The organism is Ensifer adhaerens (assembly GCF_001270265.1).
Classification (GTDB): Bacteria; Pseudomonadota; Alphaproteobacteria; order Rhizobiales; family Rhizobiaceae; genus Ensifer; species Ensifer adhaerens_B.
In genome coordinates, this window is sequence record NZ_LGAP01000028.1 from 1 (window position 1) to 56,930 (window position 56,930).

At 59.4% G+C, this 56,930-nt stretch carries 54 protein-coding genes and 1 pseudogene (1 of these 55 running past the window's edge); 34 read left to right on the top strand and 21 right to left on the bottom strand.

Annotated features, from left to right (window positions below; translation table 11 throughout):
• A partial coding sequence (locus AC244_RS35740) for a transposase (RefSeq protein WP_152976122.1) occupies nt 1-178 on the bottom strand: 178 nt, incomplete at its 3' end.
• Nucleotides 179-265: 87 nt separating this feature from the next.
• Here AC244_RS35740 and AC244_RS27470 point away from each other — a divergent pair.
• A pseudogene (locus AC244_RS27470) lies at nt 266-721 on the top strand (trypsin-like peptidase domain-containing protein); the annotation flags it as partial.
• Between the two features lie 22 nt (nt 722-743).
• Here AC244_RS27470 and AC244_RS35745 read toward each other — a convergent pair.
• Complete coding sequence (locus AC244_RS35745; protein ID WP_082367188.1) at nt 744-1,049, bottom strand: helix-turn-helix domain-containing protein; 306 nt, start codon at nt 1,047-1,049, stop codon at nt 744-746.
• A 4-nt stretch (nt 1,050-1,053) separates the two neighbouring features.
• Nucleotides 1,054-1,686: a HipA domain-containing protein gene (locus AC244_RS38330; protein WP_234717049.1), complete on the bottom strand. Its 633-nt coding sequence runs from the start codon at nt 1,684-1,686 to the stop codon at nt 1,054-1,056.
• A 964-nt stretch (nt 1,687-2,650) separates the two neighbouring features.
• Here AC244_RS38330 and AC244_RS35750 point away from each other — a divergent pair.
• Together AC244_RS35750 and AC244_RS37270 are read left to right on the top strand one after the other, a co-directional pair.
• A complete protein-coding gene (locus AC244_RS35750) occupies nt 2,651-2,986 on the top strand; it encodes a hypothetical protein (RefSeq protein WP_082367190.1) in 336 nt (111 codons plus the stop codon).
• A 638-nt stretch (nt 2,987-3,624) separates the two neighbouring features.
• Nucleotides 3,625-3,915, top strand: a complete 291-nt coding sequence (locus AC244_RS37270; protein ID WP_161807904.1) for a hypothetical protein — start codon at nt 3,625-3,627, stop codon at nt 3,913-3,915.
• A gap of 480 nt (nt 3,916-4,395) precedes the next feature.
• On the opposite strand, the gene AC244_RS37690 is transcribed toward AC244_RS37270, so the two are convergent.
• Nucleotides 4,396-4,629, bottom strand: coding sequence for a hypothetical protein (locus AC244_RS37690; RefSeq protein ID WP_053252004.1), 234 nt, complete (start codon nt 4,627-4,629; stop codon nt 4,396-4,398).
• 598 nt (nt 4,630-5,227) lie between these two features.
• Here AC244_RS37690 and AC244_RS27495 point away from each other — a divergent pair.
• From AC244_RS27495 to AC244_RS36775, 3 genes are all read left to right on the top strand, one after another.
• Nucleotides 5,228-5,953 (top strand): response regulator transcription factor, encoded by a 726-nt coding sequence (locus AC244_RS27495; protein WP_161807905.1) that lies wholly within the window; start codon nt 5,228-5,230, stop codon nt 5,951-5,953.
• A 169-nt stretch (nt 5,954-6,122) separates the two neighbouring features.
• Nucleotides 6,123-7,400, top strand: coding sequence for an aminotransferase class I/II-fold pyridoxal phosphate-dependent enzyme (locus tag AC244_RS27500; RefSeq protein WP_053252006.1), 1,278 nt, complete (start codon nt 6,123-6,125; stop codon nt 7,398-7,400).
• Nucleotides 7,387-7,764 (top strand): hypothetical protein, encoded by a 378-nt coding sequence (locus AC244_RS36775; protein ID WP_152976123.1) that lies wholly within the window; start codon nt 7,387-7,389, stop codon nt 7,762-7,764. The genes AC244_RS27500 and AC244_RS36775 overlap by 14 nt, the downstream gene beginning before the upstream one ends.
• Before the next feature lie 117 nt (nt 7,765-7,881).
• On the opposite strand, the gene AC244_RS27510 is transcribed toward AC244_RS36775, so the two are convergent.
• Complete coding sequence (locus tag AC244_RS27510) at nt 7,882-8,277, bottom strand: MarR family transcriptional regulator (RefSeq protein WP_321166236.1); 396 nt, start codon at nt 8,275-8,277, stop codon at nt 7,882-7,884.
• Nucleotides 8,278-8,349: 72 nt separating this feature from the next.
• Here AC244_RS27510 and AC244_RS38925 point away from each other — a divergent pair, with 72 nt between their 5' ends.
• From AC244_RS38925 to AC244_RS37695, 16 genes are all read left to right on the top strand, one after another.
• Complete coding sequence (locus AC244_RS38925) at nt 8,350-8,844, top strand: hypothetical protein (protein WP_414735957.1); 495 nt, start codon at nt 8,350-8,352, stop codon at nt 8,842-8,844.
• A gap of 103 nt (nt 8,845-8,947) precedes the next feature.
• Complete coding sequence (locus tag AC244_RS27515; RefSeq protein WP_414735955.1) at nt 8,948-9,553, top strand: type IV secretion system protein VirB1; 606 nt, start codon at nt 8,948-8,950, stop codon at nt 9,551-9,553.
• Nucleotides 9,550-9,846, top strand: coding sequence for a TrbC/VirB2 family protein (locus tag AC244_RS27520; protein WP_053252009.1), 297 nt, complete (start codon nt 9,550-9,552; stop codon nt 9,844-9,846). The genes AC244_RS27515 and AC244_RS27520 overlap by 4 nt, the downstream gene beginning before the upstream one ends.
• Nucleotides 9,846-10,178: a type IV secretion system protein VirB3 gene (locus AC244_RS27525; protein WP_053252075.1), complete on the top strand. Its 333-nt coding sequence runs from the start codon at nt 9,846-9,848 to the stop codon at nt 10,176-10,178. Before AC244_RS27520 ends, AC244_RS27525 begins: the two co-directional genes overlap by 1 nt.
• A 3-nt stretch (nt 10,179-10,181) precedes the next feature.
• Complete coding sequence (locus tag AC244_RS27530) at nt 10,182-12,551, top strand: VirB4 family type IV secretion/conjugal transfer ATPase (RefSeq protein ID WP_053252010.1); 2,370 nt, start codon at nt 10,182-10,184, stop codon at nt 12,549-12,551.
• Between the two features lie 17 nt (nt 12,552-12,568).
• Nucleotides 12,569-13,240 (top strand): P-type DNA transfer protein VirB5, encoded by a 672-nt coding sequence (virB5, locus tag AC244_RS27535; RefSeq protein ID WP_053252076.1) that lies wholly within the window; start codon nt 12,569-12,571, stop codon nt 13,238-13,240.
• 136 nt (nt 13,241-13,376) lie between these two features.
• On the top strand, nt 13,377-14,264 hold the full coding sequence (locus AC244_RS27540) for a type IV secretion system protein (RefSeq protein ID WP_053252011.1): 888 nt from the start codon (nt 13,377-13,379) through the stop codon (nt 14,262-14,264).
• Between the two features lie 140 nt (nt 14,265-14,404).
• Nucleotides 14,405-14,602 carry a hypothetical protein gene (locus AC244_RS35770; protein ID WP_234717045.1) on the top strand — a complete coding sequence of 66 codons (198 nt, stop codon included), beginning with the start codon at nt 14,405-14,407 and terminating at the stop codon, nt 14,600-14,602.
• Nucleotides 14,599-15,270: a virB8 family protein gene (locus AC244_RS27545; protein WP_053252012.1), complete on the top strand. Its 672-nt coding sequence runs from the start codon at nt 14,599-14,601 to the stop codon at nt 15,268-15,270. The genes AC244_RS35770 and AC244_RS27545 overlap by 4 nt, the downstream gene beginning before the upstream one ends.
• A 5-nt stretch (nt 15,271-15,275) precedes the next feature.
• Complete coding sequence (virB9, locus tag AC244_RS27550) at nt 15,276-16,148, top strand: P-type conjugative transfer protein VirB9 (RefSeq protein WP_053252077.1); 873 nt, start codon at nt 15,276-15,278, stop codon at nt 16,146-16,148.
• Nucleotides 16,145-17,317: a type IV secretion system protein VirB10 gene (gene virB10, locus AC244_RS27555; RefSeq protein ID WP_053252013.1), complete on the top strand. Its 1,173-nt coding sequence runs from the start codon at nt 16,145-16,147 to the stop codon at nt 17,315-17,317. Before virB9 ends, virB10 begins: the two co-directional genes overlap by 4 nt.
• A 10-nt stretch (nt 17,318-17,327) precedes the next feature.
• A complete protein-coding gene (virB11, locus tag AC244_RS27560; protein WP_053252014.1) occupies nt 17,328-18,323 on the top strand; it encodes a P-type DNA transfer ATPase VirB11 in 996 nt (331 codons plus the stop codon).
• A gap of 351 nt (nt 18,324-18,674) precedes the next feature.
• Nucleotides 18,675-18,884, top strand: a complete 210-nt coding sequence (locus tag AC244_RS27565) for a dodecin (RefSeq protein ID WP_053252015.1) — start codon at nt 18,675-18,677, stop codon at nt 18,882-18,884.
• A gap of 523 nt (nt 18,885-19,407) precedes the next feature.
• Entirely contained in the window at nt 19,408-19,731 is a 324-nt protein-coding gene (locus tag AC244_RS27570; RefSeq protein ID WP_053252016.1) for a DUF736 domain-containing protein, read from the top strand.
• 71 nt (nt 19,732-19,802) lie between these two features.
• Nucleotides 19,803-20,147, top strand: a complete 345-nt coding sequence (locus tag AC244_RS27575) for a DUF2958 domain-containing protein (RefSeq protein WP_053252017.1) — start codon at nt 19,803-19,805, stop codon at nt 20,145-20,147.
• Nucleotides 20,148-20,501: 354 nt separating this feature from the next.
• Entirely contained in the window at nt 20,502-20,648 is a 147-nt protein-coding gene (locus AC244_RS37695) for a hypothetical protein (protein ID WP_202596128.1), read from the top strand.
• A gap of 61 nt (nt 20,649-20,709) precedes the next feature.
• On the opposite strand, the gene traG is transcribed toward AC244_RS37695, so the two are convergent.
• Genes traG through AC244_RS27595 form a run of 3 tightly spaced genes read right to left on the bottom strand, consistent with a single transcriptional unit; the run spans nt 20,710 to nt 23,133 of the window.
• Nucleotides 20,710-22,632, bottom strand: coding sequence for a Ti-type conjugative transfer system protein TraG (traG, locus tag AC244_RS27585; RefSeq protein ID WP_053252019.1), 1,923 nt, complete (start codon nt 22,630-22,632; stop codon nt 20,710-20,712).
• Between the two features lie 14 nt (nt 22,633-22,646).
• Nucleotides 22,647-22,859: a conjugal transfer protein TraD gene (locus AC244_RS27590; RefSeq protein ID WP_053252078.1), complete on the bottom strand. Its 213-nt coding sequence runs from the start codon at nt 22,857-22,859 to the stop codon at nt 22,647-22,649.
• Nucleotides 22,860-22,908: 49 nt separating this feature from the next.
• On the bottom strand, nt 22,909-23,133 hold the full coding sequence (locus AC244_RS27595) for a TraC family protein (RefSeq protein ID WP_053252020.1): 225 nt from the start codon (nt 23,131-23,133) through the stop codon (nt 22,909-22,911).
• A 190-nt stretch (nt 23,134-23,323) separates the two neighbouring features.
• On the opposite strand from AC244_RS27595, the gene traA reads away from it, so the two are divergent.
• On the top strand, nt 23,324-27,922 hold the full coding sequence (gene traA, locus AC244_RS27600; RefSeq protein ID WP_053252021.1) for a Ti-type conjugative transfer relaxase TraA: 4,599 nt from the start codon (nt 23,324-23,326) through the stop codon (nt 27,920-27,922).
• A 423-nt stretch (nt 27,923-28,345) separates the two neighbouring features.
• Here traA and AC244_RS27605 read toward each other — a convergent pair whose 3' ends face one another.
• Nucleotides 28,346-28,588, bottom strand: coding sequence for a hypothetical protein (locus tag AC244_RS27605; protein ID WP_053252022.1), 243 nt, complete (start codon nt 28,586-28,588; stop codon nt 28,346-28,348).
• 340 nt (nt 28,589-28,928) lie between these two features.
• Here AC244_RS27605 and AC244_RS27610 point away from each other — a divergent pair, with 340 nt between their 5' ends.
• Nucleotides 28,929-30,314: a TrkH family potassium uptake protein gene (locus AC244_RS27610; RefSeq protein ID WP_414735958.1), complete on the top strand. Its 1,386-nt coding sequence runs from the start codon at nt 28,929-28,931 to the stop codon at nt 30,312-30,314.
• Between the two features lie 30 nt (nt 30,315-30,344).
• Here AC244_RS27610 and AC244_RS27615 read toward each other — a convergent pair whose 3' ends face one another.
• The 9 genes from AC244_RS27615 to AC244_RS27655 form a co-directional block, all read right to left on the bottom strand.
• On the bottom strand, nt 30,345-32,702 hold the full coding sequence (locus AC244_RS27615; RefSeq protein ID WP_053252024.1) for a polysaccharide biosynthesis tyrosine autokinase: 2,358 nt from the start codon (nt 32,700-32,702) through the stop codon (nt 30,345-30,347).
• A 69-nt stretch (nt 32,703-32,771) separates the two neighbouring features.
• The gene (locus AC244_RS27620; RefSeq protein WP_053252025.1) at nt 32,772-33,677 is read right to left on the bottom strand and encodes a UTP--glucose-1-phosphate uridylyltransferase; all 906 of its coding nucleotides are present in this window, start codon (nt 33,675-33,677) and stop codon (nt 32,772-32,774) included.
• Nucleotides 33,678-33,681: 4 nt separating this feature from the next.
• The gene (locus AC244_RS27625; protein ID WP_053252026.1) at nt 33,682-34,698 is read right to left on the bottom strand and encodes a glycosyltransferase family 2 protein; all 1,017 of its coding nucleotides are present in this window, start codon (nt 34,696-34,698) and stop codon (nt 33,682-33,684) included.
• Entirely contained in the window at nt 34,695-35,642 is a 948-nt protein-coding gene (locus AC244_RS27630; protein ID WP_053252027.1) for a glycosyltransferase, read from the bottom strand. The genes AC244_RS27625 and AC244_RS27630 overlap by 4 nt, the downstream gene beginning before the upstream one ends.
• A complete protein-coding gene (locus AC244_RS27635) occupies nt 35,639-36,637 on the bottom strand; it encodes a glycosyltransferase family 2 protein (protein WP_053252028.1) in 999 nt (332 codons plus the stop codon). The genes AC244_RS27630 and AC244_RS27635 overlap by 4 nt, the downstream gene beginning before the upstream one ends.
• Complete coding sequence (locus AC244_RS27640) at nt 36,634-37,830, bottom strand: glycosyl transferase family 1 (protein WP_053252029.1); 1,197 nt, start codon at nt 37,828-37,830, stop codon at nt 36,634-36,636. Before AC244_RS27640 ends, AC244_RS27635 begins: the two co-directional genes overlap by 4 nt.
• A gap of 104 nt (nt 37,831-37,934) precedes the next feature.
• Nucleotides 37,935-38,717: a glycoside hydrolase family 16 protein gene (locus AC244_RS27645; protein ID WP_152976124.1), complete on the bottom strand. Its 783-nt coding sequence runs from the start codon at nt 38,715-38,717 to the stop codon at nt 37,935-37,937.
• A 2-nt stretch (nt 38,718-38,719) separates the two neighbouring features.
• Nucleotides 38,720-39,835, bottom strand: coding sequence for an acyltransferase family protein (locus AC244_RS27650; RefSeq protein WP_053252031.1), 1,116 nt, complete (start codon nt 39,833-39,835; stop codon nt 38,720-38,722).
• Nucleotides 39,836-40,246: 411 nt separating this feature from the next.
• On the bottom strand, nt 40,247-41,731 hold the full coding sequence (locus AC244_RS27655; protein WP_053252079.1) for a lipopolysaccharide biosynthesis protein: 1,485 nt from the start codon (nt 41,729-41,731) through the stop codon (nt 40,247-40,249).
• A gap of 124 nt (nt 41,732-41,855) precedes the next feature.
• Between AC244_RS27655 and AC244_RS27660 the strand changes: the two genes are divergently transcribed.
• Nucleotides 41,856-42,821 (top strand): glycosyltransferase family 2 protein, encoded by a 966-nt coding sequence (locus tag AC244_RS27660; RefSeq protein ID WP_053252032.1) that lies wholly within the window; start codon nt 41,856-41,858, stop codon nt 42,819-42,821.
• An 84-nt stretch (nt 42,822-42,905) separates the two neighbouring features.
• The gene (locus AC244_RS27665; protein ID WP_053252033.1) at nt 42,906-43,856 is read left to right on the top strand and encodes a polysaccharide pyruvyl transferase family protein; all 951 of its coding nucleotides are present in this window, start codon (nt 42,906-42,908) and stop codon (nt 43,854-43,856) included.
• 47 nt (nt 43,857-43,903) lie between these two features.
• On the opposite strand, the gene AC244_RS27670 is transcribed toward AC244_RS27665, so the two are convergent.
• Together AC244_RS27670 and AC244_RS27675 are read right to left on the bottom strand one after the other, a co-directional pair.
• Nucleotides 43,904-44,923: a glycosyltransferase family 2 protein gene (locus AC244_RS27670; protein WP_053252080.1), complete on the bottom strand. Its 1,020-nt coding sequence runs from the start codon at nt 44,921-44,923 to the stop codon at nt 43,904-43,906.
• A 152-nt stretch (nt 44,924-45,075) separates the two neighbouring features.
• Nucleotides 45,076-45,360 carry an exopolysaccharide production repressor protein gene (locus AC244_RS27675; RefSeq protein WP_053252034.1) on the bottom strand — a complete coding sequence of 95 codons (285 nt, stop codon included), beginning with the start codon at nt 45,358-45,360 and terminating at the stop codon, nt 45,076-45,078.
• Between the two features lie 782 nt (nt 45,361-46,142).
• Between AC244_RS27675 and AC244_RS27680 the strand changes: the two genes are divergently transcribed.
• The 4 genes from AC244_RS27680 to AC244_RS27695 all read left to right on the top strand — a co-directional run bounded on the left by AC244_RS27680 (nt 46,143) and on the right by AC244_RS27695 (nt 50,582).
• Nucleotides 46,143-46,823, top strand: coding sequence for a sugar transferase (locus tag AC244_RS27680; RefSeq protein ID WP_053252035.1), 681 nt, complete (start codon nt 46,143-46,145; stop codon nt 46,821-46,823).
• A gap of 145 nt (nt 46,824-46,968) precedes the next feature.
• Nucleotides 46,969-48,171, top strand: coding sequence for a polysaccharide biosynthesis/export family protein (locus AC244_RS27685; RefSeq protein ID WP_321166237.1), 1,203 nt, complete (start codon nt 46,969-46,971; stop codon nt 48,169-48,171).
• 111 nt (nt 48,172-48,282) lie between these two features.
• On the top strand, nt 48,283-49,566 hold the full coding sequence (locus tag AC244_RS27690; protein ID WP_053252037.1) for an O-antigen ligase family protein: 1,284 nt from the start codon (nt 48,283-48,285) through the stop codon (nt 49,564-49,566).
• 14 nt (nt 49,567-49,580) lie between these two features.
• Nucleotides 49,581-50,582 carry an acyltransferase family protein gene (locus AC244_RS27695; RefSeq protein ID WP_053252081.1) on the top strand — a complete coding sequence of 334 codons (1,002 nt, stop codon included), beginning with the start codon at nt 49,581-49,583 and terminating at the stop codon, nt 50,580-50,582.
• A gap of 40 nt (nt 50,583-50,622) precedes the next feature.
• Here AC244_RS27695 and galE read toward each other — a convergent pair whose 3' ends face one another.
• Nucleotides 50,623-51,609 carry a UDP-glucose 4-epimerase GalE gene (galE, locus tag AC244_RS27700; RefSeq protein ID WP_053252038.1) on the bottom strand — a complete coding sequence of 329 codons (987 nt, stop codon included), beginning with the start codon at nt 51,607-51,609 and terminating at the stop codon, nt 50,623-50,625.
• 309 nt (nt 51,610-51,918) lie between these two features.
• On the opposite strand from galE, the gene AC244_RS27705 reads away from it, so the two are divergent.
• The 4 genes from AC244_RS27705 to AC244_RS27720 form a co-directional block, all read left to right on the top strand.
• Nucleotides 51,919-53,559 carry a TIGR04028 family ABC transporter substrate-binding protein gene (locus tag AC244_RS27705; protein WP_053252039.1) on the top strand — a complete coding sequence of 547 codons (1,641 nt, stop codon included), beginning with the start codon at nt 51,919-51,921 and terminating at the stop codon, nt 53,557-53,559.
• An 80-nt stretch (nt 53,560-53,639) separates the two neighbouring features.
• Nucleotides 53,640-54,584 carry an ABC transporter permease gene (locus AC244_RS27710; protein ID WP_053252040.1) on the top strand — a complete coding sequence of 315 codons (945 nt, stop codon included), beginning with the start codon at nt 53,640-53,642 and terminating at the stop codon, nt 54,582-54,584.
• Nucleotides 54,581-55,465, top strand: a complete 885-nt coding sequence (locus tag AC244_RS27715) for an ABC transporter permease (RefSeq protein WP_053252041.1) — start codon at nt 54,581-54,583, stop codon at nt 55,463-55,465. The genes AC244_RS27710 and AC244_RS27715 overlap by 4 nt, the downstream gene beginning before the upstream one ends.
• On the top strand, nt 55,462-56,930 hold the 5' portion of the coding sequence (locus AC244_RS27720) for a dipeptide ABC transporter ATP-binding protein (RefSeq protein WP_053252042.1). Its footprint extends 181 nt past the window's final position; only the first 1,469 of its 1,650 coding nucleotides appear in the window; the start codon lies at nt 55,462-55,464; the stop codon falls past the right edge of the window. Before AC244_RS27715 ends, AC244_RS27720 begins: the two co-directional genes overlap by 4 nt.

Here is a 56,930-nt window from a genome sequence, read left to right on the forward strand (position 1 = left end):
CGTTCAACTGCCAGCGCGTGATCCCGTGACGTTGCGCCGTGGCCGTGACCTGCCGCGGGCCATTAAAACTCTCCGCCACAATCGCCAGCTTCGCTTCATCCGTGAAACGCCGGCGACGGCCGCTATCTATAATCTCCATCCGGCTGAAACGCCCTGAGAGATCGTTTGTGATGTCCATTGAAGCACCGTCTATATTGCCGTCTATATAGACAGAGAATCCACAGTCTCACTCACATCCGCAATGCGGCCCTGCTCGGATGCGTACGTCACGCCGGCGGTCGTCAACGTTGCAGTGAGGTCTCGCGCTTCCGCCGAAACCAGTCCTCTTTACAACGATCCCTTCTTCCGCCGCTATTTCAACCTGCCTGAGCAGCAACAGCGGCTGAGCGCGGGCTCCGGCGTCATCGTTGACGCCGACAGAGGCTATATCCTCACGAATCACCACGTCGTCGCGGACGCCGGCGAGATTGCGGTAACCTTGAAGGACCGCCGCCGCTTCACGGCCGAGCTGGTGGGCACCGACAAGGCAACCGATATAGCGTTGCTGAAGGTCGTCGCTGACAAGTTGACGGCGCTGCCGTTTGGCGATTCCGGTGCCCTTCGGGTCGGCGACTCCGTTGTCGCGATCGGCAACCCGTTAGGGCTTGGTCAGACCGTCACCTCCGGCATCGTCAGCGCCCTTGGCCGTGGCGGCATCAATGTCGAGGGCTATGAGGTATTCCGCCCCAAGCCGGAACCGTCCCCTATTTGTGGTCTTCGGTCGGCGAATCCAGGCGTGATTTCGGCACGAACCCCAACGTGAATCCAAAGAGCCGCCCGATCTTGGCAACCGTGTCGACAGTCGGATTTGCCTTCCCGGTTTCAATCTCTGCAACTTGCCTGCGGGTGATGCCAGTCAGCTCCGAAAACTGTTTTTGGTTCAAACCAAGTGCCCTTCGCATCTCAGAAACAGCTTGGGGCAGCCGCAGATCCCCAGCCGCCGCTCTTACGGCCAGGCGCCTTCTCAATTCCCTCGTTTCTTCCTTGGTGGGCTTTTTCCATCTGGGCATATTCTCACACCCCCGGCGCTGAAGCGGCTGCGTCCAGCACCTTTCCAACAAGTTCGGCGCACCCCGACATCGCGAAATCCACGACTTCCGCGGGCACTCCCATTGACAGCGAGATTTTCGGTGCGTTGGCAAGCCGCTCTGCAAACGTCGCCATCTCCTCAAGAAGCGCGGCCGCTGCTCTATCGTCCTCCATGAAAACTTTACGGCAGACCTGCCACCAATCAGGGTCGCTGTCGCGGTGTGTGTCGCGCATCACTCCCCATCTCGTCGATCTAGCGATGCCTTCGATCGCCAGACGCATCGGCGCGAAGTCGAACAGCGGCGCAAGAGTGATGCCTCCACCAGGAGTCTTGCGCAGAGCGGTGTTCCGTCCATGGTTGCCAGGATTGCCCATCGCTCTATTGGTGAGATCGCGTTTCGCGTATTCCACGATATCGATGAATGGTTGGTCCGAATGACGCTTCAAGACATTCACATAGTCTTCGTGGTCGGCGTTGTGTCCGAACTCCGCGACGCCAATGCTAGAAACCATGCTTTCCTGGCCGAAGCGGCATAGCAGCCCTCCTTGGATCTCCCCATCAAAGCGCGGGATCATCAACACCCCTTGCTCATAGGCCGAGACTTCGTGAACCCGCAGGCCGAGCTCGTGAGCAACGCGCGAATAGCCGGATTCCGCCTTCCGCTGCTTGCTTGATGCGGACGTTGCCCACCGGGCTACCCGCTGCTCTCAGAAGGAGTGGGAGGTCGGATTCACGCGCATCCACACGCAGTCCAAGGTGGTCCGCGAGCTTACGTCGTGCGTGCCCCTGTGGCATGAGGTCTAGTAGGAAAGGAGGCCAAGTCGCCAGATATCGGCTCTCAAGGTCTACAGGGAACCTGACAGACATGGCTCTGGCGTCGCCTACCTCACCGTTGGCACTATAATCTGCGGCGGCGAAATTGGTGAAATAGTCGATGTCGTACTCAACGATCGACGGCCCGCGGTAACCAAGCTGGGCGTCGAGGATCTCGATTGTGCCGCATTCTCGCCAGTCGCCGTTCCAGAATGCTTCGACAGTCAAACGCATTTAATAATCCCCTTTAAGGGATATATTAATAGGGGTCTCTGTTTTTTCCAACCCATCAAAAGGGACTGTTTTGGTTGAGTTTTACTGCCGAGAACGACTGAATACAGAATTCGACTGCGTCGAGCGTCGCTACGCGACGATCTGGGACGCGCACCTTGCGTGTCGTCCCAGTGCTCACCTTGCGCTCAATCGGCAACGGGGACGTCGCTTACGACACTAAATCGCCCTGCGATCGTTCAGCGTTGAAAATACGCCAAACCAGAATTTGGAGTCATCGCTACGCGCCTCAGTCCAGGCATCCAGTGCGCAATACGCGGCGGCTGTCGCGGCCTGTGGACCATAAAGATCAATTGCGGCGGCGACGGCCTCCTCTGGCGCCAAGCCCCGAGCTCCTTACGTGCACGGGGCGATTTTGACGCATGCGGCCACAATTATGCAGCTTCTCCCCATGCGATCGTAGGAAGCACTTCCGGTCATCGGCGGTTCGGGCTGATTAGCTCAATGTGATAGCAGTTATTATAGGAGGAGTTTGCTATGAAAAAGCTCTTATCCGCCCTCGCAGCGATCGGCTTAGCTGCGTCGTTCGCCTTACCGCTAAGCGCCGCTCCGATTTTCGTGCCAAAACCGGTAGAAGTGCAGACAGGCGCTGCCGAACCCGTCAACCACTGGCGTCATCGCCAATGGCGCGCCGATCGTCGGTGGGATCGCCGCTGGGATAGGCGGCACGCTTGGCGTTCCTGCGGTTACTACGGCAGGTGCTACCCGCGCCATTACGGATACTACGGCTATCGTGACGGGTACTACGGCGGCTACCGTGACCATTACCGCTACCACCGGCGTTCGGGCGTCACCATCTACTTCAATTTCTAGCGGGTAGCGCGCGCAGCACTGCAGCACGTCAATGCACCGACTCCGCGCGTCATAGATCGCCGGGACTGCTCCAGCCCTTTACGTCTGCCGCAATCGGCATAAATCCTCCTTACAGGAGGATGCCGCGATGTCAGGAGAATGGCCGATGTTCATTCTGCAGTGTCTTGTCGTAATCGGCCTGGTAGGCGCTCTGTTCATCAGGGCAGACTAAAGCTCCACCAATACCGCTTCGTGCTTCGACATTTGCTCAGGTCCGCCACTTCGGCGTGCGCTGTGCGTTGTGTAGCAGCTCGCGGGCAGTAGCGAAGTGACCAAACAGGTACCTAAGTCTCTTTTCCTCTTCGTAGCAGAGGCGGTGTCGTTTGCAGAAATCGCTCACTGACCAGACTTTGGTTGCCGGCTCAGCAGCGAGTTTCTCTGTTTCTACGCGCTCCATGCTTGCCTCCCTACGATTTACATTCGATCATCCTACTAGAGTCTAATGTAGCGAAAAATAAACTAACACATAGCCACTTTGGGCTATTCCAATTGTGATGGCGCGCCTCCTCTCGAGACGTGGCAATTGTGCGGCCGCTCACCTGTTTACAGGATCGAGCGACCGCCTTTGTTATTGCGCCGGTGTTGTCGTCGACGGCTGCGTGGTTGACGGCTCGGTAGTGGACGGAGTCGTTGATGGTGTGGTGGTCGACGGTGCGGTCGTAGTCGGCTCCGTAGTGGATGGAGTAGTTGTCGACGGCTGCGTCGTCGTAGACGGAGTTGTAGACGGTTCCGTAGTAGTTGCCGGCGGGGTTGCCGTTTCTGTCGCGGTGTCGGTCGTCCCTGGCATTAGGAACATCACCGCCAAGATGATGATCACAACGGCGACGACTAGGCCAATTACGGTATTCCGGTTCATGCAGGCTCTCCTCCTACGTGTGGCTTTCACCTAAAGACATGGAGCGCAGCTCGGGGTTTTCAATGTAAGGGAGCCGATGTTCGTCAAGGTTGATCGCATGACAGCCCGCTCCAAATCGGCACGTGCCGCATTTTTGGTCTTGTAGAAGCGCTCGCGGCCGCTCCCAAGGTGTTCGACGAGCCAACTTTCCTTGCGACCATACGCCCGCGGCATGCCAGTGGCTTAGCCGTCCCACACCACGAACTTCCCATTTGGTTGACCGTCGACGAATTCCACAAAGCCGGGGTCGCGTTGCGTTGGGATGTTCATTGCTGTTCCTCTTGTCGCGTGAACGTGATGGCAAGCTGCACCACGGTCGGGAAGGGCGCAATCGCGACTTTGGGTGGTGGTCAAGATGAACCATGCCGCCAGCCAGGGGACGACTTCACTTCTTCAGCCTGTGCTGACGGCGGCATCTTATGCGTTGAAAGCCAGAGCGAAAACCTGCTTCAGCCTCTGCCATTCTCCGCTCACGCTAAGTCGACTTACGATCTCTCAGCGCTGAAAAAACGCCAAACCAGAATTTGTAGTCATCGCTACGCGCCTCAGTCCAGGCATCCAGTGCGCAATAAGCGGCGGCTGTCGCCGCCTGCGGACCATACAGATCGATTGCGGCGGTGACCGCTTCCTCGACTCTGAAGTTACTCCAGATGCTAGCCTTGCCGGCCGTATCGCTGATGCCGGATGATCTAACGAGAATTTTGGACAAGCTCAATCTCCCTGCTGTCCGGCAGGTGATGTTGATGTAGCCGGACGTTGGAACTCCGTATCCGTGAGCCACAGAATCCGCTTGGCGGTTCTTATCGTGTCGTCCCTGGCAGTTTTTATTCGACCGCGAACGCTTGTCCTCGTCGACAATCGATAGCCCTAAGATAGCCGTCAAGATCGGGTCTTGGCAACAACTTTTAGGCGCATACTGGCGCTCGGACTTCGCGCACGGTGGCGATCACAAGCGCGGTGTTCTCCTTTGACCGGACCTTCATAACTCCAATAAAAAAGAGATCTCTGTCTATCGCAACATCCGGTCCGCGCCAACGCAGGCCTGACATGACCCGTTTTCGGGCTCAGCCAGACCGGGTACCAGTGCAAACGATGACGCCAAGGTTTGTGACGGGCTCAATGATTTGTTGCATCAATATGAAGAACTATCATCGCCGTTTAGGAAAAACTATCCAGCAATCGTGCAAATCTAATAGAAATTAGGGGGTAAATAGCGATGCTTGATCTGTTATGAGTTTAGTTTGTGACATCAAAAATGCGGGGCAATGGATGAAACGCCAGCGAGCAACAGTCGCGGAGGCTGCGCGATGAAGCCTTTGATCCTTATCTGCCCGCGCAACGTGGACATCTACCTCCTGCTCACGCACATCCTGAACGTCGATGGCTTCCGAACCGTGCTGGCCAGTGAAGAAGAGGTCGGCGAAAAAGCGGCGGCGATGAAGCCTGAGGCGATTATCCTGGATACAGGCACAGATGTAGCATCGACTTTAAAGACATGTGTGACGATCAGGTCCAACGAGATCACCGCCGCAATCCCAACGATCGCCCTCGTTGCAGCCGGCGACGAGCGGCATTACCTCGATCTGTTGAAGGCAGGGGTGGATGAAAACTTTGTTCGGCCCGTGTTGCCGATTAGGCTTTTGAATTATCTTCATTCTCTTTCAAAATTGACCGCACGGCCAGCGCCAATAGAACCGCCGTTGACGGACACATTGGCGTTTGGAGGATTGACAATTCACGTGGGGCGGCGGCTGGTGATATATGAAGGCCGCGAGCTCCAACTCGGACCAATCGAGTTCAAGTTGTTGAGCCGGCTTCTCGAGGCTCCTGGCAACGTTTTCTCCCGCCAACAATTGATCGAGATTGGCTGGCCGCCAAACCTCTATGTTCAGTCGCGCACCGTCGATGTGCACATCGGCCACCTGCGCCGTTCGCTACGGCGCCTGACCGGCGGTAACCTCATCCGCACAGTCAGAGCGTCAGGCTACGCGGTGGAGCTCAATCGTTCTGTGGGTGAAGGTTGCGTTTCATAATATAGTATATTCTGAATTAAGTACCATCTAATTCAGAAGAACATGAGTTAGTATTCAATTTTCCGCTTTTATATTTTGCGAAAGTTTCAGAAATATTTGCGCAATGCTTCGTTGAATAGGCCCGTTACAACAGCCAGTCTCCAGTCAATTCATGTTCTGGAGGCACGAAATGTCGATCAACACCAAAACCGATCGAAACGGCGCAAGCAGGAGCATCCGCCGGAATACCGATACCCTCATCCGCCATTCGCGAAGCCACTTCGATGCCGCACATTTCCATGGGCTCATGGCGCTCTATGCGCGACCCTCGGCCGGTCGGGCTGTCGTTCTGCCGCATGAAGGCGAGCGCCGTGTTGTCGATTTCGTGCGCTGCTCCTATCTGGGGCTCGATAATCATCCGAAGATTATCGATGGCGCAATCGAAGCGCTGATTAATTATGGTGCCTTGCATTGGTCTTGCGCGCGAACGCGTCTCAATTTCGCGATCATCGGCGAACTCGAGATGGCCTTGTCTGAGTTGTTCGATGCGCGCGTGATTGCCTTCAGCACGGTGCTGGCCGCGAACATGAGTGCACTTCCTTTGATCGCCTCCGGTCACCTGACAGGCGGCGCCAAGCCCGTCATGGTTTTTGATCGTCTCGCCCATGCAACGCTTGCCTATCATAAGGGAACACTCGCTGGTGAAACTAAAGTCGAGACGATTGAGCACAATGACATCGAGGCGCTCGAGGCGTTTTGTAAAGAATACCCTGCGGTCGCCTACATTTGCGACGGCGTCTATTCCATGGGAGGTTGTGTCAAGCTCGAACAGCTCCGCCAGTTGCAAGATCGCTACGGCTTGTTTCTCTATGTCGACGACGCCCATGGCATCTCAATCTTCGGAGGCAAGGGCGAAGGTTATGCCCGGTCGCAGATTGGCGGTTCTCTCGGTGACCGCACGATTATTGCAGCGTCCCTAGGCAAGGGTTTTGGCGCTTCAGGTGGATTGCTGATGCTCGGCAATGACCACCAGGAGCAGCTCTTTCGCAGGTTCGCGGTTGCCCATGCATTTTCTGCATCTCTGAATGTAGCGGCGATCGGCGCTGCACTTGCATCCCAAGCATTGCATCGCACGCCGGAACTACAAAACCTACAGCGTGAGCTGCAGTCACGAATTGCTCTTTTTGACTGCCTCGTCCCAACCGAGCAGAGAGGATCCCCACTGCCGATACGAACAGTCGAGATCGGAGACGAATTGAGGGCGATCGCGGCGGCACGAACTTTGCTGAATAGAGGTTTCTACACATCGGCAATTTTCTTCCCGACTGTTCAAAAGGGACGCGCCGGATTGCGCATATGTCCGACAGCGGGACATAGCGAGGGCGATATTAAGGCAATCGGCGAAGCGATCGTCGCGGTCCTCGAAGAGTTTGAGCAAGCGGAGGTCGGATCAAATGCTGACTTCTAACGCTAAATTTGCCTTGCCCACCACCGCCAGCGAGCTGTGCATTGAGGTTCCTGGGGCCGCATATGTCGTCAGACGCCTGGCAGAACGTCCGGCGCTGGGTCCACTGCTCCAGACGGACGATGGCGATCTCATCAAATTTGTCGCTGGCGGGAGGATTACAATGTGGGCGCGCGGCAAACGATTGTTTCTGTTTGTCGAGGCAAGCGACCTCCTCATGCGTATCGCGATCGAAGACGTTCTGGCCGTGGAGCTTAGCTCCATCCACCCGACGCTTCCAAGCTTGCTGCTGTGGCATGCCGCCAGGTTCGATCGCCTGCGGTCGCCGCACGATCGTGAACATGGGCGAAATTCAGTTCCAGTGTAACCACATGCGCAAAACATCGGATTTCTCACGCCAGTGAAGGCTGCTCCTGCCAGCAGCCCGCTTCCACTGCCATCCAATGGAGTGAATCGACTGTGATCAAGAAAAGTCTATTGCTGCTCAAGGCGAGCTGGCCTGCTTCAGTCTTGCAAAAAGCGTATCCGATATCTCGAATTCGCGCGCCTTGCCCCGTCCCATCGCGTTCTTTGCCCAGCTCTCCCTCAAAAGACCGCGGGCAACCAGCTGATCGATCGGCTCTGCCGCTCCACCCCTCGTCAATCCAGTCTTTTCCGTGATGTTTGTCAGCGTCAACGGGATGTTGGCCAGGTGCAAGGTATAAAGCAGGCTCAGCATTCCCAGCTGCTTGAGGCGAGCCTGCGGGGTCTCCCCCTCTACTGGATTGTCCATGATCTCGCTCATTGCGAGCGACGAAAACGTAATGCTCTGCCAGCGGGCGTCAAATGATGTTGGCATGGATTTAACTGTCATTTTTGTGACACGCAGGCGATCTGACAAATCGCTCCCTCAAAGGTCGTCCAAGTTGCTTCGCGAGGTTTTCGCATGGTTTTCAGCATCTCTAAGATCGTCATGTCCGGCTCTTTGTCGATTGCAATATATGCCGTGTGCGAGACTAAATCCTATGCGGATAATTGGGCATGTGAAGTCCTTCTTTGCCTGTCGAACCCTGGCGGCCCAACCGAGTTCGTGGAATGCCGGCCGTCAATCCACAAGCTTTGGAAACATTTGGCGAAGGGGCGGTCCTTTCCTGTCTGTAGCGGCATCGGTTTTCGAGCGTCGCGTCCGGGTTATGAGCCCTATTACTGCGAAGCTGGGTATCGGTTGAGCCAGCGCAACGGAGACCGCGGTCGCGAGGCAACCTGCATTTCGTTGCAGCCGGTCCCAACAGGCAACGACAGTTGCACAAGGAGGTGGCAGGACGGGCGACAGGCGGGTCAATGGGAACGGACACAAGGACAACGCGTCTGCGTAGCCTACCGGCTGGAACCGCCCCATGTGCGCCAACGCCCCCGCTTCGTCGACCTAACGATTGATGGGGTCGGGCCCCAACGTGTCTGGTTTTGAGCCGATGCCCGTCCTATTCGTCGAATTGGCTGAGACCTGCGCACCGGCGATCTCAAGCGAGACCCTGGCGGCTGTCGTCAGCATTGAAAGCGGATTTGCGCCGTTGGCGATCCGTATCAACAGTGACTATCCGCTCGGCGCTCCCCCGCGCAATATCGGCGAAGCCGCCGATATTGCCGCCAGCCTCATTGCCGAGGGACAGAGCGTAGATCTCGGGCTCGGGGGCATAGGCCGCTCTGACCTTGCGAGCATGGGAATGAGCATCGCGGATGGCTTTGACCCGTGCGAGAACCTCAAGGCCACCGCGCAACTTCTGACGCAATACAGGATCGCTGCAGACCGCGCAGGGTTCGAAGGCACAGAACTCGATGCCGTCACGCTGCGCGCCTACTTCGGTCGAGGCGATGCCAAGATCGGTGAGATCGTCGGATACGACCGCCGTGTCCAAGAAGAAAAGGAGCGGTTGAGGCCACGCTTGGCAGCACTCGTGCTGGAAGATGTCGCGCGCCAGTCACTGTCGCCGCACGGAGCGATGGGCGGCGGCGGCATTGACTCAATGCCGAATGCAGACGCGCCGCTCGACGAAGTCACAAAGGCACACGGGGTTCAGCCGTTGTCCCTCGGCGGTCAGAATGACTGGGATGTCTTCGCTTCGAAAGCGGCCTCTTCGGTTCTCGTTTTTTCCAGACAAAAAGGAAGTTTCGAATGACCTTGCGATCGCATCTAAAGCCTGTTGCCGCGTCGATAATGATCACTGCAGTGACGACTTTGGCAATGATGGAACCAGCCTTCGCCCAGGCCGCCGGCATTGAAAACGTGCTTCAGAATATTGTCGATATGTTGACCGGCAATATCGCGCGCCTGCTCGCGGTCATCGCCATCATTGTCATCTGCATCTCCTGGATGTTCGGTTACATGGATCTGCGCAAGGCAGGATTCTGGATCATCGGTATCGGCGGCATCTTCGGCGCCACCGAACTGGTCAACACGATTGTCGGATGATGCTCGTGTCGCGCGCCGCTGCTGTTGAGGAAGACACGCTATTTCTTGCTTGCACGCGTCCCATCATGGTTTCCGGGGTGACGATGGAGGCGATGGCGATCAACGTGATGCTGACGACGACCCTGTTCATCGTCGCCGGCTCGATTGTTTATGCCCTCGTTGGCGTGGTTTTCCATTTCGCTTTCAAAGCGCTCGTCAAGCACGATCATAATATGTTTCGCGTCCTGCTTGCCTGCGTCGAAACGCGAGGCAGGGCGCGCAACGCGGTTCTGTGGGGAGGCTCGACTGTCACTCCCTTGCGCCTCCATCATGTCATGGCTGGAAGGATCTAGACCTTGCCTAGTCTTGCTAAGTTCAAAGCCCGCGAGCTGGAACCGGAAACCTTCATTCCCTACGTCCGTCACATCGACGAGATCGTGATTGGCCTCGATTCTCGCGCTTTGATGACGGTCATCGCCCTTGAAGGCATCGCTTTTGAAACTGCCGATCCCCTCGATATCAATGCATTTCACCGCGATCTCAACACGCTCTATCGCAACATCGCCGACGAGCGGCTGTCGCTATGGGCACATATCATCCGCCGACGCGACAACGACTACCCGCAGGGCGTTTATGCCAATGCCTTCTCCGACAGCCTCAATCGAAAATACCGCGACAGGATGGTGGGCGAGGACCTCTTCCGCAACGATCTCTATCTGACGCTAGTGTGGCATCCGGCCCGCGATCCTGCCCGCAAGATCGCATCGCTGCTCACCCGGCTACAGAAAGCACGGGCCACTGGCTTCGAACTTGATCGCCAGGCCCTCAAACATCTGGTCGACGTGACGACTGACGTCTCTGCCGGCCTGGCGCGGTTCGCGCCGCGCATTTTATCCATCTATGAGCGCGACGGCATTGTCTTTTCTGAGCCGAGTGAGGTGCTCCATCAACTTGTCGGCGGCAGGCGAGAGCCGATCCCGCTTACGGAAGGGCGCATTTCTTCAGTGATCTACTCCGACCGGGTCATCATCGGCCGGGAAACCGTCGAGATCCGACACGAAGCGGCGAGCCGTTTCGCCGGCATGTTCGGGTTTAAGGAGTACCCGGCGCGCACCCGCATTGGCATGCTTGATGGCCTGCTGACGGCACCGTTCGAGCTCATTCTCACTCAGTCATTCGGCTTTGTGAACAAGGCCGACGCCAAGGTAATCATGGGGCGCAAGCAGAACCAGATGGTCAGCGCCGGTGACAGGGCGAGCTCACAGCTGCACGAGCTTGCCGACGCCCTCGACGATCTGGAATCAAACCGGTTCGTCCTAGGCGAACATCATCTGACGCTCGCGGTCTTTGCGCCATCGGTGACGGAGCTCAATGACAATCTCGCAAAGTCGCGCTCGCATCTCACCAATGGGGGTGCAGTCGTCGCCCGTGAGGACCTCGGGCTCGAAGCAGCCTGGTGGGCGCAGCTTCCGGGCAATTATCGTTATCGGGCCCGCTCCGGCGCAATCACGTCCAAGAATTTCGCCGCCCTTTCTCCGTTCCATTCCTATCCCCGCGGTCAGAAGCACGGCAACGAATGGGGGCCCGCCGTCGCTCTCCTGAAAACGGCGTCCGGATCGCCGTTCTATTTCAACTTCCACCATGGCGATCTGGGCAATACCTTCGTGTGCGGGCCGACAGGATCGGGCAAAACCGTCGTCGTCAATTTCATGCTCTCGCAGTTGCAAAAGCATGATCCGCATATTGTCTTTTTCGATAAGGACCGCGGCGCCGATCTGTTCGTGCGCGCAGCAGGCGGGATTTATCTGCCTCTGCGAAATGGTGCTCCGACCGGATGCGCACCACTGAAAGGCCTTGAACCCACACCGCAGAACAAGATCTTTCTGTCCCACTGGATCGCGAAGCTTGTCGGCTCGAAGGCGCGTGAGCTCTCCGTCACCGAAGTCCGCGATATTGCCGGCGCCATCGACGGAATTGCCGACCTTTCGCGAAATGAGCGAACCATTGGCGCTTTGCGTGCTTTCCTCGACAACACCGATCCCGAAGGCATAGCGGCGCGCCTGCGTCGTTGGGAAAAAGGAGGGCCGCTTGGCTGGATCTTCGACAATGAGGCCGACGACATAGGCATCGGCGCGAAGTTCCTCGGCTATGACATGACGCATTTCCTCGACAATGAGGAAATCCGCACACCGCTGATGGCCTATCTGTTTTATCGGGTCGAGCAGTTGATCGACGGCCGGCGGATCATCATCGTCATCGACGAATTCTGGAAAGCGCTTGCCGACGAAGCCTTCCGCGACCTTGCTCAAAACAAACTGAAAACGATCCGCAAACAGAACGGATTGATGCTGTTTGCCACGCAAAGCCCACGCGACGCTATCGACTCACCGATTGCACATACGATCATCGAGCAATGCCCGACACAGCTGTTCATGCCGAATGCGCGTGGAAGTCACGCCGATTATGTCGATGGTTTCAAACTGACGGAACGCGAGTTCGAACTGATATCGCGTGCGCTCTCCAACGATGCCAGACGGTTTATCGTCAAGCAGGGCCACAACAGTGTTGTTGCTGAACTCAATCTCGCAGGCTTCGACGACGAACTCGCCGTGTTGTCCGGGCGCACCGCCAATGTCGAACTGGGGGATCGCATCCGTGCGGACGTGGGAGACGATCCGTCCGCCTGGTTGCCGCTGTTCCAGCAAATGAGGAGTACAAGCTCATGATCACGAAGAAGACAGCGATGATCGCTGCAACCGTCGCGCTTTATGCAACAGGGGTCCATGGGCAGGGGGTCCCGGTTGTCGACAACGCTGCAATCGCCAAGCACATCGAGAGCATAGCCCAGTTGACCAAGCAACTGGATACGATGAAGGCGCAGCTTGATCAGGCGCAGCAGCTTTACGGCTCCCTGAACAAGCTGACCGATATGGCTGATGTCGCGACCGTCTTGAACAATCCGGCGATCCGCAACGCACTACCCCACGATTTCTCAGCCGTCCAAGGGTTGCTGAAGGGCTCAGGCGCCGGCGCCTTTGGCGATTCCGCCACGAAATTCCTCGATGACAACAGCATCTATAAAACCAGCGCCAACGATTTCTACACCTCAGAGCTTGCTCGTATGCAGAGCCGCAACGCCGGCCAGATGAGCCTCGGGCAGCAGATCTATGACGCGGCAACCAAGCGCATCGTCGGCATCGACGAGTTGCGCAGACAGATCGCTGCGGCCGGCGACGCCAAGGACATTGCGGACCTTCAGGCCCGGCTGCTTGCCGAGACCGCCTTCCTCGAGACGGACACCCTGCGCATGCAGGCGTTGCAGATGATCCAGCAAGCGCAGGTTCAGGTTGATCTGCAACGCCAGGCCGAAGACTGGCGCAAGCGGATGGACGCAATGGGAGCCGCACTCAAATGAGAAAGTCGATACCGACCCGTCTCTTGTTGCTCGCCGCCTGCTCTAACGGTGAACCCGTTCTCATTGACTTGAACCTGCTCGCCGAGGCGGCCGCCCGGCTCGAGCGAATGAACAACGCGATTGGGGGCTAAGGCGGATGTACCAGGTCTTTGCTTTCCTCGACAATCAGTTCAAGGCTCCACTTGAGAGCTTCATTTCTTCCGGAACATCCAACATCAGCACGTGGGTGGCGGGGCCTTTGACTGTGGCTCTCGTGCTCTATGTGGTCCTGTATGGCTATCTGGTTCTCAGAGGTTCCATAGAAGCGCCTGTGCTGGAGTTTGCCTACCGCGCGATCAAGCTCGGCATTTTGGTGATGCTCGTGCGCAATGCTGCGGAGTATCGGGCGTTTGTAACCGATCTATTCTTCACCAGCCTGCCGCAGGAAATCTCCACCGCGCTCAACACCGGCACCGTACCGAGCGCTTCGACATTTGATGCGCTGCTCGACAAGGGGCAGGCGTCAGCCAACCAAATCTGGAACAGAAGCTCTTGGCCGCTCGACATCGCGACCGCGTTCGGTGGTCTCTTGATGGTCGTCGTTACATTCATCGTCGCTGCGATCGGCTATATCATCTCCCTCTATGCCCGCGTCGCACTCGCAATCATTCTGGCACTCGGTCCCATTTTCATTGCACTGGCGATGTTTCAGAGCACGCGGCGCTTCACCGAAGCCTGGATCGGCCAACTGGTCAATTTCGTTATCTTACAGATCCTGGTCGTTGCGGTCGGCTCGCTCCTGATCACAACGCTCGACACGTCGTTCACCACGGTCGAAGGCTATGAGGACGTCTTGATGCGGCCGATAGCGATCGGAGCCATTGGTATCGCAAGCCTCTATGTCTTTTATCAGCTCCCCGGTATCGCAGCATCCCTTGCTGCCGGCGGTGCGTCGCTCACCTATGGCTCGGCAGCCGTCCAGCGCACCGCACGGCGTGGTATGCGCGCCGCCGCTCGCCGCTTGTCGGCACACGACACGTCGTGAGCCTGCCATTGCTTCTCCAGCAAGGCGCCTCAACGGCGCTGCGCGCCACTTAAAAAGAGGATGAACAAGGGATACCGGTCGATATGCCGCGAACTGTCTTCTGCCTTTTATTGTTGGCCCTGGTCAGCGGATGCAACACAATGTCTTCTCATCTCCCCAAATGCGACGGCTACGCCAAACGCCCGCTCAATCGTTCAATGTGGCAATGGGAGGGCGGCAGACAGCTTGCTGCAAAACCGCTCGGCTACTTACTTGAAGAGCGTGTTCCCGCTGCCTTCGAGGATTTTGACGAACGCGCGTCCTATCGCAAATGCGTCGGGGAGCTGGGGCGCCAATGATCACCCCGGATGGTTTGAAGGCGTATTTCGACAGGGCGCGCCGTTTCGATCATGATCGCTTGATAAGCGTCGAACGTTCGGCACGAATTGCCTGGGTTATTGCGATTGTTGCAAGCTTCGTTGCCAGCGCCGCTGTCTTTGCCGTCGCCGCGCTCACGCCATTGAAGACGGCCGTGCCATTCGTCGTGCGTGTCGACAATTCGACCGGGATTGTCGACGTGGTGTCGGCCCTGACCTCAGGGGTTGGAAGCTACGACGAAGCGGTGACCAAGTATTTTGCCGCGCGCTATGTCAGGGCGCGCGAAGGCTATGTTTGGTCGGAGGCTAAGGAGAACTTCGAGACCGTCTCACTCCTGTCGGCGCAACCCGAGCAGATGCGCTTTGCCACGCTTTACCGCGGCAGCAATCCCGACTCCCCACAAAATGTTTACGGGCGCGGCTCGACGGCGAAAATCACGATCAAGTCGATCTCCCTGATCAACGCAAACGTCGTGTCGGTGCGCTATCTCAGCACCATCACCCGTGCAGGCGATGTCCGCGCGACCCATTGGGTGGCGACGATCACTTACTCCTATGTCAACGCCCCGGTCTCCTCGACCGACCGGCTGGTCAATCCGCTTGGCTTCGTCGTCAGTGAATATCGGGCAGATCCGGAGGCGATCAATTGAAGACAATTTCATTGCCAGTCTTTGCCGCCATTGTCGCCGTTACCGCGGTGTTTCATCCAGCCTTGGCCCTCGATATTCCGAGCGGCGCCGGGCAGGACAACCGTGTTCGTTTCGTCAACTACCAGCCCTACAACATCACCCGCATCGTCGGCACGCTTCGCTCGTCGGTTCAGGTGGAGTTTGCGCCCAACGAGGAGATCGCGCATGTGGCGCTCGGCAATTCGGTCGCCTGGGAGGTGGCGCCGGCTGGCAATATTCTGTTTCTAAAACCCCGCGAGAACCAGCCGATCACCAACATCTCCATAGTCACGACAAGACGAGATGGCTCCAAGCGCAGCTATCAGATGGAGTTGACGGTGCGCGACGGCTCCGTTGCTGCCGGGCAAGATACCTATTTCTATGTGAAGTACCGTTATCCCGCCGACGAGGCGCAGCGCAAGCGCCTGGAAGCGCAGGCCCGGGGCCAAGCGCAGAAAGCCGGTGCTGCAAATGACGTTTTGGCGCTCCATGAGCAATATGGCCCGCGCAACTGGCAATATTCGGTGCAAGGTTCTGCCGCGATCGAACCGCAGGCCGTCTACGACAACGGCAAGCTTACGACGTTTGTCTTCGCCGACAATCGGGAGATCCCAGCAATCTACCTTGAGAACTCCGACGGAACCGAAAGTCTCGTCCCGAAATCCGTCTCCGATGGTCTTGTGCTCGTTCATGCCATCAGCCGGAAGTTCATCCTGCGTCTTGGAGTGGATGTGCTCTGCGTCTTCAACGAAGCCCATACTCTTGGCGGCGACAATCCCAATACAAATACGACATCCCCATCGGTGGAGAGGGTCGTCAAGGCACCAGCTGAGGACACAGCCCAAAGAGACATACAATGACAGACGATCTTCAAACGACGATTCCCGGCGAACGCGGACATGCCCAGCTTCCACAAGGGTTTGACAGCAACCCGGCTCTCAGACGCGGCGTCGTTGTCGCAGCTATCCTCGCCTTCATCGGCTTCGGACTGTGGTCGATGCGTTCGCAGACCCTTGACCCGAATGCCAATCGTGAGGAGCGGGTGGTCATCCGGCAGGCGACCGACTTCGAGCCGGCAAAAGAGGAGCCGAAGACAGTGGAGCCATTGCCCGAAGTCAAATTGCCGACGCCGGTTATCGCCGAAACGCCCGTCGAACCCGAAAAGGACGAGCTTCTGGAATCTGCCCGGCGAGCGCCAGTTATGGCCTTCAGCGTGGGCCAAGGGATCGATCGCCGGTTGGAAAATGCGCAATCAGCGCCGGATCAATCTTCGACCTATCTGCCCATCAACGGCATGCTTGGTGGCGAGGTAGGCGAGAACGAAGATCAGCGTTTCGACCGCATGCTGAAGCCGACACGGCTCGAAGGTTCGCGCGCCGGACATCTCGGCAACCGCAACTATATCGTCGCGATGGGAACTTCGATCCCTTGCGTGCTCGAAACGGCGCTGTCGTCTGACCAGCCTGGCTTCACCAGCTGTGTCATCAATCGCGACGTGTTCTCGGATAACGGCCGCGTGGTGCTGATGGAGAAGGGCACACAGATTGTCGGCGAATACCGCGGCGGTCTGCGGCGCGGCCAGAAGCGGCTCTTCGTCCTCTGGAATCGTGCGAAAACGCCGACCGGTGTCATCATTGCGCTTGCTTCACCCGCGACCGATGCGCTCGGTCGCGCCGGTTTTGACGGACATGTCAACAGCCATTGGTGGGAGCGCTTCGGCAGTGCTTTGCTCCTGTCGATCGTTGGTGATGTGGCGAGCTTTACCGGAAGGCAGTTACAGGATCAGAACATCGACGCGGAGGGTACGACGAGCGCCGGCAGGCAAGCGGCAGCGATCGCCGTCGAGCAATCGATCAACATTGCCCCGGCGCTAAGCAAGCATCAGGGCGAGCTCGTGTCGATTTTCGTGGCGCGTGATCTCGATTTTTCCGGGATCTATGAATTGCTTGTGACCGAGCCACGCAACACTATTCTCGATCGTTCCGTCCTCGGCGACTTCAGCAAACGCGAGCGCGTGGTAACGAAATGAGGATCAGCGCATGACGGGAACGTGCGACGCGCCTGTGGTGCGCCAGCTTCTCCAGCCGATCGCCGGATTGCTGCAAAACCCCACACTCTATGAGGTGGTCATCAATCGGCCGGGCGAAGTCCTGGCCGAAGGTACCGCTGGCTGGTCGCGCTTTGACGTTGCGGAACTGACCTTCGACAGATTGATGCGTCTCGCCCGCGCCGTTGCCAGTCATTCGCATCAGGCGATCGACGAGGCGAGGCCGATCCTTTCGGCAACTCTTCCGGACGACGAGCGCATTCAGATCGTTATCCCGCCGGCAACAACAAAAGGCACGGTTAGCATCACCATTCGAAAACCCTCATCGGTGTCTCTGTCGTTAAGCGGCCTCGACGCAGCAGGGCTGTTTGCCGTGACCGCCGCGGTGGATGATCGATCCGACAGTCCGGACAGAAGGCTGTCGCAGCTTTATAGAGCAGGAAACTATGCGGCGTTCCTAAAGCAATCGGTTCTTGCCCGGAAGAACATCATTATTTCCGGGGCGACTGGGTCGGGTAAAACCACGCTGTCGAAGGCGCTGATCCAGCACATTCCGACGTTCGAGCGCATTATCACAATCGAAGACACAGCCGAGCTGGTCATACCGCAACCAAACCACGTTCGGCTGTTCTATTCGAAAGGTGAGCAGGGCCTTGCGAAAATCGGCCCCAAGGACCTGCTGGAGTCAAGCCTGCGGATGCGTCCCGATCGAGTCCTGCTGCAGGAACTGCGCGACGGCACGGCTTTCTACTACATCCGAAATATCAACTCTGGGCATCCAGGGTCCATCACCACAGTACACGCTGACTCGGCAGCCCTCGCGTTTGAGCAGCTGACCCTCCTCGTTAAGGAATCGGACGGCGGGCAGGATCTCGCACGCGACGATATCCGCAGCCTCTTGAAGATGTTGGTCGATGTCGTCGTTCAATGCAAACGGGTGGAGGGGAAGTTCCGGGTGACAGAGATATGGTCAAGTCGCTCGGCATAATCCCTTCTGCCGCAGCAGCCCCGGGTCGGATGCTCTTGGCCGGCGCTTCAGGACCTTCATGGCGAGTGGCCCCGCAAGGCCTATAAGGCTGCGCTGCGCAGGGCACACTGGGCCAATTGGGGTCGATTGATTACCTGGCCGCGGCGGCAGCCATCGCCTCTCACACTGTTTGACAACAACCGGGTATTGCCGGATCGTCTGTGTTTAGCAGTGAATTTCAATGCAAGCAGACTTTTGATGCAGCGTTGTCGGCGTGACGATGCCCGCTCGATTGAGCAGCAATCCCGTCGAGCGGTGCCCACGAGCCCCTTTTGAAGCAAAGCGTAGCCTGAACCAATATGGGAGGATAACGTGAGCGACCATGTCTACAAGAAGGTGGAACTTATCGGTAGTTCGAAAGTCTCTGTGACCGAGGCGATCGAGACGGCGATTATGCGGGCCTCGAAAACCATGAGAAATCTCGAATGGTTCGAGGTGGATCAGATCCGGGGACAGATCAAGGATGGCGCGGTGGCGCAGTATCAGGTGGTTGTGAAGGTCGGATTTCGGATCGACGATTGACACGCTAGGCCAGTTGTCTGTCCCGACGCACGAAGCTGTCTGCGCTTGTCGATCGGGTATTCATAGAGGCCGCGGATGCCGGTTACAGCATACCGGCGAGCAATACCTCTCGGTCAAACTGCAAGCACCCGAGATCGGCGTGATCTTCGGCAACTCGCGGACCTTGGTGGATCCTGCGAGCCTGTCCGTCGGCTGCCTCGGCTAATGACGAAACGCGCGGCGGCCTCCCAACGTTGCATTATTTCCGGGCGATAACGTTGCTCGTGAAATTCCGATCTCATGCGGCCCGCGATGCCGGTTTTTGAACGCCGGGATGCGATGGCGGGTACGGACCACGCGTCTCCCCGATCGGTCGCGTCGGAAACCATTCCCGTTCTCGATGTCGCCTTTCTAAGGGACCGGCCGCGCTCAGCGTCAACCCGCAAGGGGTTTCCCTCCGCTTCGCTGCGGTGACACTTGCGGCTCGGCCCCTTCTTCGGGCGCCATCGGGAATGGTTCCCGAGCAACCGAAGGAGACAGCACCATGGCCACCACGATCGCAACCCTTACCGAAAAGACCGACGGCACCCTCGAAGGTCTCTTCGCCACCATCAAGGTCAACGCCCCGATCGCTCTCATCCCGAATGCCCAGAAGGCAAGCGAAGGCGCCCCTGACTATCGCATCATCCACCGCCGCACTGGCTTCGAGATCGGCGCTGGCTGGTACCGGAACTCGCAACGCACCGGCGAGGAATACCTCTCCGTCAAGCTTGAAGCGCCCGAGATCGGCGTGATCTTCGGCAATGTCGCACCGGCACCCGGCGGCGAGGCGAACCGCAAGGTCATCCTCTGGAATGATCCAGCCTGAGCGCCGCACACGCCGGCCCCGCGGTGATCGCGGGGCCTCTCCGTCAAGCCCCTTCATCCTGGAGAATTCCAATGGACCTCATCACCGATGAAATCCGCGCGGCCCTCATCACCAACGGTCAGCGCTTCCAACGCGATCCAGACTTCGATCCGCTTCCGCTCGTCAAACTGTTCACGCCCGACGCGGCCGCCACATGGTTGATCGCCTCTGCCGAACCGGAGGATCCCGATCTGCTCTTCGGGCTCTGCGACCTCGGCGTCGGGTTTCCCGAACTCGGTTCCGTTCTTCTTTCGGAGATCCAATCCGTTCGCGGCCGCCTTGGCCTGCGCGTCGAACGGGACATCACCTTTAGAGCGGACCGGACAATTTCGGCTTATGCCAAAGTCGCTACCGCAGCCAGCCGGATTGTCGCCTAGCTGAGTACATAGCCAGGAGGGACCGTAGCCGGCGGGCTACGGTCCCAGTTTCTTTGTCGTCATTGCCGAAATGCTAAATGGTGAAGCTGCAATCGGTTCTTGTCAGAAGGCGAGGGCAGCCAGTCGCCAGCTTTTTCTAGGTGGCATACCCAACCCACCCTATCTGCTCAGAAACGTGAGCATGCCATGAGGGGTCGGAACGCTTCAAGGCCGCGCGGCCCCTCCAATTTTGCCGCAAGCGACAAAATCGGCTCCTCCGCGCGCCGGCTCCGCCGGTCGCGTGACGCGAGCCTTGACCCATTCCGACCCCTCATGACCGACGGCGTCATCTTTCACAAATTCAAGGAGATGACGATGACGATCGAACAGCACATCGAGGAACTGCGCGCCGAATTGCAAAACTGCCTGGACGCCGAGGAGCGCCACCAGATCGAAACCGAACTGGAAGCGGCACGGCAGGAACTGGCACGTCGCAACACCGATGACCCGCCTCCAGAATAGGCGGCCGTGCGTCATTGCTTCGACCGCAACCTATCGCCGAGCGGCGACGGGATGTGATCGTTCAGGTCGCCGCTGCCTTGACGAACCGGTTGGGTTCGACCGCCGCATTCATGTCCTTTCTCCGAAAATAAATCGCCCGACCGCAACGCAACGGACTGTGGCCCTGGACAATGATGATCTGCTCGTCCTTGCGCAGCGACTGGATAATTTCGTGCGGCATAATCAGCGGTCTGCGCTGAAGGCTGACACTCTCTGACCGCCTTGAACCTTTGTCCGAACTGCTCCCGCCGATATTGCGGGACCGACCTTCGACCTCAACGGTCATTTCACCACATTGAGCGGAAACGTTGCGGGCCGTGTCGAGCGCTTTGATCGCCGCATAGGATGCAAAGGCGCATCCATCGATCCAGGAGGTCGCGCCATCACGGCCAAAGTGCTTTTCGAGCTGGCCGACCGATTGATACATCAACATCAGCGTTATGCCGTATTTCCGGCCGTAGTCACGGGCATCCTCGAGCACGCGCATGAAGCCGAGTAGATCGACCTCATCGAGCATGAAGAGCGCGCGGCGGTGGAAGGTCCCGTCGGCCTGGATCATGGCATTGATCAGTGAGCCGACGATGACGCGGGCAATGCCCGGATAGCTGCGCAGGATCGATGCGGGAATGTTCAGGAAAACGTCGATCGCGCCCTTGACGATATCGCTCGATTTGAACGCCTTCCCGCAGACGAGTGCGGCATAGTCGTCGAGCGACAGCCATTGTGTATCCTTCGACGCGGTGGAATAGACGCCACTGAAAGTCTGTTCCGTCATATTGGTGAAGACGCCGAGCGTTTCGCGGACAAAGGCCGATTGCGATGTTTCCTGAATGTCGCGCAACATCGCCAGGACCGACGGTTCGGGCTCGGAAACGATCTGGCGCAGACTGCGTAGATCGCGCCGGCCGGCGTAATCCGGAGAGAGCATGACGTGCGCCAGCAAACCCGTCAGAAGATTGTGCGCCTGGTTCTGGAAATATGACCCCGTCGATGTTTCGATCCGAGAGCTTTCCGACAAAAGCATGTGAGCAACCGCGACGATGTCTTCTTCCTTGGATTTCGAGGTTTCGATCCAGTCGAGAACGTTGAAGCCCCAAGCGGGATTGGATGGGCCAAGTACGATGCAGGTTCGTTTGAGCTTCGATCGCCGATGGGCAACAACCATCGGCGCTACTTCGGTCGAGGGATCGAGGCAGATCAGCGGTCCGGTATAGCGCAACGCTGTCGGAATAACGTTACTCGTGGTCTTGTATCCGCCTGGGCCAGCGAAAAACAGCATATGAGTGGAATCGAAATCCTGCCTATAGGTGAGCAACGGTGCCTTGCCGCCTTTCCCCCAGGTTGACTGGTCGTCAGGCCGAAAGGGGACACTGCGGATCGCCTCTCGATCGACGCGGTAGCGCTCGCCGATGACGATTTCACCATCCGGCGGAAACAAAGTGGTAGCGGCCGTCATCGAGAGCCAATCGGCGTCGCCGAAGGTGCCCCGCCGGGCTCGTTTGACCGGTCCGCCGTTGACTATGGACAGACGGGCGGAGATCGCCACGATGGCAAAGCCGCCGATTGCGCCTACGGCTGCGTACAGGTCGAGATAGGAAAACGCCCCTGCCCAGGTGACCACTCCAGACTGAACGAAGGGGGATAGGCGGGCGTGTTCCCGCACGGCGTAAAATCCGCCAATGCAGAGAAACGTGATGACACTGACAAGCGCGATCGGTCTGCGCCGGTGCAGAGGCAAGACCGCCACAGTAATGAGCCCCGAAATCGGTCCAAAGAAAAGATTTGGGATCGGCGACGCACGCATGAACCAATAGGCGTACTCGGGCGCAACCATAGTCGCCATCGTCGGCCACTTGTAAGCTGTGAAAAGCAGTGTCGTAAGGCTCACTGCTATCGGCACGAGTGCCAGCAGGACCATCGGGCTGAACCGCCGCTTCGCCGTCATCCCGCACCCTTTCTTTACAACTTCATCAGTGCGCGGGCCTCCGCCCGAAAGGCCTCCGCGCCGAGGGCGCATAGCCGATCATGTTCCACCGTCCCGACCGGGACCCGGTTCGCCTCAATCAGCGCGCCGAGCAAGAACGCCCGATCGGCATTCTTTAAGCCTGCCTTGATGATTAATCCGCCGAGGATGATTTTCTCGCGGGTTTCGCGCTTGGGCTCTTGCGTCATCCTGCGTTGCCGCTTCCGTTCGAGAAATACAATCCGCTGGTCCATCCGCCTAAGCCGATGGACCATCGGCCCCTCGGACCCTTTCGCGAAATCGCGTGACGATCTCTGCGAAAATGGCGTCGAGCTCGCCGTCGGGAATATCGAGTTCGGCGAGACCGGCTTTCTGCGCCATCCGGGCGAAACGCTCGTTGGCTTTAACCAGCAGGTTCTTGCGCTTCACGCGCAGTGTTTCGATCTGAGCGTCGATTTCGGAGATGGTCGTTTTCGTGCGCATGACTCTTCCTTCCTCAGTCTGCGATGAGCCGCGATTATACGCGTACAAATATGATAGTCAAATCTTTCGGAATGAGGTATGAAAATTGAAGTTCAGAGCCAAAAAGCGGCGTGTTAAATGCGACATAGTCGGCGAATGGCGCAATATACGTCGCAGTTGCGACCCGCTTAGAAGAGGAGTTCGAGCTGATTTGGCTATCATGTTCGTGAGAGCACAGGTGATCAGTCGGAGTGCCGGACGCAGCATCATCTCCGCATCTGCCTATCGTCATCGCACTAAGATGATGGACGAACAGATCGGTAAGGAATTCCGCTACTATGGCGGGGCTGTGGAGCTGGTGCATGAAGAGCTTGCTTTGCCGGCCGAGACACCCGCATGGCTGAAAGCGGCCATAGATGGGCGCACGGTCGCTGGTGCCAGTAAGGTGCTCTGGAACGCGGTCGACCGTTTCGAGACGCGCTGCGATGCGCAGCTTGCTCGCGAGATCATTCTCGCGCTTCCGGTGGAATTAGACCGCAAGGAGAACATAGAACTTGTGCGCGACTTCGTGCGCGAGAACCTCACGTCGCGAGGAATGGTCGCCGATTGGGTTTATCACGACAAGGACGGCAATCCGCATGTCCATATCATGGCAACGCTGCGCCCTTTGGCCGAGGAAGGGTTCGGCCCGAAGAAAGTCGCGATCGTCGGCGAAGACGGCCAGCCGGTACGCGTCAAAACGCCCGACCGACCTGAGGGGAAAATCGTTTATCGGCTGTGGGCAGGCGACAAGGATGCGATGAAGAAGTGGAAGGTCGCCTGGGCGGAAACGGCAAGTCGCCATCTGGCGCTTGCCGGTCATGACTTCCACCTCGATGGTCGTTCCTACGATGAACAAGGACTTCGCGGACTGGAGCAGCGGCATTTCGGTCCGGATCGTGCTGCGCTTGTTCGTAAAGGCATCGAAACGTATTTTTCACCGACGGCATTGGCCAGGCGCTATGAGATTGCCGACCGGCTCATGGATGATCCGACCCTGTTGCTTAAGCAACTCGCCAACGAGCGATCGACCTTTAATGAGAGGGACATCGCACGCGCGCTTCATCGCTATATCGACGATCCGATCGTCTTTGCCAATATACGCGCCAGGCTGATGGCATCGGACGATCTAGTGATACTGCAGCCACAGCGGCTAAATAGCGAAACCAGCAAAGTCGAGCGGCCGACGGTGTTCACTACGCGCGATCTGGTCAGAACCGAATATGAAATGGCACGCTTGGCAACCAAGTTGTCGAAGATGAATGGCTTCGGTGTCTCTAAGACCTGTGTTGATGCCGCCGTTGCATCACTTGGATCAGAACGCTCTGCCGCGGGTGTTAGGCTCGACGCAGAGCAAATCGACGCCGTCCGGCATGTTACCGCCGGTGGCGCCATCGCCGCGGTCGTCGGTGTGGCCGGTGCCGGTAAATCGACATTGTTAAGTGCCGCCCGTACTGTCTGGGAAGCAGAGGGGCTGCGTGTCGTCGGTGCGGCACTCGCCGGCAAGGCTGCTGAAGGATTGGAGGAAAGCTCCGGCATTCGCGCCCGCACCATCGCCTCCTGGGAGCGTGCTTGGGAACGGGGAAACGACCTTCTCGGAAAAGGCGATGTGCTAGTCGTAGACGAGGCCGGAATGGTGTCGTCAAAACAGATGGGGAGTTTGTTGAAGCGCATCGAGGATGCGGGCGCAAAGGCGGTGCTCGTCGGTGATGCGATGCAGCTTCAGCCGATTCAGGCGGGTGCGGCTTTCCGGGCGATTGTCGAGCGCATCAGCTCTGCGGAACTGGCTGGTGTCCGGCGGCAGAAAGAGGAATGGGCGCGTACCGCCTCTAAGCAATTTGCCCGCGGCGATGTGAAAGCGGCCCTTGCCGCTTATGGCGAACGCGGACATATCGTTAGCGCCGAGACCCGTCAGGCTGCCATCAAGCGCATTGTCATAGACTGGACAACTGCACATCGCGAACTGGTAGCGGAGGCTGAAGGTCGCAAACTTCGTGGCGACGAATTGACTGTGCTCGCGCATACCAATGACGATGTAAAGGTGCTGAACCGTTCTATTCGCGATGTGCTTTCGACGGATGGATTGTTATCGGACGGCAGGCCGTTCTTGACCGAGCGCGGTGTGCGGGAATTCGCGGTTGGTGACCGAATCATCTTTCTCGAAAATGCCCGGTTCGTCGAGCCGTATGCCAAGAACCTCACTGTTCAGCACGTGAAGAACGGCATGCTCGGGACGGTTCGCTCGACGGCAGCCAGAAGTGAGACGACACTGCTCACGGTCCGGCTCGACAATGGACGCGATGTCGTTTTTGCCGAGGGTACCTATCGCAATGTCGATCATGGCTATGCCGCCACCATCCACAAAAGCCAGGGTTCGACCTTTAATCGCGCCTTCGTGCTGGCGACCGGCATGATGGACCAGCATCTGACGTATGTCGCGATGACCCGCCACCGCGATCGCGCAGATCTTTATGCCGCGCAGGAGGATTTCCAGCGGAGGCGGGAATGCGACAGAGCGCTGCGTGCCGATTACACCGACGGCGTTACCGGCGAGCTTGTCGAAACAGGTTTTGCGAAGTTTCGCGCGCGCGATGATGTAGGTTCAAGTCCCTATGCCGATCTTCGTATTGAAGACGGAATGACCCATCGTCTGTGGGGCGTCAGCCTGCCGAAGGCGCTAGAGGATGGCGGAGTGCAGGTCGGCGACACCGTAATGCTTCGAAAGGACGGGACAGAAAAGGTCACGGTCAAGGTTTCGGTCATCGGTGAAGACCCTGGCACAAGGCGCTTCGAAGAGCGTGTTGTCGAGCGCAACGTCTGGACGGCGGGGTTGATCGAGAAGGCAGAGGACCGACAACGCCGGATTGCCAGGGAAAACCGTTTGCCGGACCTATTTCCGCAGTTGGTTGAACGGCTCTCGCGTTCGGGCGGAAAAACGACCACGCTCGATTACGTGACGGAGGATGCATACCGATCACTGGCAGACGACTTCGCGCGGCGCCGCGGAATTGAGGTTGTTTCCGGCTGGAGCCTGGTTGAGAAAGCCTTTCGTGCGCTGAGCTGGGTTTCCGATCAGCGTGGTCGTGTGGTCCAGCTTTGGCAACGAGCAAACGCCGCGCTTGACATTGCGACTGAGCATTCCGAACGCATTGAGGCAAGCAGCAGTGCAGCCAAGCGGCAAGCTCCTAAGATCGCTACGGATGGCGATCCGGCATTACTCCCGGCAACGATGTCGTTCTCGCGGACACTCGAGGAGGATGCACGTCTTACCCATCTCGCATCACCTGCCTGGGCAGAGCGGGAAGCGATCATCATGCCTTTGCTCAAGCGGATTTACCGCGACCCGGCGGCCGCGCTTGCGCGGTTGAACGAGCAAACCTCGAATACCGCCAGGGATCCGCAGCTGATCGCAGACGGGCTTACTCGGTCGCCAAAAGGACTCGGGAACCTGCGTGGCGGCGAGAACCTTGTCGACGGTCAAGCGGCCCGGAAGGAGAGGGCGGTGGCATTATCAGCTGTGCCAGAGCTCGCGCTTTTGGCGCGAGCCCAAGCGACGGAGTTTCGCAGACAAGAAGCGCGCTTCCTCAACCGCGAGCGGATGCGCAGATTGCATATGGGCTTCTTTGTTCCGGCACTTTCCGAAAACGCAAGAGCGCGGCTTCTGGAGATCGAACTGGCCGGGGCGAAAGGGGGGGATGAAGCTTATCGGTCCGCTTTCCGGATCGCCACGCAGGATCGCTCAATAGTCCAGGAGGTCAAGGCCATCGACGAGGCCCTGACCCGTCGGTTCGGGTGGCTTGCGTTTTCCGACAAGGCAGATGGATTCGCTAAGCGCGACACGGCGATGCGAATGCCGGAAAGCATGGTGGAAGAAAAGCAGGTCGAACTGACAGCGCTGTTTTCGGGCGTTAGACGTTTTGCGGCAGAGCAGCGCATGATCGAAAAACGCGAGCCCGCTCAACTCATCGCGCCGGCAGCATTTGCTCCGCAATATGCGGTCGCGCGCCTGCCAATGCTGCCAGCTGCAACCGAATTCAAGACACGTGTGGAGGATGAGGCGCGGCTGAAGGCGGTGGAGGTATTGCACTATAGGCAAGAGAGGGCGGGACTCGGCCGGGACGCAGTTCGGATCTGGCGCGATCCGGCCGCCGCGGTCGCGACGATCGAAAGCCTTGTAACAAAGAAGATCGACCCCGAACGCATTGTCCATGCCGTTGTCGCTGATCCCGCCGCCTATGGTGCATTGCGTGGCTCGGACAGGGTGTTGGACAGGTTCCTGGCAGCAGGACGAGAGCATCGGGAAGCATTGCAGTCTGTCACTACCGCTGCCGCCTGCATTCGCGCAATGGGGCGTTCCTACGCCGCCGCCTACGAGGCGGAGTTGTTGGCAGTCAGCACTGAGCGAAACCGCATGACCGTCGCTATCCCCGGGCTGACCAAAGAAGCCGAGAGCGAACTCCGTCGCTTGACGGAACAGACGGCGATGAATGCGAAGCATCTAGCGCGGAAGGTCCGGGCGCTTAAACCGGAGATCCGTGCGGAGTTCGCAACCGTCTGTAAGGCGCTCGATGCACGTTTCGGACCGGGGGCACTCACCCGCGGCGACAGCGATGCGATTAAAGTGGTGCCGAAATCGCAATGGGCGGCATTTGAGGCGATGCGCCATCGTCTGCGCTGGCTTCAGCGGGCCACTGGCGCCTACCAAGCAGAAGAGGCAAGCGTCGAGCGCCAGCGCCGCGCGATCGACCAGGCACGAAGCCCCCCGCTATAGGGTGTCATTGGCCGGCACGAGTATGTAAATTGACAAGATCGGCTCGTCGAAATTGCAATTCGGATCTAGAGAATCGAAGCGCATTTTCCGATCAAGCGGCAGTCTTCGACACCGAAGGCGTCGGCGGCCCGGAGGCGAACGCGCTTGCCAGATTAGGCCGTAGGGAGCCGCAGAGCCGCACATGACGATGACCCGGCGTATCAACGCCGGGACCCTTTCTCGTGGATCAAATCACGCAGGTTTTGCGGCATTGACGGAAGCGGTCTTTAAAAAGCTGTCGCCGTGCCCGAAGGCACACCGCGTTCTGGCCCGAGCTCTAAAAAACGTCGGGCGATGTTGCTGCTGCGAAGCTCTCCGAAGCCGATTGCGCGCAATCCCCGCGCCGAAATTCTCCGCTGCAGCCAAACTCGGTGCCGGCGATTGTTAGCGCCGCGCCCCGCGGCTGTTCGCGGGCTCCAGCCCTTTGCCGCGATAGGCCACCGGGATGCCCAGCGTCTCATGGGCCGTGGCCAATGTTTCGAGCCAGGTCGCCAGTTCCGCCGGTACCTTTTCGTCGCCCGTCTCCATCGCCTCAATCCACGCCAGATTGCAATGAAGGGCGCTTGCGAGATTGATGGGCGTCCAGCGAAGGGTAAGCAGGCATTGGGTAAATCGTGCGGGGGTCATGTCAGTGCTCAAGATTGCGGAGGCGTTTGCTCAATGAGGCTTTACACGCAGAAATGAGTCAAGGTGATGACTTGTCGCGCCACGATCATGTGATCAGGTCGCCGATCCACAGCGATCGTCGGGATCGCGCAAAACCTGCGGTGGTCGGTGCGCGCGGTGCCTAACTTGCGTTTGTCGGCGCTGGCCGGTAATGCCGATGAGGATGGCAGACAATAGCGACTCGCGCAGCGCGAGCGGGCATGAGGACAGCCAAGACCGGGGCGATTGACCGTTGAACGCGACCATTTACCAGTCCGCCATCAACATTGCCGCAAAGGTCGGCCTCTATCTCTCGCTGACGATGTTCATCCCGGCATTGGTCGATCTCTATTTCGGCCATCCGGACTGGAAGGTCTTCGCCGTTTCGGCGTGCCTGATGGGCAGTCTTTCGCTTGTGACCGTGGCGGCAACGCAAGGCGGACCGCCGCCGTTCAATCGTAAGATGGGCTTTCTCCTCGTCAATCTCCTTTGGCTCGTCGTTTCCTTTGTCGGTGCCGTTCCCTTCTGGCTATCGTCGGTCAATCTCGATTTTGCCGAGGCGCTGTTCGAATCGGTGTCGGGCATTACCACGACGGGCTCAACTGTGATCGCCGGCCTGGACAACGCGCCACCGGGCATCCTCGTGTGGCGTTCGCTGCTTCACTGGCTTGGCGGTATCGGGATCGTGGCGCTCGGGCTGTTCGTCATGCCGTATCTGCGTGTCGGCGGGCTGTCCTTCTTCAAGATGGAATCGTCCGATACCACCGAGAAACCATTCGCGCGCATCGTCACTTTCACCCGCGCCTTCGTGCTGATCTACATCGTCCTGACGGTCACCTGTGCGATCATCTACGGCTATCTCGGAATGAACCGCTTCGATGCGATCAATCAAGCGATGTCGACGATTGCGACAGGCGGTTTTTCCACCCACGACGCCTCACTCGGCTATTTCAACAGCCTGCCGATCCTATGGGTCGCGACGTTCTTCATGACGGTCAGCAGTCTGCCGTTTTCGGTGCTGATCATCTTCATCGTGCGCGGGCGACTGGACACGCTGAAGGATCCGCAGATCATCGTGTTTCTGTCGTACCTGACGGTGCTCGCAATCGCCGCCAGCCTGTTTCAACGGCTGGAAAACGGTGTCGCATTCCATGAAGCGCTGGCGCATTCGTTCTTTACCGTGTCATCGATCCTGTCGACCACCGGCTTTGCCAGCGATGATTATATGCTGTGGGGCGACTTCATCGTCGCGCTCGCCTTTGCCGCGACCTTCATGGGCGGGTGCTCCGGATCGACGGCCGGCGGGATGAAAGCTTATCGCTTCATCATCATCTTCAATTCCATTCGGGCCGGGCTCTACAAGCTCATCTACCCGAACGCGATCCACACGGTTCGCTACGGCAAGGCACTGGTCGATATCGACGTGCAGCGGACCGTCTTTTTGTTTTTCACGGCCTATATGATGATCTGGGCCTTTGGCAGCCTCGCCATGGGTGCATTCGGCTACGACCTGCTGACATCGGCGTCGGCCATCGCGACGGCCCTTTCAAACGTCGGTGCAGGGCTTGGCCCGATCATCGGGCCGGCCGGAAACTTCTCCACCTTGTCCGATCCGGCGCTCTATCTGTTGTCGATCATGATGCTGCTCGGGCGTCTTGAGATCCTGACCGTTCTGGTCGTCCTGACGCCGTTGTTCTGGAAGGATTAGGAGAGCCCAAGCGGGTTGGGCTCCGGGCGCCTAGATCGGCTCCGCCTCGCGCCGGGTAGCGGCGTTGTCGACGTAGTATTTCTCAAAGCGGTGGCGATATTGTTCGGCGGCGCCGAAATCGCTGTACTTCGCCAGTTCGCGCATGTCCGTCTTGTTGAGAATGACGCCGAGGATCTTGGCGTTGATCTGCGGCTCGGCGTGGAGCAGGTCGCGCACGAGCCGTGACGGTGTGCGGCCCCATTCGGCCACGTAGATGAAACCGTCGGCAAGCGGCGAAAACGCCTTGGCATCGACGACAGGGGCGAGTGCTGCGAGGTCGACGATAACATAGTCGAAGGACTTGCGTGCGTTCTCGATGAGGCCTGCCATGGCCTGCGAGGCGAGCAGCTCATGGCTGTCATGCGGGTAGTGGCTGCTCGCTTCGCCGCCGACCGGGAAGATGGCAAGCTTCGTCTGATGGTCGATCTTGATGCCGGCCGGCCATGATGTCTCTCCGGTCAGCGCTTCGACAAGCCCGGTCTTCGGCGCCGGCGTGATCATCTTGCTCAGGCCAGGCTTGCGGATATCCGCATCGATCAGCAGCGTTCGCTTGCCGCTGGCGGCGAGAAGGGCGGCAAAATTGGCCGCCACGATCGATTTGCCCTCATCGGGAACGGCGGAAACGATGCCGACCACACGGCAGGCGTTTCCATGCAGCATCTGGTCACAGGCGAGCTTGGCGTTGCGGAACGTCTCGGTAAAGGAGGAGCGCGGCGCGTCGAGCACGATGCGACTGACGCGTTCGAAGGGCACCGGTTCCGGTATCGGTTGCGGTGGTGCCTTGTCCTTCACCAGCCGAGCGCGCATGTGGTCCGCGGCTGTCGGCGCGCGTGGGCCGATCAGTGGGACATAGCCGAGCGACCGGTGCCCGAGGATAGAGCGCACGTCGCCTTCGAGACGGAACGTCCGCTCCCGGAATTCCTGAAACGCGGCAAAAGCGCCACCCGCCATCATGCCGAGCACGGCCGACAAAGCCAGGATCATCGTCTTCTTTGGGCTTGACGGTGAAACGGGCACGCCCGCTTCGGAAATCACCCGCGCCTTGGCGATCGGGAAAGAACGCTGCTGTGCCGCTTGCTCGTAGCGACCGAGATAGGATTCGTAGAGCGTCTTCAGAGCCGCGGCCTTCTGCTCGAGTTCGCGCAAGTGTACGAGCGATCGGTTTGCGTCGGAGTTCCGACCGGTGGTTCCCTCGATGTTTTCGCGCAGCGAGGCTTCGCGTGATCGCGCGACTTCGTATTCATTGCGATAGCTTGAGGTCAGCTGCTGCAGTTCCTGGTAGATCTGGCGGCCGATATCGTTCTTCTCGGACCGCAGCGATACGGCCTGCGGATGATCCGCGCCAAAACTCTGGGTCACTTCCTGCTCGCGCTTGCCGACAGCGAGATAGCGGGTCCTGAGGTCACGGATCACCGAGTTGTCGCCGTCCTTCGACGAGATCGTCGCGTTGTCGACGGCTTTCTCCGGGCCTTGTTCGACGATTGCCTGAAACTGCTTGTAGCGGGCCGAAGCGGTGGCCGTATCGGCCTGGGCAATGATGAGCTGGCTGTTCAGGTCCGAGAGTTGCTGTTCCGACATAAGCTCGCCCCGCGCCGAAGTCAGCCCGTTGTCGGTGCGGAATTGCTCCACCTCCAGCGAAGCGACCTGCGATCGCTGCCTAAGGTCGGCCAAGCGCTCCTGCAGCCACACGGATGCCCGTTCGGTCGCCTCGAAATTGGCGTTCAACTGGTCGGTCAGATAGGAATCGGCATAGGCGCGCACCACTTGTGCCGCCAGCTGCGGATCGCTCGAGCGGTAGGAAAGGGCGACGACTGAGCTTCGCGACACGCGTTCGACAGCGAGGCCCTGCTGGATGAGCGCCGCCGCCTTCTGTCGCCGTCCGCTGCGCGCTGCCTCTTCCGATACCTCAGGACCGCCAGTAAACACGCCGGTGATCGTTTTCATCCAGTCCTTGACGACGCCGAAAGGTGAGCGCGGCGGATTGAGGATCGCGTCGTTGTCGGCAAGGTTGATCTTGTCGACAACCCGCAGTGCCAATTCGCCGGATTTGAGGATCTCTACCGCGCTTGCAATCTGGGTGTCGAGCATCTGACTGTTTTGCGGCGAAGCCTCCTCTTCCGCGTATTTGGAGAGGTTTTCGTCGAGCAGGATCTGCGTCATCGACGTATAGTTCGGCGTGGCGAAAAGCAGGTAAACGCCGCCGAGCACGACGAACAGGGCGACGAATAGCCCGACTGTCTTGCCGCGGCGAACGGCCACCGAAAAAAGCCGGTCGAGATCGATGAAGCCATCGGATTCCTCGGCTTCCCGGGGCAGGACGCTACTGAACGGTAGACTTCTTTGTTTCATTGGGTCGCTCTGTCCGTTTCCATACAGTCTATCGGCCGGCGCCCCTTATTCGGGGCGCCGGAACCGGGCTTATGCCGCGCGGATGCGGCCTTCGTGAGACAAAACCATGTCCCTGACGGATTCGTAGACCAGATCGCCGATATCCGAACGGGCTAGCGCAAAGGCGACGTTCGCCTCGATAAACCCGTGCTTCGATCCGCAATCAAAGGTGCGGCCATCATAGGGGTGGGCGTGGAACGGCTGGTCCTTGGAAAGCTTCAGCATGCCATCCGTCAATTGAATCTCGTTGCCGGCGCCGCGCTGCTGGCGGGCGAGAATGCCGAAGATTTCGGGCTGGAGAACGTAGCGGCCGTTGAGGTAGAAGTTCGACGGCGCCTCTCCCGCCTTTGGTTTTTCAACCATTTCGGTGACCGCGAAACCATGCGGCACGGTCGCTCCCTTGCCGACGATGCCGTATTTGGATGCGTCCTCGGGCGCGCATTGTTCGACGCCGACGACATTGCCGCCGGTTTGACCATAGAGATCCATCAGGCCGGCCATGCAGCCGCGCGCGCCATAGGAAAGCATATCGGGCAGGAGTAGTGCAAAGGGCTCGTCGCCGATCAGGTCGCGTGCACACCAGACGGCATGGCCGAGACCTAGCGGCGCCTGTTGCCGGGTGAAGCTAACGGAGCCGGCCTTGGGTAACATGCTCTCAAGTTCGGAAATCTGGGCGTTCTTGCCCGAGCGTGTCAGCGACGAAATGAGCTCGGGTGTGTCGTCGAAGTGATCTTCGATCGCCTGCTTGTTCCGGCTGGTGACGAAGACGATATGCTCTATGCCCGCTTCGCGAGCTTCATCGACGGCATATTGCACGACCGGCCGATCGACGATGGTCAGCATCTCTTTCGGAACAGCCTTCGTGGCGGGAAGGAAACGCGTGCCGTTGCCGGCAACCGGGATAACTGCTTTTCTGACAGTTCTGATACGGTCCATGGCATCATCCTTTTTTCGTGTGAGGGCTTTTGCCCGAGGTGGATCGTTCAGCCGCCACTGTCATCGTGGCGGGCTTCAAGCGCGACAGCGGCGCAATCAGGCGGCGCAGTCGCACAGCGATCGGCATCCTGAGATGCCGGAGCGCGCGGGGGCTGGAGAGCGCGGTTCTGACGGCGCTGGCCAGCGATCTGGACTTGAGGTGTTCGACGAGTTGCAGGAAGGCGCGCGCCTCGAAAAGGCTGCGGCTACGCTTGCGCTGCATCGCCATTGCGCTTGCGTCGATGGCGTGGGTGCTCAGGAAGTCGGCATCGGCGGCGATCATCGCATCGACGTGGCGCAGTTCGAGCACGCGGGAGATGGAGCCTTCGCGGATGTGATAGCGATAGCCGGCGGACGGATCGACGACGCAGCGCCCGCCTTCGGCGAGGGCCGAGGCCAGCAGGATGTAGTCTTCGCCGATGCGGATGTCTTCCTTGAAGCGCAGCCGCACCTGCTCGAGAAACCGACGTTCGAAGATCGGCTTCATGTAGCCGAAATTGTAGGTCGAACGGAAAAGCACGTTGGACTCGATGAAGGCGGCAAGCGTAAGGGTAGGTGTTTTCTCAAGCGTAGCCTCGGCAAACATCCGCTCGCGCCGGCCATCGAGGTTCAAGACTTCCAGATTGTCGACTGCGATGTCAGCGCTTTCACGGCGCGCCCGCGCGATCATTCGGGCAAGTCTCCCGGGCCGAACGGTGTCGTCGGCATCGAGAATGGCGACCCAGTCGCCGCGGGCTGCGTCGAGCCCGGCATTGCGCGCGCCGCCCGGGCCTCGATTGGCCGGGAGCCGGATCAGCCGGATACGCGGATCGGCCAAGGCCTCAACGAGGGCAGCGGTTTCGTCGGGTGACGCATCGTCAACAACGATCACTTCGACCTCGACGTCTTCCTGGGCAAGCGCGCTGTCGATCGCGCGCGCGATCGTATCCGCCGCGTTGAAGGCAGCGATGACAAAGCTGACATCTGGGTTGGTTTTCGTCATCGCGCCGCCACTTCCGATGCGCCGTATTGCTCAAGCTCGCGAACACCGAGTAGGCCGCTGACGACGCCGGCATGCATGATGGCGCGCAGGGCATAGCGCGAGCGAACCACCGGCGACACCACGAAGAGCAGGCTCGCGATAGCGCAATAGCCTGACTTGGCGGCTGCACGAACGATCCCGACTGCCCTGCCGCCGCCTGCCGCGGCTTGCGCAAGCAAACGACCATGGGTCTGGCCGGAGCGAAAACGCCGTTTTGCCAACCATTGGAAACTGGCTCGGTTTTCCGGCACGATCTCATAGACCAAGGCATCGGACGCATAGGCAAGGCGGCCACCGGCCTTGTGCATATGCGTGAAGAACTCCGTATCCTCACCGCCGGTGCGGCCAAGCGCCAGGTTGAAACGCCGGCCGACAAGTGCCGGGTGGTTGCGATCGAGCAGGACGTTGCAAGTGTAGCCCGTCACGATCTCGCCGCCGACCCACACGGGTCGCGTCGAATGAAAATCGCCCCGCCGCATCCAGGACGGTGCGGACAGGTCATACCCAGCACGGACCGGGCCAAGAACCGCCTCGGCCCCGGTGGCGACGGCCGTTTCCAACAGTCGGAGCAGCCAGTCACGCGAAACCGTTTCGTCGTCGTCGACGAAGGCAAGGTAGTGGCCCGTGGCGTTATCGAGGCAAGCGTTTCGTGCGATCGAGATGTTACCTGCCGGGCAATGGACATAGTCAATCTCGAAGGGAACTCCCGGCCGCAAGGCATCAACAAGCGGGGCCGCGCTTGGCTGCACGTCGTTATCGGCGACGATGATGCGGATTGCCGTCCCGTCAGGCACAGCGATGGCAGCCAGCGAGCGCAGAGTTTCGGCAAGTTCGGCTCGACGAAACGTACAGACTGCGATGTCGACCCGAACATCCCGGGTCATTTCGGTGGTTGGCTTCGTCATGGTGCGACCCGCCTGCTGCGAAGGTCGAGCAGTTCGCGCCAGAACCCGGCGGACCAGGCGAAATGCATCACCATCGCCGAAACCGCGGCCAGCGGGCCGTAGGGGTTCTTCTGGCCAAGCGCCATCCAGGCGCCGTAACCGATGCAGGCTGCGGCCCAAAGAACGACCGGGATGACGGCAATCCAGTTAATGACGGCAAGCAAAGCGCCGATGGCCACCGGCGCCACGGCGAGCGGCAGCAGTTGGCGCAGGCTTGGCACGACGCGATGCTTGAGCACATTGCGGGCTCGCCCGCGGCCATAGCTGAAATACTGCCGGAACAGCGGCCCGATCTTTGCGCGGGGATAGTAGACCATGCTCGTCCTGTCGGTCATCCAGATGCGGTAACCGGCTTTGCGGAACCGATAGTCGAACTCGGCATCTTCGTTGTGGCTGAAGCTCTCGTCATAACCGCCGATTGCCTTGAAGGCTGCGATCCGCATCAGCGCATGATGTCCGTGATCGGCCCAGTGGCTTGTGGCGCCGAGCCGGTGTTTGGCGCCGCCGTTTCCGAGTTTGGAATTCTGGGCGTAGGCGGTCGCCTTTTGGAAGGGCGTGAAACCGACCGTCTCCATGGCAACCACGACGGAGTCTGCGCCGGTGGCGGTCACTTCTTCGACCAGCCTCTGGCAATAGTCGCTCGGATAGGTGCCGTGAGCATCGATGCGGATGAGATAATCGAAGGACGAGCCATACTCGCCTACCGCAAGATTGATTGCGGCGCTCTGGATACGTTTGGGATTATCGAGCGTCAGAACGGACGGATCGTCCTGTGCCAGCCGTGCGATAATTTCACGCGTCCCGTCGGTGCTGCCGCCGTCGACGATCAGGACCACCGCATTGAGCGGCGCCAGCGATGGACGAAGCTTGTCCACCAGAGCTTCGATATGGTCGGCCTCATTGAGGCAGGGGATGACGATCAGGCTGCGCGTCGACGTCAGATCTGTTGCGTTCATGACAAACCACCTTCGTTTTGACGGGCGTGGGAAAGGGGTGTCGCGGGCTCGAGGGCTGTCGAAGCGATTGCCGAAAGGCGCCTCACGAGGTTCTCGCAATCATTGCGACCAAAGATCCAGGTGTCGGAATTGCAGGCGGCAACCCGCCCCGACGCGTCGGCGTAGCGGTCGGCATCGACGGCTTCAAGAAGCGAAACGAGGTTCTCCGGCTCGGCTTCATCAAGGAGAAAACCGAGGCCGCGGACGGCCAGAAAGCGGGCAGTCTCCGTACCGCGCATGGCGATCGGAACCCGACCGTAGCGGCAGCCCTCGTAGAGCCGGTTCGGAAGCAGCCATTTGGAGTTCTGGCCTTCCTCGAAGAAATCGATCGCCCAGGTGAAATCGACCTCGTCGTAGATCGCGCCGAGGTCTTCCGGGCTGCGGTAAGCGCCATGGAAGGTCATGTGTGGTTCATTGCGAATGAAACCATCGAAATCGTCGAACTCGGAATAGGCTGGCCGGCCGCGAAGGACGATCTCATAGCGGCCCTCCATGCGGCGAGAAAAGGCCGACAGCAGTTCGAGCGACTTTCGGCAGCGCAGTGCGCCAAACCAGCCGATCCGCCAGGGCCCGTCCGGTCGAGGGGAGGCGGGTGGGGAAACCCGAGGGCCGTCGCCGAGCTCGAGTACCTTGTTCTCAAGCAGCATGACCGGCGTATCAAGGCCCGACAGTGGTCGGAAATAATGTTCGACGAAGGCGGGCGAACTGGTGATCAGCTGCCGCGCATTGCGTCCGAGATAGGCTTCACTAGCGCGCATGGCGCGTCCAGCCACATCCTGGCGCAGAAGCAGGCGATGAATGTCGAGGCATTCATAGACGACAGGAACATCGCCGCCGAACATGCCAACCGCCTTGTTGGCGACGGCCAGCATATCGAGATTGCGTGCGATGATCAGGTCGGGCCGGCCGACCGCGCGCAACTTGGCGGGCAGGGAAAGGCAGGCTTTAGTGATTGCTGCGACCCGCTGGACAAAGCGACCGTCGCGCGTCGTGCCGAGTTCGATCGGCTCGATGCCTTCGATTGCAGCCAGTGCGTTCGCGCCACGACGAAAGCCGGCAAGCGTCACGCGTGCGCCCCCTGCCGTGAGCATCAGGATCCGGCGGCGAACCGCGGGGTCAGCCAGATCCTGTGCGAAATAAAGTATCTGCAGCATGAAAACATCCGTTTCCTGCTCAGCCCGAGCCAAGCTTGATTCAAGAAATCGTGCATCGCAACGTTGGCGTTGCGATGCACGGAAGCGGCGGTGTTCTGCCGTCCTCAGTTCAATTTGCAGGCGATGGATTCAGCGAACTGGCACTTGTCATCAGGTGCGGTGAAGGCGATCCGGTCGACCTGCAACGCCGTCGGCCCCTTGTAGGCGAACGTGCCCATCCAATCGCTGAGCGTGTCGGTGCCCCACAGGCTGAAGAAGATCTTCTGGGCGTTGGTCGGGATCTTGGCGGGATCGGTCACTTCGTGGACCAACTCGCCATTGACGTAATAGCGGATCCGCTCCTTCTCCCAGACGAAGGCGTAGTCGTTGAACCCTTGATTGGCGCCGCCCGGTACGTCGGCGAGCTTCTCGTTGCTGCCCTTGGCCGACACATATTGATTGAGCTGCACCTTTGCCGGGTTCTTGCCGAGCACTTCGAAGTCGATCTCGTCATGCGGCTTTTTGTCGGCAGGGCCGATATAGGTGAAGAAGGCCGAATTCAGCCCCGATCCGTCGGCGGCCTTGATGCGGGCTTCGTAGGTGCCATAGCCGAAGCGCTTGCGGGTCTGGACTTCGCCGCAGGCATAGTTGCGTTCGCCCGTCTTGCCCTCCTCGAACTTCAGCTCAAGGATGCCGTCAACGACCACCGCCTGCTCCTTGGACCAGGTGCAGTTTTGGTGCGGCCCGTTGTTCCAGCCATCCGAAACATACCAGTGGCCAGTGTCGAGCGTGTCGAAGTTGTCCAGGAACGATGTGCCGGTGGCACCTTCCTGTGCCATTGCGGAGCCGGCAAGGCCGGCGGCGAGACATGTGAGCAGGGCGAGGCGGTGAGGTCGGATCGATCTCATGGTCAGGTCCTTTGCTGTGGCGAGTAATCGGAGCGACGGCCCGTGTCCGGGCGCGCATCGGCTTGGGAGGGGCCGGTGCGGCTGCCGGTCAGGACGGCGGTGAATCCCGGTGCCACGCGCTTGGCGAGGCCATGCGCGACAACGAGGATGACGATCGTGATGAACGGGATCGTGAAGTAGAACAGGCGATAGTCAGTGATTTCGGTGCGGTTCCAGGCCATCCAGAAAAAGATGAGCAGGGGATAATGGGCACAGAAGATCCAGAAGCTGAGGCCACCGGCGCGCGCAAAGCGTTCACCGAACCGGGTGCGCACGAGAAGTGCTGAAACGGCCCAGGAACCGATGATGCCGGAAAGTGCTGTCAGGCTGCGCAGCATATCGACCCAGACAGGGAACTCCGGACCGGTCTGGTAGAGAACGATCGAGAGCGCGACGGCAGCAGCCAGGAAAATGGCGGCGATCGATCGGGCGTAGGGGTCGAGCAGCTTGGCGTCGATACGGTGCAGGCTGACATAGATACCGGTGCAGAAACCGAAGAGGATCGATTTCTTCAGGAATATACCATTCGGCAGCGGGAACACCGCATAGGCGAGCAGAACGCCAAGGGTTTGCAGCGGATAACGCTTGATCAGCCAGGCCAGCAATGGCGACAGCAGGATGCATAGCAACAGATCGCGCAGAAAGTAGAGTGGAACGTTGATCGGCAGCGCCTCGAGCGCAAAGGCGAGGCTCAGCCATTCCCGTGGCGTGGCATTGACCACACCCGGAAGGTAGCCGAAGCCGATATTTTTGAGCTGCGCAAAATAGACGAGTGCCAGAAAGGCCAGGTTCCACAGGAGGAAGGGGAGCAGCACCGTGCGCGCTTTGGTTCGAAGCGTCTTCTTGTAGTCGAACGTGTCCAGACCCCGGCGGAACAGCAGATAGCCCGAGATCGCACTGAGGCAGGGAACGCCAACACGAAACAGGCTGTCGCCCAGAAACACGCGCAGCCAGTCCAGGAACCCATAGGTTCCCAGGAACGGGCTCGTCTGCGGATCATGCGGAACATGCACGAAGACGATGCCCGAGATCAGCATGATGCGCATCAGATTGATCCGCGAGGAAATGTTCGCGTCCATAGCCACGATGTCCGTCACTCCTATCTGCCAGCGCCATTTTCGGCGCCGTTTCAACAGAGCAGACTAGAGCCCGCATCGATTAAGCTAGGGCAGGGGCGTGGATAAAAATATGGCGCTGCAACAAAAGAATCAGCCATGTTTTGCTGCGATGCAGCATTCGCCACATTTCGAATTCACCTCAGATCGATGGCGAAATCACCGCAGCAGTCCTTAAAAGCCCACCGGTTGTCGCATGTTGCGGCATATGCTTATATGCTCATATGCCGAAGTCTTTGGTTGAATAGATCGAAATAAAAAACCAGCAAAGATTGTAGCTTTTTTTTTCGTTGACCATTGTCAATTCGACGTTTTTTGCCACCGGCGGCGGGAATTGCGGCGAGTGTAAGGCACTGTCCACGTCGCCAACCCCTATCATTCCGCGGGTTCCGGCGTGGCACCCACTGCGCCGCGCTGCCGGACCATCCGATGCAGTTTCAAGAGCAATTGCCGCTCCGTCAGAACCATCAGAATGAGGTAGATGAGACCGCCGATCGCGGCCCCGACCAGCACTTGCAAGATCGCGTTCGGGACGAGGGAACCGAAGCGCTCAAGGAGAAAACGCACGGCAAGCGCCATGGCAAAGGCTGCAAACATGGGCCTGGTCGAGACGAAGAAGCCTCTCACGAACGGCATACGATCTGCCCGGAAGACCACCCATGAATATCCGACCAAGGTCAGAACGTTGACGATGCAAAGAGCAATCATCGCGTCGATCAGAGAGCCGTTGATTGCCGCATAGGCAACCGCCCCGGTGGTGATGATTGCCCGGATCACAGCCCACCAGAACAGGACCGTACCCTGGCCGATACCCTTGAGATAGGGCACATAGGTGCTGCAAGGGGTGAGAATGCCCTTGGAAAGAGCGAGCAGGCCGAGAACCGGCCAGGCCGCCGCCCATTGGCTGCCGAAGAGGACGAGCATCGCCGGTTCGGCGAGCGCCCACAGCCCGAACATCATCGGAGCCAGCAGCACGGTGGTGACCTGCGTGCTCAGAATCAACGCCTGCGACCGGCGCTCACGATCCTCGCCCATATGGCTGAAGGCGGGGAAAAGCACGCCCATCACCGCCGAGAGCACGATCTGGTTGGGAATGCTGGAGAAGCGGTTGGCGGCGGAATAGGCGCCCGCATCGGAAAGACCGAGATAGCGGGAAATCACCACCATTGGCGACTGGAAGGTAATGAAATTGGCGATCTCGGAGCCCATCATTCCGAAACTGAAGCGGCTCAAGGCCCAGACGCGTCGAAACGAGAAGACTAGCCTCGGCACATAACCGGAAACGGCATAAAGGCCGGCGAGGCGGATCAACGCCGATACGAAGAGTTGCCCCAGGAGCGACCAGACACCGAAGCCGGCGAGTGCCATGGCAACCGCCACCAGAGCGCCGAGCGTCTCCGAAATCATGCTCCAGGCGGCATCCTTGCTGAAATTCATGCGCCGGGCCAGAAGCGCATAGGCGACATCGCCGCCAAGCTGCAGCGGAATGAGCAGGCTCATAATCTCAAGGAGATAGGCAGCTTCTGGCGCGCCCAACATCGTTGCGAGCGGTGCGGCAAAGACAAAAAGGCCAAGCGCCATCAGCAAGGAAATCGCTAGATTCGCCCAGAATGCGGAATGGACGAGTTCCATTTCCTCGTCGCGCTGAATGATCAGCGCGGAGGCCAGACCGGCGCCGCCGATCATCGCAAGAAATTGCACGACGGTGAGCGCGACGGCGACCGTTCCGAACTCTTCGGGCGTCAGGATACGCGCCAGAATGGGCACGGTGACAAATTTCAGCCCGAATGTGCCTGTCTTTGAGAGCACGCTCCAGCCGACGTTACGGGTGACGGATTTGGCATTGACGGTTGAGGGCATGGCGAACATCCCGTGAGCCCTTTGAAAGGATGAGTGACAAAGGACAAGCGATAGACATACGGCCGCGACCCGGTGGGAGGAGACCACGCAAGACTCTTTGTAGAGAAACCGCAGGGGCGAAAAGATGGCAAAGCTGACGATTATTATCCCTTACTACCAGAAGGAGCCGGGCATCCTTCGGCGGGCGCTGGCGTCCGTCTTCGCCCAGACATTTCAGGACTTCCATGTTTTGGTGGTCGACGATCAATCTCCTTATCCGATCGATGAGGAACTTGCGCCGCTCGGCGAAGGCATACGCGAGCGCATCGCTATTGTGCGCCAATCCAACCAAGGGCCAGGCGGCGCGCGTAACACCGGGCTCGACCATGTTCCCCAGGACACGGAGTACGTGGCGTTCCTCGATTCTGACGACATCTGGACGCCAGATCACCTGAGGAATGCCTATCAAAGCCTGACGCGATTCGACGCCGATTGTTATTGGGCGTCGATATCGGGAGGCGATGCGTTCTACTATCATTTCGGCGTCGCCGATCTCTTGAAGAGCGATACCTGCATCCGGTTGCAGGAGAGCCCGCTGGTGGTGGAAATTCCTGATCTTTCCAACGTGATGTTGAGGAACTGGAGCTTCCTGCATCTGTCCTGCATGGTGATCGGGCGCTCGCTGTTTCAGACCATCCGCTTCGACGCCGCACTGCGGCTGGCGGCCGAGGACGTGCTGTTCTTCTGCGATTGCGTGCTGTCGTCCCGTCGGGTGGTGCTTTGCGATGCGGCCGGCGCCGAACGTGGCGAGGGCATCAATATCTTCCATTCGATCGACAACGATTCGCCGGAGTTTCTCCAACAGCAGTTCAACACCTTCGTGGCGCTTGAAACGCTCGAGAGCCGGTTTTCGCGCCGGCCGTCGGAAATCGCCTCGATCCGTTCCTACCAGCACACGGCCCGCCGCCAGGCATTGTGGAGTCAGGCACGGCGGCTGCGCCGCAAACAGGCACCACAGTTCAGGCTGCTTGCGCGCTGGGTGTGGCGCGATCCGAAATTGCTGCAAAGCGCCCTCGAACTGGCCGTCGGCAAACTATCACCGCAACGCTAATCACGAAGACAGCATCCCTCAGGAGGGAACAGATCCGCCGCTTGCGGCGCCGGACACATTTTTATTTGAGAGAAGGGACCGCTTATGAAGCCCTATTACTGGGAATCACATCACGGAAATTTCGGAGACGACCTCAATCTTTGGCTCTGGGATTTCCTCTTGCCTGGTTTCCGCGACAGCCATGACGACATCCTGCTCGTCGGCGTCGGTACGGTGCTCAATCGAGCGTTATTGCCCGACGGCATGCGAAAACTGGTGCTCGGCAGTGGCTTTGGCTACGGGACGCTTCCGGATATGCGCGATACCGCGGAATGGGACATTCGCAGTGTGCGCGGTCCACTGACAGCCGAAAAGGTCGGCATCGAGCCCGAACGCGGTATTATCGATCCGGCCGTGATGGTTGCCGAGATGCCCGAGTTCCAGAACTTGCCCAAGATCCACAAGCGCAGCTTCGTCCCGCACTGGGAGAGTGCGATTGCCGGCATGTGGCCGACGACCTGCGGCACGGTCGGCCTTCACTATATCGACCCACGCGGCGAGGCCGGAACCGTCATCCGGGAGATCGCCCAGTCAGAGCTGATCGTGGCGGAATCGATGCATGGTGCGATCTTGGCCGACGCCTTTCGCGTTCCGTGGGTAGCGGTCTCGACATCGAACAGCATCAACAGCTTCAAGTGGAACGATTGGGCCCGCACGGTCGGGGTGACCTACCGCCCTCGCCATATCCCGGTTTCGAGCCGGGCCGAAGCGATGATCAAGGGCACCCGGTTCTGGGGCATGGGGTTCGACATACCGGAAACCTATGGCGAAGATCCGAATAGGCGGCAGATCGATGGAGACTTGGTCGTCGCCGCGACGCAGCCTAAGCAAACGTTTCTACGCGGAGCGGCCAAGCAGCTTTTGGCGGCGCCGTCGACGCTGGCATTGTGGCAGGCAAGCAGAGCCGAGCCGCAGCTGAGTGAAGACCGTGTTCTTGCCGAGCGCAAGGCGCGCTTCCGCGATGTCCTCGATACGGTTCGTCGCGACTATCTCTGAACGTAGACGTGAAACGGCGCCCCCAATGGGCGCCGTTTCACTGGCGATTAGCCCAGATCGGCGGAAGCTGGCAGCAGGTAGCGCAGCCGTCCCGAGCCGCCGAGCGCCGCCGGGGCATCGGGTCTGCTCCGTGTCATGCGTTCGGTCTTATCCGCGAAGATCCCACCGGCTACTGCCGGAACTGCCGCCGGCTTGCCGAGCAGGTAGGTGACGGCAGCGATCGGGCCGCCCTCGCGTTTCAGGTCGAGAAAATGTCGATGTTCGTAGCGCCCACGAATATGGCGTTCGTGCCGGCGGATCACGGCCGCCGCTTCTGCACTCAATTGATTGTCCGCGAGGATGGCCTGGTCGGCCTCATAAAGCCTCTTCAGGTCTTCGGTGCGGTGACTGCCGCTTAGCGAATTGCCACGTACGATGGCCGCATAGCCGCAGCTGTGGATGATCTTGTAGCGCGCGCCCTTGGCAAGCGCTCGTAGATAAAGGTCGTAATCTTCGCCCAGACGGAGGGTCTCGTTGTAGGCGAGTTGATGGGTGGAAAGAAACTCACGGCGCATGAGGGGTTTGAGAAAACCGATCTCACCCCGCCTGACGCCGCGGCGCGAGATGTTACCCTCAACGAAGCCGGTGAGATCAAGAAGGCGAGGCTCCGGTTGGAACCGGTCCACTTCATCCGCTGCATCAGCGGCGGCCGTCTCGTCCATAAAGGCGATGTTGTCGGCGACGAAATCCCAATCAGGAACCTCAAGAAGCCGGCCAAGTCTGCCGGGCAGAAAGAAATCATCGGCATCGAGGATGGCGAGGATAGGCGAGCGGCTGATGGAGATCGCGTGGTTTCGTGCTGCAGCCGGTCCTCTATTCTTCTCGAAGCGCACGATGTTCAGCCGTCCGGTGTCGTCGGCAACGGACAGGGCGGCCGATGCGGTCGTGTCGGTCGAACCATCGTCGATGACGATGACCTCGGCGGTCTCGGGCTCGGCCAGGGCCGAACCGACGGCCCTTGCGATCGTTTCGGCGGCATTTTTTGCGGCGATGATGACACAAACGTCCATCCTTGCAGCTGCGGTCATTGTGGCCTCCAGCGTTACGTCGGGCATTTCCGGCATCGGTATTGCCTGCCGGCGCGCCGCACGATGCAACGGGATCATGTCGCAACCGCGTCAAAACGTTGACATTTTTGTTGATGGCACCGCCGATGGGGTGGGAGGCAGTTTATCGCGCGTCAGGGGTTGAAGTGGCCTGGCCTGTTCAAGCGCCCCGTTGAAACCTTACCCGCCTGCTTTTCGTCGCTCTTTGCGCGTGCGTTCTCGGCTGCCTGCCTGTCGCGTTCGCGGGCCTTCTTCCAGACGAGAAAAACGACAGCCAAGAAATAGCCAATCTGCATCAGGACGGCGCAGATCAAGGTTTGAATAAGGGTCGAGGTAAGCGAACCGTTCAGCAGATAGGTGACGATGGCAAACACCGTCAAAGCGCCGATCATGCTCGCAAAGACGCGGGGTGCGAACATCGCGCTACCTAGCCATCGGGTCTGTTGTTGGTGTCTCCATCGGAGCTAAGGCCCTTCCCACCACAGAGGTTCAATATATTGGCGGTTATCCCTCGGTTCAACCGACAATAACCGCAGATGCAATATAAGCCGCTATAGCCCCTAAAATGTTTATGTCGCCTTTAGAACAGGCGGCTGCCAATCAAATTCCGTTGATTGCACGCAGGGGAGCGCACCCAGGGAATCGGTTTGAACCCGACCATATTGAGGGTGGGCGAAACTGAACAGGACGCAATATGCCGTCCCATATTCCACCCTCTGTGGGTTTCGCCTTGTTTCGTTCGTCTCGAGGTTGGCCTTCGATCCGCCTTCATTATCAACTTTTGTTACAAGATTCGCGTTTGTGAACGTTTTGTGCGTGCAGTGCAAAAGAATGCTGCATTGCAAAATACATCGGAGAATTTGACGGATCTCAATTTACGAAAGGCGAAAATATTCCGGCGCAAGAGGAAAGCAAACATCCTTGGTTGAAGGTATGGTGCATTTGTTCATGAGTAATTTCCGATTATCCGGAAACTACATTGAGATCGACTGGAAGCCACTTGGTCTTCAATGAATAGATGATCTTCGTTCACGAGGAAATATTACATATTCGCAATCAATGATATACGTTCGCGAGCGGTGGGCGCGGCGTCGGTCATCATTTCGCCTTTAAAAAGCAAAATCTAACCATACACTCATTCTTGGATACGAGTGCGCCCCAAGGGGACCGACCAATCGCCAACGTAAATGGAGTCTTCTCTATGAAGTCTGCGACTCGATCGGCCAATTCGCCGTTTTTCAGTACCGCAGAGTCGGGAGCATATCGTCCGGTAGGAGGAATCTCGAAGCGTGGCTTCGACATCTTCACCGCGTCGCTGGCTCTTGTCTTTCTCAGTCCGCTCTTCCTGCTCTTGATGATGCTCGTCAAGTTTTCCGACGGCGGTTCCGTTTTTTACGGGCACCGCCGTATCGGCCATAATGGCCGCTCATTCCGCTGCCTGAAGTTCCGCACGATGCGGGCGGACGGGGATCGGATCTTGCAGGAATATCTCCGCAACAATCCGGCCGCCTACGAGGAATGGCGTGCAACACGCAAGCTGCAGGACGACCCGCGGGTGACCGTCGTCGGCAGCGTGCTGCGCAAACTCAGCCTCGACGAGCTGCCGCAGCTCATCAACATCATCCGTGGCGAAATGAGCATCGTCGGCCCGCGCCCCGTCGTCGAAGACGAACTTGAACTCTACGATGCGGCAGCTGTGTTCTATCTGCAGTCCCGCCCGGGCCTGACGGGCCTTTGGCAGATCAGCGGCAGGAATGACGTTTCCTATGCCACCCGCGTTGCCTTCGACACGCATTATGTCCAGAACTGGTCGCTGATCCGCGACTTCTCCATCGTCGTCAAGACAATCCCCGCAGTCTGCTTTTCTCGCGGCAGCTACTGACGAACGCTGCGCCACGGAGCCTGACGACCTCAGTCGTCGGACGCCGGCGCGAGCGACCAGCAACCGGGAAACTGTAATGAAACATCAAATTGCCAAAGGGAGATCGCGTATCTCCCTCCCCAAGCCGTATTCCCTAAAGGTCGCCATGCTGGCGGCCATAACAGTGTTCGGCGCACTGCCTGTTCATGCCGACGAGTACCATCTCGGTGTCATGGACAAGTTGAAGATCCGCGTGGCCGAATGGCAAACAGCCGAAGGCGCGGTGCGCGACTGGTCGGTGGTGAGCGGCGAATATACCGTCGGTGCCTCCGGTATGGTTTCCATCCCCTTCATCGGCGACTTGCCGGCGGCCGGCAAGACGACGAATGAGATGAGCGAGGCGATCGGCGTCAAGATGCAGACGCTGTTCGGCCTGCGTGACCGGCCTTCGGCTTCCGTCGAACTCGCCCAGTACCGTCCGGTCTATCTTGCCGGGGAGATTCAGAAGCCCGGCGAATACCCTTTCGCGCCGAACCTGACGGTCCTCAAGGCCATCAGCCTTGGCGGCGGCTTGAGGCGTTCGGAGAGCGGCCAGCGCTTTGCACGCGACTATATCAATGCCCGTGGAGATTCGAGCGTGCAGGTTTCCGAGCGCAACCGGCTGCTGATCCGACGCGCGCGCCTGCAGGCGGAGATCGCCGGCAAGGACAAGATCGAGCTGCCGAAGGAACTCAAGGACGCGCCTGACGTCGCCGGGCTGCTCGAAAGCGAGGCGGCGTTGATGGTCTCGCGCGACAAGAGGCAAAAGCGCCAGCTGGCGTCGCTTGCCGATCTCAAATCGCTGCTCGAAAACGAAATCCAGGCGCTGGCGAAAAAGTCGGAAACCCAGAACCGTCAATTGGATCTGGTGATCGAGGACCGGGACAAGATCGAGGGACTTGCAGAAAAGGGACTGGCGCTGAGTGCGCGCAAGCTCGCACTGGAGCAGCGCGTGGCCGAGCTGCAGGCGGCCGTTCTCGATATCGACACGGCATCCTTGAAGGCAAAACAGGATGTCAGCAAAGCAACCCAGGACGACACCAACCTGCGCAACGACTGGGACGCCCAGCTTGCCCAGGACCTGCAAAACACCGAAGCCGAGCTCGATACGCTCGCGATCAAGCTTGGCACCAGTCGCGACCTCATGACCGAGGCGCTGTTGCAATCGGCCGAAGCGGCGCAGACCAAGGACAACACGTCGGAGGCTGTCGTCAGCTATTCGATCGTCCGCGAGAAGGACGGCAAGGCGCAGCAGATCGCGGCCGACGAGAACACGCCGGTGCTGCCAGGCGATGTGATCAAGGTCGAAGCCAACCTGGCCATGCGCTAGAGCATTTCCAGGAAAAGTGCGAAGCGGTTTTCCGTCAGGAAATGCGTAGAAACAAAGAGATAGAGCGTTTCTGTAACTCCGTTTAAACCGGAAACGCTCTGAGGGATAGCGATGAGGATTTCCAAGGCAAGCCTCGTTTCTCCTGGTGGGAACCAGGCCTACGGTACGTTTGCGCTGGCGATATCGTTCTTCGTCTTTGCCTATTCCTCTCGGTTTGGGCAGGCGTCGATCCTCGTCTACTACGCGCTGTGGCTGCCGCTGGTCCTCGTCGACTATCGAAGGGTGCTCGGCAATTACGGCAAATACATCTGGATCCTCGCCTTTGCGGTCTTTGCCTGCCTGTCCGTCTTCTGGTCGGCAGCACCTGGGATGACCGCAAGGACCGGGATTCAATATCTCTCCCATGTCATTTGCGCCTTGGTTGCCATGCGCACGATCGACATCCGGACGCTCGTGCACGGCGCATTGGCGGGTGTCGGCATTGTGCTCATCTATTCGCTGCTGTTCGGCGTCTATCACCTCGATCCGCTGGACGGCACTTTTAGCTTCGTCGGTGCCTTTGCGTCGAAGAACCAGCTTGGCTTTTACGCGTCTCTCGGGATCTACTTCGCCTTCATCGCGCCCGTCGCGCTCGGTGAACGCAGGCTTTGGCTCGGCGTCGCTGGGGTCGTGGGGCTGATATCCGCCTATTCGCTGTTTGCCTCGCAATCGGCGACGTCGGTTCTGACGGCCGTCGCCATCGTTGGCTGTTGGCTCGGCATGCGCGCCGTCGGCATGCTGTCACCTGGCCATCGCAAGGGATTGTTCCTGGCCGCTGTTGTCGTCGGTGGCGTAACCGCTATCGCCGCGGTCTACGGCGGTGGCGTCGATCTTGTTCTCGGCCTCTTCGGCAAGGATTCCACGCTCACCGGACGAACCTATCTTTGGCAGCAGGGGATAGGGGCTGCGCTGTCATCGCCTTTTGTCGGCGTGGGCTACCAGGCCTATTGGGTTCAGGGCTTCTCGGAACCAGAGCGCCTCTGGGAGGAGTTTTTCATCGCGACCCGCTCAGGCTTCCATTTCCACAACACCTTCATCGAGGCGATGGTGGAGACCGGTGCGATTGGGCTCGTGCTCCTTTGCACCGTACTTCTGGTCACCGTCTTCGGCCATATCAAACGGTTGCTGGCCTATGACCATCACACGGAGTCCTCGGTGCTCTTCGGTGTGGCCATGCTGCTTTTCGTACGGGCGTTTGTCGAGATCGACATCATGAATCCCTATCACGTCGGCTCCTTCTTGCTCTACTTCGCAGCCGGCAAGCTGACGATCAGGCAGGGCCGGCGCGTCGTCAGCGAGCGCCGCCTCGCTGAGGGCAGGGTGCTGGCAAGCCACCATCCGCAGCTGAGGTTTTGATGACGCCTGCGCCGATGAAAACCATCCACGGCATACAGTACCTGCGCGCGCTTGCGGCGCTGGGGGTCGTGCTGTTTCACGCGGCCGAGAGGACGGGCCATCACTTCGCGATCGGGGCTGCCGGCGTCGACGTCTTCTTTGTCATCAGCGGCTTTATCATGTGGGTGATCAGTGACCGTCGCCCGGTCGCTCCGCTTTCCTTCCTCAAGGAGCGGCTGCGCCGGATCGCGCCGATCTATTGGCTCGCCACCGTGGTGATGATCGGGGGAGGCGTTGCGGGTCTCTTCCCGAACCTCGTGCTGACGGCCGAACATATCCTCGCATCCCTGATGTTCATTCCTGCACGCTCGCCGAGCAGTGGCGAGATCTGGCCGGTGCTCGTGCAAGGCTGGACACTCAATTTCGAGCTGTTTTTCTATGTCGTCTTCGCGGCATCGTTAATCCTGCCAAGACATCGCCGGCTGCCGATGATGGCGGCATTGTTTCTGGTGCTGGTGTTGCTCGGCCTTGCGATCGATACCGAAAACCCGCTTCTCTTGACCTACACCCGCCCAGTCATCCTGGAATTCGTCGCCGGCATGATCGTCGCTGAATTCTGGTTGCGGGGCAGGGTCGTTGGATCGCGGCTCGGCATCGTACTCTTCCTTGGAGCACTGGCCGGATTTGCAGCTCTGGCCGTGTTGCGCCTGCCATTTGACGAGAAGATATTGGGGCCGCTGGCGGTCATGCTTGTCGTCGGCACCCTTGCGCTTGAAGCCGACGGCCGGTTTCAGAAATGGGCGTTGCCAACCCTGCTCGGCGATGCCTCCTATTCGATCTACCTCTGGCACACCTTCGCCATATCGGTCGTCGTTAAGGGGGCTGCGATGATGGGTCTGGACTCAGTGTTGACTCTACTCTGCGCACTAGCCGCAGGCACGCTTGCCGGCGTCGCAGCCTATCTCATGCTCGAGCGTCCGCTCATTCGGCGCACCCGCTCCAGATTGCCTCTGAACCGGGTACGTCAGGCATCCTGACCATCTAAGCCAAGTATGCGGTCAGCCGAAGCGCCTGATGTCAGGCGCCCTGGTTGCGGCGGGAATGCCAGTTCCAGGCCGTGCGCGTGATCGCCGCCAGGTCATATTGCGGCTCCCAACCGAGCACTTCGCGGGCCTTGTCATTGTTGGCGACAAGCGTGGTCGAATCTCCTTCGCGACGATCGACATAATCGATGCCGAAGTTGCGACCGGAGACATCGGCGATCGCGTTCAGCAGTTCCTTCACCGTCGTGCCGGTACCCGTACCGAGATTGAGTTCGACGCTGTTGCCGCCTTCAAGCAGGTATTCGACGGCGCGCACATGGGCGTCGGCAAGGTCGAGGACGTGGATATAGTCACGCACGCAGGTGCCGTCGCGGGTGTCATAGTCCGTGCCAAAGACCTTGAAGCTGTCGCGGCGGCCAAGGGCGGCATCGATCGCCAGCGGGATCGCATGGGTCTCAGGTTCGTGCCACTCGCCGATCCGCCCTTCCGGGTCGGCGCCGGCGGCGTTGAAATAACGCAGGATGACCGAGCGCAGCCCCTTGTACTGGCCATAATCCTTCAGTGCCTGCTCGCAGACCCACTTCGTGCGCCCATAGGGGTTGATCGGCGCCTGGCGGTGCTGTTCGTCGATCGGCACGCTTTCCGGCAGGCCGTAGGTGGCGCAGGTCGACGAAAACACGAAGGCTTCGATGCCGGCGGAAAGTGCCGCCGACAGAAGGGTCAAGGTCCCGATGACGTTGTTGTCGTAGAAGGAGACCGGGTCCTTGACGGATTCACCGACCTCGATCATCGCGGCGAAATGCAGGATTGCCCGCGGCTTGTGGCGTGCAAGCACCTCATCGAGGCGCTGGCGGTCGCGGATGTCACCCTTTTCCAGAACACCCCATTTGACGAACTCCTCATGGCCGTTCGACAGATTGTCGTAGACCACGGGTTCGAATCCCTTGGACGCAAGCTGAAGGCACGTGTGCGAGCCGATATAGCCGGCGCCGCCGACGACAAGAACCTTGTTATTTGTCATGAATATCTCAATCTCGGGCTTGGAAGGAATTGGCAAAGTTTTCAATGAACAATGGCCAAATTGTCAATGGCTCGTGAAGCATTTCGCGCGAGTTAGTGCACGCTCTTTCCGCGCCATGATCCGCATGCCGCTTGAGACCACCAAAAGAAGGCAAGGAAGCGGCTTCGGGAGAAATATCTCCAGCGGCTCGGCGACGGGGATGCTTCTTTCCCTTCGCTTGAAACATATAGCATATTAATTTACTAGATTTAGTTGATAAGCCGGCGCTTGGTCGTACGATAGCCTTCAGACATCTAGAGGAAGGCTCCCATGACGACGAAACTGAAACGGCTCGCGCTGACGCTGGCGACACTGACCGCCTCCGGCTTTTTCCTGCCCGGCGCTTTTGCAGAGGGGGCAGGCGACCCGGTCAAGGGCGGGACGCTGATCTATCTCGAGCAGCAGGCCCATACCAATCTCTATCCGCCGGCCGGCGGCTTTTACCCGAATGGCGGCATTCTCAATCAGATCACCGACAAGCTGACCTACCAGAACCCGAAGACGCTCGAAATCGAGCCGTGGATCGCAGAATCCTGGACGGTCAATGCCGAGGCGACCGAGTACACCTTCAAGATCCGGCCGGGCGTCACCTTCTCCGACGGCACGCCGCTCGATGCTGCAGCCGTCGCGAAGAACTACGACGTCTTCGGGCTCGGCAACAAAGCGCTGAAACAGCCGGTCTCTGAAGTGATCAACAACTATGAGCGCAGCGAAGTCATCGATCCGCTGACGGTCAAATTTTACTTCAAGAAGCCGTCGCCAGGCTTCCTGCAGGGCACGTCGGTGATCGGCTCGGGTCTCGTCGCCGCAAGCACGCTGGCGCTTCCGTTCGAACAACTGGGCGACGCCACCAAGATCATCGGCTCCGGTCCGTTCGTCGTCGACAGCGAGACGATCGGCAAGGAGCTGAACCTTAAGGTGCGCGAAGAATACGCCTGGGGACCGGCGAAGTTGGAGCATCAAGGCCGGGCCTATCTCGATGGCATCAAATACATCATCACCGGCGAAGACAGCGTGCGCATCGGCGCTCTGCTGGCTGGCCAGGCCGACTTCATCCGGCAGGTCCAGGCCTATGACGAAAAGCAGGTCGAGGCACAGGATTACCAGATCTACGCGCCTTCGACCCGTGGTGTGAACAACAGTGTCGTCTTCCGGCCCGACAATCCGCTGGTCGCCGACGTCAAAGTGCGCAAGGCGCTGCTGCACGCGACCGATACTAAGGAAATCGTCACGACCCTGTTTTCCGCCAACTACCCTCAGGCCACATCGATCATCGCCTCAACGGCGCTCGGCTACCGCGATATTTCGGCAAAGCTCGCCTTCGATCCGGAAAAGGCGAAAGCTCTTCTTAATGAAGCCGGCTGGACGGTCGGTGCCAATGGTCTGCGCCAGAAGGATGGCAAGGAACTGGTGCTGACGGCCTATGAATCCCTGCCGCAGCCTCAGAACAAGGAAACGCTGCAGCTCGTCGCCCAGCAATGGGGCAAGCTTGGCGTCAAGCTGACCGTCCTTGCCGGTGACAGCGGCAGCAGGATCGTCGACGATCTCGACCCGCTGAAGACGCCGGTTTCGCCGGCCATGGTGGGGCGCGCCGACCCTGATGTGATCAAGAGCCAATACTATCCGAAGAACCGCGACGTTTTGCGCCAGAAGGGCGGACAGAGCGACAAGGTCCAGAGCTTTGCCGACGACAAGCTGAACGGCCTGCTCGAGGCGCTTGCCTCTGAGCCTGATCGTGAAAAGCGGCTGACGATTGCCGGTGAGGTTCAGGACTACGTCGTCGACCAGGCCTATGCAATTCCGATCTTCGAGGAGCCGCAAGCCTTCGCCGGTGCTCCTTACGTCCAGGGTATCGCCTTCGAGGCGGTCGGCCGACCGAGCTTCTACAGCACCTGGCTTGCCGAACACTGATACTGACACTGGCACCGACCTCCCGGCCACGCGCATTGCCGTGGCCGGCCTCGCAATGAGACCAAGCAGAGGAACGGCGAATGTCCGGATATTTGCTCAATCGCCTGGGGCAGGCGTTGTTCGTCCTATGGGCGGCTTTCACCATCTCTTTCGTGTTGCTTCAGGCGATGCCCGGTGATGCCGTCCTTATCAAGTTTCAGAACCCGGAACTCGGGCTCAACCCGCAACAGATCGCCGATATCCGGGCGTCCTATGCGGCCGACAGTGCCATCTGGGTGCAGTATCTCCAGACGATCGGCCGCTTTCTCACCGGCAACTTCGGTTACTCTGTTCAGGCGGGCGTTCCGGTCAGCACGATGCTTGCCGCCCACCTGCCGGCGACGCTCAAACTCGCATCCCTCGGCTTCATTCTTGCCGCTGTCTTTGCCGTTGCCATCGCCTTCGTGTCGAGCCTCACGCCCTTCGCCTGGCTCCGTGGCGCGATCCAGTCCGTGCCGTCGCTTTTCATCTCGATCCCGACCTTCTGGCTCGGCATCATGCTCATCCAGATCTTCTCCTTTCGCCTGAAACTCGTGCCGGTGATCAATCCCGGCCCCTGGCAGGAACTGATCTTGCCGGTCATCACGCTGGCGGTGCCAATCGCCGCGCCGCTTGCCCAGGTGCTGGTGCGCAACATCGACGACGTGCTCACACGACCCTTCGTCGCCGTTGCCCGCGCCAAGGGCGCGACCCGCCACTGGGTCCTGTGGCGGCACGTTGCCAAGAACGCACTCCTGCCGACGCTCACCATCGCCGGCGTGCTCTTCGGCGAACTCATCGCCGGCGCGGTCGTCACCGAGACGGTCTTCGGCCTCAACGGCATCGGAGGGCTGACGGAAAGGGCTGTCGGCAGCCAGGACGCCGCCGTGCTCCAGGCGATCGTCGTGCTCTCGGCGCTCGCCTTCGTCATCATCAATCTCATCGTGGATCTGCTCTTTCCTGTGCTCGATCCGCGTCTTCGAACAAAAGCAGGAGCCACGGCATGACCACCTTCGACACCGTCCACGACGACATCATCGCGCCAGGGCGGGGGCACGGGGCGGGCAGGCGCTTGTCGCTGCCCCTTCTCATCCGCCGATTGCCGCCGGGTCTCGCGCTGTCCTGGCTGGTCTTGGCTATCGCCTTCCTATGGGCGGTCGCACCATCACTTTTCACCAGCTACAACCCGCTCGAAGGAGTCGGCGGCGAACAGCTGCGGCGGCCGGATGCCAGCCATCTGCTCGGCACTGACGCGCTCGGGCGCGATCTCTACGCCCGCATTGTCTATGGTGCGGTCCATTCGCTGACGGGCGCCTTCGTCGCCGTTGCCCTTGGTCTTGTCATCGGTACCGGCCTCGGAGTTGTTGCGGGTTCGGTCCGGCGCCGGGTTGACGATGCGATCATGCGGCTTGTCGACGTTTTGCTGTCGATCCCGCCCTTGCTCCTGTCTCTCAGCATCATCATTCTGCTCGGCTTCGGCACGGTCAATGCGGCGATTGCCGTTGGCCTCACTTCGGTTGCCGGCTTCGCCCGTCTGGCGCGCTCGGAAGTGGTTCGTGTCCGGCGCAGCGATTATGTCGAGGCGGCTTTCGGCAGCGGCGGCACCTTCACCTCGGTTCTTCGGCGGCATGTGTTGCCGAACTCGCTGACCTCGGTCCTGGCCATTGCCGCTTTGCATTTCGGGTCGGCGGTGCTGCAGATCTCGACGCTCGGGTTCCTGGGCTATGGCGCACCGCCGCCGACGCCCGAGTGGGGGCTGCTGATTGCAGAAGGCCGCAACTACATCTCGACGGCCTGGTGGCTGACGACCGCGCCTGGTGTCATCGTCGTTCTGGTGGTTCTGGCGGCCAATCGCGTCAGCCAATCCTTCGGCAAGGTGCCAGCATGAACAGCTCGATCACCCCATATCCGCCGGTGCTCGAGATCGAGAACCTGTCGATCTCCTACAATGACGGCGTAGCCCATCGCCGGGTCGTGCACGATGTTTCGTTCCGGATCGAACCCGGCGAGGTGGTGGCGCTCGTGGGGGAATCCGGCTCCGGCAAGACGACGACGGCGCAGTCGATCATCGGTTTGCTCTCGGCCAACGGCCGTATCGAAGGCGGCAATATCAAGCTCAACGGCACGGACATTTCGCGTTGGTCGGATCGTCAGCTCGATACGGTGCGGGGCGCCAAGATCAGTCTGGTGCCGCAGGACCCGGCAAGCTCGCTCAATCCCGTCAAGACGATCGGGGCGCAGGTTGGCGAGATTCTTCGGATCCATGGCGCCGCAAGCGGTCGCGACGTCGAACCCCAGGTGATTTCGCTTCTAGAGCGCGTCGGGCTGAGCGAGCCTGCGCTCAGGGCGCGGCAATATCCGCATGAGCTTTCTGGCGGCATGCGCCAGCGCGTGCTGATTGCCATCGCGATCGCGCTGAAGCCGCAGCTCATCATCGCCGACGAGCCGACAAGTGCGCTCGATGTCACGGTCCAGAAACGCATCCTCGACCTGATCGACGAATTGCGCACTGAGTACGGCACATCGGTGCTGCTCGTCACGCACGACCTTGGCGTTGCCGCTGACCGCGCCGACCGGCTTGTCGTGTTGCAGGGCGGGCGGATTCAGGAGCTTGGGGCGACTAAGGTCGTGCTTGCCGCGCCGCGCAGCGCCTACACCCGGCAGTTGATTGTCGACGCGCCGTCGTTCTCGGCCGTTGCCCGCAAAGCACCGGCGACCGCGCGTGAAAAGCCCGTACCTTCAGACGACGATGTCGTTATCGTTGAAGGCCTTGTGCAGGACTTCGTGCGGTCGGACGGCGATGGAAAATCGTTTCGTGCCGTCGACGGTCTCAGTTTCCGGGTCCGCCGCGGCACGACCCATTCCATCGTCGGCGAATCCGGTTCCGGTAAGACCACGACCATTCGCGCTATCGTCGGGTTTCAGAAGCCGACAGCGGGCAGCATCGAGATCGATGGCACCGATCTCTCGCAGCTTCGCGGCGAAACACTGCGTCAGTTCAGGCGCAAGATCCAGCTTGTCTACCAGAACCCCTATGGTTCGCTCGATCCACGTCAGGCGGTGTTCGATATCGTTGCCGAGCCGTTGCTGAATTTTGGAAGGCTCGCCCGCCCGGCACGCGAAGAGAAGGTCCGGGCGATCCTCAACCGCGTCGGCCTGCCGGAGGCGGCCCTCAGTCGCCGTCCGCATGCACTTTCAGGCGGCCAACGGCAACGCGTGGCTATCGCACGCGCACTCGTGCTCGATCCCGACGTCGTCGTCCTCGACGAGGCGGTCTCGGCCCTCGACGTGACGGTGCAGGCCCGCATCCTCGATCTTTTGGATGAACTCCAGCGCGATCTCGGGCTGACCTA

Excerpts from the sequence above, each read along its gene's own strand:
- AC244_RS35770 (WP_234717045.1), top strand. The coding sequence starts at position 14,405 with ATGTCTTCTCATCTCCCCAAATGCGACGGCTACGCCAAACGCCCGCTC.
- AC244_RS27590 (WP_053252078.1), bottom strand. The coding sequence starts at position 22,859 with ATGACGCAAGAGCCCAAGCGCGAAACCCGCGAGAAAATCATCCTCGGC.
- virB10 (WP_053252013.1), top strand. The coding sequence starts at position 16,145 with ATGACAGACGATCTTCAAACGACGATTCCCGGCGAACGCGGACATGCC.
- AC244_RS27520 (WP_053252009.1), top strand. The coding sequence starts at position 9,550 with ATGACCTTGCGATCGCATCTAAAGCCTGTTGCCGCGTCGATAATGATC.
- traG (WP_053252019.1), bottom strand. The coding sequence starts at position 22,632 with ATGACGGCGAAGCGGCGGTTCAGCCCGATGGTCCTGCTGGCACTCGTG.
- AC244_RS27665 (WP_053252033.1), top strand. The coding sequence starts at position 42,906 with ATGAAGCCCTATTACTGGGAATCACATCACGGAAATTTCGGAGACGAC.
- AC244_RS27625 (WP_053252026.1), bottom strand. The coding sequence starts at position 34,698 with ATGACGAAAACCAACCCAGATGTCAGCTTTGTCATCGCTGCCTTCAAC.
- AC244_RS27500 (WP_053252006.1), top strand. The coding sequence starts at position 6,123 with ATGTCGATCAACACCAAAACCGATCGAAACGGCGCAAGCAGGAGCATC.
- AC244_RS27705 (WP_053252039.1), top strand. The coding sequence starts at position 51,919 with ATGACGACGAAACTGAAACGGCTCGCGCTGACGCTGGCGACACTGACC.
- AC244_RS35750 (WP_082367190.1), top strand. The coding sequence starts at position 2,651 with ATGAAAAAGCTCTTATCCGCCCTCGCAGCGATCGGCTTAGCTGCGTCG.
- virB11 (WP_053252014.1), top strand. The coding sequence starts at position 17,328 with ATGACGGGAACGTGCGACGCGCCTGTGGTGCGCCAGCTTCTCCAGCCG.
- AC244_RS38925 (WP_414735957.1), top strand. The coding sequence starts at position 8,350 with ATGTCCGGCTCTTTGTCGATTGCAATATATGCCGTGTGCGAGACTAAA.
- virB5 (WP_053252076.1), top strand. The coding sequence starts at position 12,569 with ATGATCGCTGCAACCGTCGCGCTTTATGCAACAGGGGTCCATGGGCAG.
- AC244_RS27630 (WP_053252027.1), bottom strand. The coding sequence starts at position 35,642 with ATGACGAAGCCAACCACCGAAATGACCCGGGATGTTCGGGTCGACATC.
- AC244_RS27680 (WP_053252035.1), top strand. The coding sequence starts at position 46,143 with ATGAAGTCTGCGACTCGATCGGCCAATTCGCCGTTTTTCAGTACCGCA.
- AC244_RS27690 (WP_053252037.1), top strand. The coding sequence starts at position 48,283 with ATGAGGATTTCCAAGGCAAGCCTCGTTTCTCCTGGTGGGAACCAGGCC.
- AC244_RS27610 (WP_414735958.1), top strand. The coding sequence starts at position 28,929 with ATGTTCATCCCGGCATTGGTCGATCTCTATTTCGGCCATCCGGACTGG.
- AC244_RS27615 (WP_053252024.1), bottom strand. The coding sequence starts at position 32,702 with ATGAAACAAAGAAGTCTACCGTTCAGTAGCGTCCTGCCCCGGGAAGCC.
- AC244_RS27660 (WP_053252032.1), top strand. The coding sequence starts at position 41,856 with ATGGCAAAGCTGACGATTATTATCCCTTACTACCAGAAGGAGCCGGGC.
- AC244_RS27655 (WP_053252079.1), bottom strand. The coding sequence starts at position 41,731 with ATGCCCTCAACCGTCAATGCCAAATCCGTCACCCGTAACGTCGGCTGG.
- AC244_RS27595 (WP_053252020.1), bottom strand. The coding sequence starts at position 23,133 with ATGCGCACGAAAACGACCATCTCCGAAATCGACGCTCAGATCGAAACA.
- AC244_RS27650 (WP_053252031.1), bottom strand. The coding sequence starts at position 39,835 with ATGGACGCGAACATTTCCTCGCGGATCAATCTGATGCGCATCATGCTG.
- AC244_RS27635 (WP_053252028.1), bottom strand. The coding sequence starts at position 36,637 with ATGAACGCAACAGATCTGACGTCGACGCGCAGCCTGATCGTCATCCCC.
- AC244_RS27685 (WP_321166237.1), top strand. The coding sequence starts at position 46,969 with ATGCTGGCGGCCATAACAGTGTTCGGCGCACTGCCTGTTCATGCCGAC.
- AC244_RS35745 (WP_082367188.1), bottom strand. The coding sequence starts at position 1,049 with ATGCCCAGATGGAAAAAGCCCACCAAGGAAGAAACGAGGGAATTGAGA.
- AC244_RS27670 (WP_053252080.1), bottom strand. The coding sequence starts at position 44,923 with ATGACCGCAGCTGCAAGGATGGACGTTTGTGTCATCATCGCCGCAAAA.
- AC244_RS27545 (WP_053252012.1), top strand. The coding sequence starts at position 14,599 with ATGATCACCCCGGATGGTTTGAAGGCGTATTTCGACAGGGCGCGCCGT.
- AC244_RS27525 (WP_053252075.1), top strand. The coding sequence starts at position 9,846 with ATGCTCGTGTCGCGCGCCGCTGCTGTTGAGGAAGACACGCTATTTCTT.
- AC244_RS27715 (WP_053252041.1), top strand. The coding sequence starts at position 54,581 with ATGACCACCTTCGACACCGTCCACGACGACATCATCGCGCCAGGGCGG.
- AC244_RS27570 (WP_053252016.1), top strand. The coding sequence starts at position 19,408 with ATGGCCACCACGATCGCAACCCTTACCGAAAAGACCGACGGCACCCTC.
- galE (WP_053252038.1), bottom strand. The coding sequence starts at position 51,609 with ATGACAAATAACAAGGTTCTTGTCGTCGGCGGCGCCGGCTATATCGGC.
- AC244_RS27605 (WP_053252022.1), bottom strand. The coding sequence starts at position 28,588 with ATGACCCCCGCACGATTTACCCAATGCCTGCTTACCCTTCGCTGGACG.
- AC244_RS37695 (WP_202596128.1), top strand. The coding sequence starts at position 20,502 with ATGACGATCGAACAGCACATCGAGGAACTGCGCGCCGAATTGCAAAAC.
- AC244_RS27620 (WP_053252025.1), bottom strand. The coding sequence starts at position 33,677 with ATGGACCGTATCAGAACTGTCAGAAAAGCAGTTATCCCGGTTGCCGGC.
- AC244_RS27575 (WP_053252017.1), top strand. The coding sequence starts at position 19,803 with ATGGACCTCATCACCGATGAAATCCGCGCGGCCCTCATCACCAACGGT.
- AC244_RS36775 (WP_152976123.1), top strand. The coding sequence starts at position 7,387 with ATGCTGACTTCTAACGCTAAATTTGCCTTGCCCACCACCGCCAGCGAG.
- AC244_RS27640 (WP_053252029.1), bottom strand. The coding sequence starts at position 37,830 with ATGCTGCAGATACTTTATTTCGCACAGGATCTGGCTGACCCCGCGGTT.
- AC244_RS27695 (WP_053252081.1), top strand. The coding sequence starts at position 49,581 with ATGAAAACCATCCACGGCATACAGTACCTGCGCGCGCTTGCGGCGCTG.
- AC244_RS27540 (WP_053252011.1), top strand. The coding sequence starts at position 13,377 with ATGTACCAGGTCTTTGCTTTCCTCGACAATCAGTTCAAGGCTCCACTT.
- AC244_RS27645 (WP_152976124.1), bottom strand. The coding sequence starts at position 38,717 with ATGAGATCGATCCGACCTCACCGCCTCGCCCTGCTCACATGTCTCGCC.
- AC244_RS27495 (WP_161807905.1), top strand. The coding sequence starts at position 5,228 with ATGAAGCCTTTGATCCTTATCTGCCCGCGCAACGTGGACATCTACCTC.
- AC244_RS27710 (WP_053252040.1), top strand. The coding sequence starts at position 53,640 with ATGTCCGGATATTTGCTCAATCGCCTGGGGCAGGCGTTGTTCGTCCTA.
- AC244_RS27675 (WP_053252034.1), bottom strand. The coding sequence starts at position 45,360 with ATGTTCGCACCCCGCGTCTTTGCGAGCATGATCGGCGCTTTGACGGTG.